The 56,079-nt window shown below is 59.8% G+C and carries 56 protein-coding genes and 8 pseudogenes (1 of these 64 only partly in view); 24 read left to right on the top strand and 40 right to left on the bottom strand.

Annotation, left to right across the window (positions count from 1 at the left end):
- The 4 genes in view from IB277_RS36125 to trbB are tightly spaced (at most 10 nt apart) and all read right to left on the bottom strand, a layout consistent with a single transcriptional unit that may run on beyond the window.
- Window positions 1-1,095 carry the 5' end (the start) of a conjugal transfer protein TrbE gene (locus tag IB277_RS36125; RefSeq protein ID WP_192373115.1) on the bottom strand. The gene continues 1,356 nt to the left of window position 1, outside the view, so the window shows 1,095 of its 2,451 coding nt (coding positions 1-1,095); the start codon lies at window positions 1,093-1,095; its stop codon lies off the left edge, out of view.
- A gap of 10 nt (window positions 1,096-1,105) precedes the next feature.
- The gene (locus IB277_RS36120; protein WP_089045407.1) at window positions 1,106-1,420 is read right to left on the bottom strand and encodes a conjugal transfer protein TrbD; all 315 of its coding nucleotides are present in this window, start codon (window positions 1,418-1,420) and stop codon (window positions 1,106-1,108) included.
- Window positions 1,392-1,772, bottom strand: coding sequence for a TrbC/VirB2 family protein (locus IB277_RS36115; protein ID WP_192373113.1), 381 nt, complete (start codon window positions 1,770-1,772; stop codon window positions 1,392-1,394). Before IB277_RS36115 ends, IB277_RS36120 begins: the two co-directional genes overlap by 29 nt.
- Complete coding sequence (trbB, locus tag IB277_RS36110) at window positions 1,762-2,730, bottom strand: P-type conjugative transfer ATPase TrbB (RefSeq protein ID WP_192373143.1); 969 nt, start codon at window positions 2,728-2,730, stop codon at window positions 1,762-1,764. The genes IB277_RS36115 and trbB overlap by 11 nt, the downstream gene beginning before the upstream one ends.
- A gap of 407 nt (window positions 2,731-3,137) precedes the next feature.
- On the opposite strand from trbB, the gene IB277_RS36105 reads away from it, so the two are divergent.
- The 3 genes from IB277_RS36105 (at window position 3,138) to IB277_RS36095 (ending at window position 6,095) form a co-directional block, all read left to right on the top strand.
- Complete coding sequence (locus IB277_RS36105) at window positions 3,138-4,064, top strand: nucleotidyltransferase and HEPN domain-containing protein (protein ID WP_246812903.1); 927 nt, start codon at window positions 3,138-3,140, stop codon at window positions 4,062-4,064.
- A gap of 455 nt (window positions 4,065-4,519) precedes the next feature.
- On the top strand, window positions 4,520-4,855 hold the full coding sequence (locus IB277_RS36100) for a helix-turn-helix domain-containing protein (RefSeq protein ID WP_029742477.1): 336 nt from the start codon (window positions 4,520-4,522) through the stop codon (window positions 4,853-4,855).
- Window positions 4,848-6,095 carry a type II toxin-antitoxin system HipA family toxin gene (locus IB277_RS36095; protein ID WP_192373111.1) on the top strand — a complete coding sequence of 416 codons (1,248 nt, stop codon included), beginning with the start codon at window positions 4,848-4,850 and terminating at the stop codon, window positions 6,093-6,095. The genes IB277_RS36100 and IB277_RS36095 overlap by 8 nt, the downstream gene beginning before the upstream one ends.
- Window positions 6,096-6,431: 336 nt before the next feature.
- On the opposite strand, the gene IB277_RS36090 is transcribed toward IB277_RS36095, so the two are convergent.
- Together IB277_RS36090 and IB277_RS36085 are read right to left on the bottom strand one after the other, a co-directional pair.
- On the bottom strand, window positions 6,432-7,130 hold the full coding sequence (locus IB277_RS36090; RefSeq protein ID WP_192373110.1) for a LuxR family transcriptional regulator: 699 nt from the start codon (window positions 7,128-7,130) through the stop codon (window positions 6,432-6,434).
- Between the two features lie 109 nt (window positions 7,131-7,239).
- Window positions 7,240-7,923: a response regulator transcription factor gene (locus tag IB277_RS36085; protein ID WP_029742480.1), complete on the bottom strand. Its 684-nt coding sequence runs from the start codon at window positions 7,921-7,923 to the stop codon at window positions 7,240-7,242.
- Window positions 7,924-8,220: 297 nt separating this feature from the next.
- Between IB277_RS36085 and IB277_RS36080 the strand changes: the two genes are divergently transcribed.
- On the top strand, window positions 8,221-8,439 hold the full coding sequence (locus tag IB277_RS36080) for a hypothetical protein (RefSeq protein WP_029742481.1): 219 nt from the start codon (window positions 8,221-8,223) through the stop codon (window positions 8,437-8,439).
- Between the two features lie 4 nt (window positions 8,440-8,443).
- On the opposite strand, the gene IB277_RS36075 is transcribed toward IB277_RS36080, so the two are convergent.
- From IB277_RS36075 to IB277_RS36055, 5 genes are all read right to left on the bottom strand, one after another.
- Entirely contained in the window at window positions 8,444-9,103 is a 660-nt protein-coding gene (locus tag IB277_RS36075) for a response regulator transcription factor (protein ID WP_192373108.1), read from the bottom strand.
- 18 nt (window positions 9,104-9,121) lie between these two features.
- Window positions 9,122-9,895, bottom strand: coding sequence for an SDR family NAD(P)-dependent oxidoreductase (locus tag IB277_RS36070; protein ID WP_192373106.1), 774 nt, complete (start codon window positions 9,893-9,895; stop codon window positions 9,122-9,124).
- The gene (locus IB277_RS36065; RefSeq protein WP_192373104.1) at window positions 9,892-11,607 is read right to left on the bottom strand and encodes an acetolactate synthase catalytic subunit; all 1,716 of its coding nucleotides are present in this window, start codon (window positions 11,605-11,607) and stop codon (window positions 9,892-9,894) included. The genes IB277_RS36070 and IB277_RS36065 overlap by 4 nt, the downstream gene beginning before the upstream one ends.
- A gap of 15 nt (window positions 11,608-11,622) precedes the next feature.
- Window positions 11,623-12,954, bottom strand: coding sequence for an aspartate aminotransferase family protein (locus IB277_RS36060; protein WP_192373102.1), 1,332 nt, complete (start codon window positions 12,952-12,954; stop codon window positions 11,623-11,625).
- Window positions 12,955-13,052: 98 nt separating this feature from the next.
- Window positions 13,053-13,757, bottom strand: coding sequence for a GntR family transcriptional regulator (locus tag IB277_RS36055; protein WP_192373100.1), 705 nt, complete (start codon window positions 13,755-13,757; stop codon window positions 13,053-13,055).
- A gap of 185 nt (window positions 13,758-13,942) precedes the next feature.
- Between IB277_RS36055 and IB277_RS36050 the strand changes: the two genes are divergently transcribed.
- The 5 genes from IB277_RS36050 (at window position 13,943) to IB277_RS36030 (ending at window position 19,435) form a co-directional block, all read left to right on the top strand.
- Window positions 13,943-15,040 (top strand): ABC transporter ATP-binding protein, encoded by a 1,098-nt coding sequence (locus tag IB277_RS36050; RefSeq protein ID WP_192373098.1) that lies wholly within the window; start codon window positions 13,943-13,945, stop codon window positions 15,038-15,040.
- Window positions 15,041-15,934 carry an ABC transporter permease gene (locus IB277_RS36045; protein ID WP_192373096.1) on the top strand — a complete coding sequence of 298 codons (894 nt, stop codon included), beginning with the start codon at window positions 15,041-15,043 and terminating at the stop codon, window positions 15,932-15,934.
- A gap of 124 nt (window positions 15,935-16,058) precedes the next feature.
- Window positions 16,059-16,775 (top strand): ABC transporter permease, encoded by a 717-nt coding sequence (locus tag IB277_RS36040; RefSeq protein ID WP_192373139.1) that lies wholly within the window; start codon window positions 16,059-16,061, stop codon window positions 16,773-16,775.
- Between the two features lie 39 nt (window positions 16,776-16,814).
- Window positions 16,815-17,888 carry an ABC transporter substrate-binding protein gene (locus tag IB277_RS36035; protein WP_192373094.1) on the top strand — a complete coding sequence of 358 codons (1,074 nt, stop codon included), beginning with the start codon at window positions 16,815-16,817 and terminating at the stop codon, window positions 17,886-17,888.
- Window positions 17,889-17,896: 8 nt separating this feature from the next.
- On the top strand, window positions 17,897-19,435 hold the full coding sequence (locus IB277_RS36030) for a M81 family metallopeptidase (protein ID WP_192373092.1): 1,539 nt from the start codon (window positions 17,897-17,899) through the stop codon (window positions 19,433-19,435).
- Here IB277_RS36030 and IB277_RS36025 read toward each other — a convergent pair.
- Entirely contained in the window at window positions 19,377-19,895 is a 519-nt protein-coding gene (locus IB277_RS36025) for a GNAT family N-acetyltransferase (protein ID WP_192373090.1), read from the bottom strand. The genes IB277_RS36030 and IB277_RS36025 overlap by 59 nt on opposite strands.
- 69 nt (window positions 19,896-19,964) lie before the next feature.
- Window positions 19,965-21,200: an aminotransferase class I/II-fold pyridoxal phosphate-dependent enzyme gene (locus IB277_RS36020; RefSeq protein WP_246812902.1), complete on the bottom strand. Its 1,236-nt coding sequence runs from the start codon at window positions 21,198-21,200 to the stop codon at window positions 19,965-19,967.
- 530 nt (window positions 21,201-21,730) lie between these two features.
- Here IB277_RS36020 and repA point away from each other — a divergent pair.
- Window positions 21,731-22,954: a plasmid partitioning protein RepA gene (gene repA, locus IB277_RS36015; protein WP_192373088.1), complete on the top strand. Its 1,224-nt coding sequence runs from the start codon at window positions 21,731-21,733 to the stop codon at window positions 22,952-22,954.
- A 48-nt stretch (window positions 22,955-23,002) separates the two neighbouring features.
- A complete protein-coding gene (gene repB / locus IB277_RS36010) occupies window positions 23,003-23,983 on the top strand; it encodes a plasmid partitioning protein RepB (RefSeq protein ID WP_192373086.1) in 981 nt (326 codons plus the stop codon).
- A gap of 223 nt (window positions 23,984-24,206) precedes the next feature.
- On the opposite strand, the gene IB277_RS36005 is transcribed toward repB, so the two are convergent.
- Both IB277_RS36005 and IB277_RS36000 read right to left on the bottom strand, forming a co-directional pair.
- Window positions 24,207-24,470, bottom strand: a complete 264-nt coding sequence (locus IB277_RS36005) for a hypothetical protein (protein ID WP_192373084.1) — start codon at window positions 24,468-24,470, stop codon at window positions 24,207-24,209.
- 272 nt (window positions 24,471-24,742) lie between these two features.
- A pseudogene (locus tag IB277_RS36000) lies at window positions 24,743-25,595 on the bottom strand (recombinase family protein).
- 360 nt (window positions 25,596-25,955) lie between these two features.
- Here IB277_RS36000 and IB277_RS35995 point away from each other — a divergent pair.
- Entirely contained in the window at window positions 25,956-26,201 is a 246-nt protein-coding gene (locus tag IB277_RS35995) for a type II toxin-antitoxin system ParD family antitoxin (protein ID WP_060608251.1), read from the top strand.
- Window positions 26,202-26,203: 2 nt separating this feature from the next.
- Entirely contained in the window at window positions 26,204-26,521 is a 318-nt protein-coding gene (locus IB277_RS35990) for a type II toxin-antitoxin system RelE/ParE family toxin (RefSeq protein WP_192373082.1), read from the top strand.
- Between the two features lie 67 nt (window positions 26,522-26,588).
- Here IB277_RS35990 and IB277_RS35985 read toward each other — a convergent pair whose 3' ends face one another.
- The 9 genes from IB277_RS35985 to IB277_RS35945 all read right to left on the bottom strand — a co-directional run bounded on the left by IB277_RS35985 (window position 26,589) and on the right by IB277_RS35945 (window position 34,119).
- Entirely contained in the window at window positions 26,589-27,770 is a 1,182-nt protein-coding gene (locus IB277_RS35985) for a site-specific integrase (protein ID WP_192373080.1), read from the bottom strand.
- A complete protein-coding gene (locus tag IB277_RS35980; RefSeq protein ID WP_192373078.1) occupies window positions 27,743-28,147 on the bottom strand; it encodes a type II toxin-antitoxin system VapC family toxin in 405 nt (134 codons plus the stop codon). The genes IB277_RS35985 and IB277_RS35980 overlap by 28 nt, the downstream gene beginning before the upstream one ends.
- Window positions 28,144-28,401: a type II toxin-antitoxin system VapB family antitoxin gene (locus tag IB277_RS35975; protein WP_192373076.1), complete on the bottom strand. Its 258-nt coding sequence runs from the start codon at window positions 28,399-28,401 to the stop codon at window positions 28,144-28,146. The genes IB277_RS35980 and IB277_RS35975 overlap by 4 nt, the downstream gene beginning before the upstream one ends.
- 409 nt (window positions 28,402-28,810) lie before the next feature.
- Window positions 28,811-28,951: a hypothetical protein gene (locus IB277_RS38510; RefSeq protein WP_246802821.1), complete on the bottom strand. Its 141-nt coding sequence runs from the start codon at window positions 28,949-28,951 to the stop codon at window positions 28,811-28,813.
- Between the two features lie 230 nt (window positions 28,952-29,181).
- Window positions 29,182-30,129 (bottom strand): FAD:protein FMN transferase, encoded by a 948-nt coding sequence (locus tag IB277_RS35965; protein ID WP_060581931.1) that lies wholly within the window; start codon window positions 30,127-30,129, stop codon window positions 29,182-29,184.
- On the bottom strand, window positions 30,110-32,317 hold the full coding sequence (locus IB277_RS35960) for a PepSY domain-containing protein (RefSeq protein ID WP_060581930.1): 2,208 nt from the start codon (window positions 32,315-32,317) through the stop codon (window positions 30,110-30,112). The genes IB277_RS35965 and IB277_RS35960 overlap by 20 nt, the downstream gene beginning before the upstream one ends.
- Window positions 32,318-32,329: 12 nt before the next feature.
- Window positions 32,330-32,797 carry a DUF2271 domain-containing protein gene (locus tag IB277_RS35955; RefSeq protein WP_060581929.1) on the bottom strand — a complete coding sequence of 156 codons (468 nt, stop codon included), beginning with the start codon at window positions 32,795-32,797 and terminating at the stop codon, window positions 32,330-32,332.
- 263 nt (window positions 32,798-33,060) lie between these two features.
- A complete protein-coding gene (locus IB277_RS35950) occupies window positions 33,061-33,576 on the bottom strand; it encodes a cytochrome b (protein ID WP_060581928.1) in 516 nt (171 codons plus the stop codon).
- 54 nt (window positions 33,577-33,630) lie between these two features.
- Entirely contained in the window at window positions 33,631-34,119 is a 489-nt protein-coding gene (locus tag IB277_RS35945; RefSeq protein ID WP_246812645.1) for a PepSY domain-containing protein, read from the bottom strand.
- Between the two features lie 53 nt (window positions 34,120-34,172).
- On the opposite strand from IB277_RS35945, the gene IB277_RS35940 reads away from it, so the two are divergent.
- From IB277_RS35940 to IB277_RS38500, 5 genes and pseudogenes are all read left to right on the top strand, one after another.
- Window positions 34,173-34,832 carry a response regulator transcription factor gene (locus IB277_RS35940; protein WP_060581926.1) on the top strand — a complete coding sequence of 220 codons (660 nt, stop codon included), beginning with the start codon at window positions 34,173-34,175 and terminating at the stop codon, window positions 34,830-34,832.
- Complete coding sequence (locus IB277_RS35935) at window positions 34,829-36,157, top strand: ATP-binding protein (RefSeq protein WP_192373074.1); 1,329 nt, start codon at window positions 34,829-34,831, stop codon at window positions 36,155-36,157. The genes IB277_RS35940 and IB277_RS35935 overlap by 4 nt, the downstream gene beginning before the upstream one ends.
- A 44-nt stretch (window positions 36,158-36,201) precedes the next feature.
- Window positions 36,202-37,467: an MgtC/SapB family protein gene (locus IB277_RS35930; protein WP_192373072.1), complete on the top strand. Its 1,266-nt coding sequence runs from the start codon at window positions 36,202-36,204 to the stop codon at window positions 37,465-37,467.
- A gap of 99 nt (window positions 37,468-37,566) precedes the next feature.
- Window positions 37,567-38,226 (top strand): annotated as a pseudogene (locus IB277_RS38505) (PduL/EutD family phosphate acyltransferase); the annotation flags it as partial.
- 25 nt (window positions 38,227-38,251) lie between these two features.
- On the top strand, window positions 38,252-38,428 hold the full coding sequence (locus tag IB277_RS38500) for a PduL/EutD family phosphate acyltransferase (protein WP_246812644.1): 177 nt from the start codon (window positions 38,252-38,254) through the stop codon (window positions 38,426-38,428).
- 109 nt (window positions 38,429-38,537) lie between these two features.
- Here the strand turns inward: IB277_RS38500 and IB277_RS35920 are convergent, their stop codons facing one another.
- From IB277_RS35920 to IB277_RS35880, 9 genes and pseudogenes are all read right to left on the bottom strand, one after another.
- On the bottom strand, window positions 38,538-38,777 hold the full coding sequence (locus IB277_RS35920) for a YdcH family protein (RefSeq protein WP_023513018.1): 240 nt from the start codon (window positions 38,775-38,777) through the stop codon (window positions 38,538-38,540).
- A 35-nt stretch (window positions 38,778-38,812) separates the two neighbouring features.
- Window positions 38,813-39,214, bottom strand: a complete 402-nt coding sequence (locus IB277_RS35915) for a hypothetical protein (RefSeq protein ID WP_060581922.1) — start codon at window positions 39,212-39,214, stop codon at window positions 38,813-38,815.
- An 86-nt stretch (window positions 39,215-39,300) separates the two neighbouring features.
- Window positions 39,301-39,504, bottom strand: a pseudogene (locus IB277_RS35910) (MBL fold metallo-hydrolase); the annotation flags it as partial.
- Between the two features lie 67 nt (window positions 39,505-39,571).
- Window positions 39,572-41,547: pseudogene (locus IB277_RS39080) on the bottom strand (heavy metal translocating P-type ATPase).
- A gap of 2 nt (window positions 41,548-41,549) precedes the next feature.
- Entirely contained in the window at window positions 41,550-42,206 is a 657-nt protein-coding gene (locus IB277_RS35900; protein WP_112975517.1) for a VIT family protein, read from the bottom strand.
- Window positions 42,207-42,526: 320 nt separating this feature from the next.
- On the bottom strand, window positions 42,527-42,844 hold the full coding sequence (locus IB277_RS35895) for a PepSY domain-containing protein (RefSeq protein ID WP_060581920.1): 318 nt from the start codon (window positions 42,842-42,844) through the stop codon (window positions 42,527-42,529).
- A gap of 141 nt (window positions 42,845-42,985) precedes the next feature.
- Window positions 42,986-43,360, bottom strand: a pseudogene (locus IB277_RS39075) (ABC transporter ATP-binding protein); the annotation flags it as partial.
- A pseudogene (locus tag IB277_RS35885) lies at window positions 43,323-43,610 on the bottom strand (phosphoketolase); the annotation flags it as partial. The pseudogenes IB277_RS39075 and IB277_RS35885, both read right to left, overlap by 38 nt.
- Before the next feature lie 27 nt (window positions 43,611-43,637).
- Window positions 43,638-44,224: pseudogene (locus IB277_RS35880) on the bottom strand (transposase); the annotation flags it as partial.
- Window positions 44,225-44,278: 54 nt separating this feature from the next.
- Here IB277_RS35880 and IB277_RS35875 point away from each other — a divergent pair.
- Both IB277_RS35875 and IB277_RS35870 read left to right on the top strand, forming a co-directional pair.
- A pseudogene (locus IB277_RS35875) lies at window positions 44,279-44,982 on the top strand (IS6 family transposase).
- Between the two features lie 115 nt (window positions 44,983-45,097).
- Window positions 45,098-45,328: a hypothetical protein gene (locus IB277_RS35870; RefSeq protein ID WP_060581917.1), complete on the top strand. Its 231-nt coding sequence runs from the start codon at window positions 45,098-45,100 to the stop codon at window positions 45,326-45,328.
- 288 nt (window positions 45,329-45,616) lie between these two features.
- On the opposite strand, the gene IB277_RS35865 is transcribed toward IB277_RS35870, so the two are convergent.
- From IB277_RS35865 to IB277_RS35835, 7 genes are all read right to left on the bottom strand, one after another.
- Entirely contained in the window at window positions 45,617-46,261 is a 645-nt protein-coding gene (locus tag IB277_RS35865; protein WP_060581916.1) for a helix-turn-helix domain-containing protein, read from the bottom strand.
- 68 nt (window positions 46,262-46,329) lie between these two features.
- Window positions 46,330-46,668, bottom strand: a complete 339-nt coding sequence (locus IB277_RS35860; RefSeq protein WP_029742522.1) for a hypothetical protein — start codon at window positions 46,666-46,668, stop codon at window positions 46,330-46,332.
- Between the two features lie 88 nt (window positions 46,669-46,756).
- Complete coding sequence (gene fixJ, locus IB277_RS35855; protein WP_029742523.1) at window positions 46,757-47,368, bottom strand: response regulator FixJ; 612 nt, start codon at window positions 47,366-47,368, stop codon at window positions 46,757-46,759.
- Window positions 47,364-48,848, bottom strand: a complete 1,485-nt coding sequence (locus tag IB277_RS35850) for a PAS domain-containing sensor histidine kinase (protein ID WP_060582018.1) — start codon at window positions 48,846-48,848, stop codon at window positions 47,364-47,366. The genes fixJ and IB277_RS35850 overlap by 5 nt, the downstream gene beginning before the upstream one ends.
- 250 nt (window positions 48,849-49,098) lie before the next feature.
- Window positions 49,099-49,866 carry an SDR family NAD(P)-dependent oxidoreductase gene (locus tag IB277_RS35845; protein ID WP_060581915.1) on the bottom strand — a complete coding sequence of 256 codons (768 nt, stop codon included), beginning with the start codon at window positions 49,864-49,866 and terminating at the stop codon, window positions 49,099-49,101.
- Window positions 49,867-50,059: 193 nt separating this feature from the next.
- Window positions 50,060-50,323 carry a hypothetical protein gene (locus IB277_RS35840; RefSeq protein ID WP_246812900.1) on the bottom strand — a complete coding sequence of 88 codons (264 nt, stop codon included), beginning with the start codon at window positions 50,321-50,323 and terminating at the stop codon, window positions 50,060-50,062.
- Between the two features lie 547 nt (window positions 50,324-50,870).
- Window positions 50,871-51,350 (bottom strand): MarR family winged helix-turn-helix transcriptional regulator, encoded by a 480-nt coding sequence (locus IB277_RS35835; protein ID WP_029742527.1) that lies wholly within the window; start codon window positions 51,348-51,350, stop codon window positions 50,871-50,873.
- A 46-nt stretch (window positions 51,351-51,396) separates the two neighbouring features.
- Here IB277_RS35835 and IB277_RS35830 point away from each other — a divergent pair, with 46 nt between their 5' ends.
- The 4 genes from IB277_RS35830 to IB277_RS35815 all read left to right on the top strand — a co-directional run bounded on the left by IB277_RS35830 (window position 51,397) and on the right by IB277_RS35815 (window position 55,717).
- A complete protein-coding gene (locus IB277_RS35830) occupies window positions 51,397-52,914 on the top strand; it encodes an FAD-dependent oxidoreductase (RefSeq protein ID WP_060581913.1) in 1,518 nt (505 codons plus the stop codon).
- On the top strand, window positions 52,911-53,885 hold the full coding sequence (locus tag IB277_RS35825) for a zinc-binding alcohol dehydrogenase family protein (protein WP_060520149.1): 975 nt from the start codon (window positions 52,911-52,913) through the stop codon (window positions 53,883-53,885). The genes IB277_RS35830 and IB277_RS35825 overlap by 4 nt, the downstream gene beginning before the upstream one ends.
- Window positions 53,882-55,114, top strand: a complete 1,233-nt coding sequence (locus IB277_RS35820; protein WP_060581912.1) for an MFS transporter — start codon at window positions 53,882-53,884, stop codon at window positions 55,112-55,114. Before IB277_RS35825 ends, IB277_RS35820 begins: the two co-directional genes overlap by 4 nt.
- 303 nt (window positions 55,115-55,417) lie before the next feature.
- On the top strand, window positions 55,418-55,717 hold the full coding sequence (locus IB277_RS35815) for a patatin-like phospholipase family protein (RefSeq protein WP_112597219.1): 300 nt from the start codon (window positions 55,418-55,420) through the stop codon (window positions 55,715-55,717).
- The last annotated feature ends 362 nt before the right edge of the window (window positions 55,718-56,079 follow it).

Here is a 56,079-nt window from a genome sequence, read left to right as displayed (position 1 = left end):
GACCGCCTCCGCTTTTTCTTGTAAGGCTTCTTTGTTGCCATCGAACAACACGACGACAGTCGTGTAGTAACCGTAGGCGACCAGTTGCGACGATGCCTGCGCGATGGCGTCCTCAGTCTCCGCCACCATGGTGAGAGCATCCTGATCGACTGATCGGCTCTGCGTCTGGAAGAGTTGATCGAAGAACGGCCGCACCTTCTGCTGCCATTTCTTCCTCGTCCGCTCGAGTTTCTGTCGAGCTTCCTCCGCATCGAGGAACACGAAACGCGACGACCAACGATAGGCCAGCGGCATCAGGTCAAGACTGTTCAGGATTCCCGGCCAGCTCTCAGCAGGAAAGCCATCAATCGCGACGACGCCGAGGAAGCGGCTTTCGACCATCGGTGTCAGCCCGTGCTGAAGCTCGGCCGTCGCGATCCAGTCCAAATACATCGGGACGTCTGGGAGGCGGATTGGATGGTTTTCGCCGGTAATGCAAAACCGGGCGAACTGAAGGAGTTCGTCATAGCGGGCTGTTCGTGCGCCGCCTCGATCGGCGATGGCGCGGGTTCGCATTCTGTGCATGGATAGGGTGTTTGCGAAGTATTGCTCGACCTCGCGGACAGCGTTCTTGAACGCGATGAGAACCGTGTCGGCGTAGGACTTCTTGCGGCTCTCTTCGTCGGAGTAGATATATTTGCTCAGCACCGCTTTCCTGGACTCGGGCGGCCGATACGTCAGCACCAGAGCGTGCTTGCTCTCGAAATGCCCGTTGTCGCGCGCGAAATGCATGCGGCGTTCCGCATCGATTGCCCGCGTAACTGGGTCCGGAAAATGGCAACGTTCTTGCGACGGGTAGTCGACGGTTGGAATCCGGATTGCTTCGACCTGGATCATCCAACCGCTGCCCAGCCGCGACAGGACGGCGTTGATCTGGCGAGAGAGCTCGTTCCTCTCCTGATCTGTCGCGCTTTCCAGGTCTGGCCCGGCAAAGTACCAGGCGGACATGAGGCTTCCGTCTTTCAAGAGAAGGACGCCGTTATCCACCATACCGGCATAGGGTACGAGGTCAGAAAACGAAGGGCCTTTGGCCCTGAATTGCTTGAGCGCGACCATGCTCGCCTCCTCAATACTTGCGCCACGGCGAGGCGGTTGGTCTGTAAGAGGGTCTATAGGAAATGTGGCGGAGGTAGACCTTCCGCATCAGCGGATCCGACTTGGCCATGATGCGTAGCGCGCCAACGACCATGATCCAGACAGCGATCCCGAAGAGCGCCGAATAGACCGTTAACACCACGAAGATAAGGATGACGGCGGCAAGGCCTGTAATCAGCACCAGTTCGCGATCTGCACCAAGCAGAAGGTTTGGTCGGGAGAGGGCCCGATGTATACGGTTGCGTTGAAGACCGGTTTCAGCCACGCGCCGCCTCCCAACTTCCATCCGAACACACCGATTCTGCCTGCGACTCCGACAGTGCGATGGTGGCTCCGGTGGCGCCGAAAAGGGCGACGATCTGTGTGGCACCGAGCAGGACCCCGGCGACCAGGACCACATACACCAGCCGTCGTGCGAAGTCGTTTAGCTCGCCACCAAAGATCAGCATGCCGCCGGCGATGGCGACTGCCGCGAGCGCGATATAGCCGGCGACTGGACCAGTGATTGACTCCTGAATCTGCTCAAGCGGCCCTTCCCATGGAAGTCCTCCGCCCGAGCCCGCGACCGCGGGGCCAGCAACAGCGATTGCAGATAGTGCAACAATGCTGAATGGAAGAAATCTGCGGTTAGGCTGCATTGCGTGCTTCCTCGGCGTAGGGCTCGATCTGGTACTGGCCGCCGGCAAATCGCTCGACGTGAAGGATTTCCAGGACGCGACGTCCCTTCGGTGTCCGCTCGATCGAGATGATCAGATCGAGAGCGTCCCCAATCACCGCCTGCATCGGTTGCTGGCTGACCTCGGCCGTAAGCTGCTCGAAACGCCGAAGTGCAGAGCGCGCCGTGTTCGAGTGTATCGTCGCAACACCACCTGGATGGCCGGTGTTCCAGGCCTTCAGCAGCGTTAGGGCTGCTCCGTCGCGGACTTCACCGACAATGATGCGGTCGGGCCGAAGTCGCATCGTGCTTTTGAGGAGACGGGACATGTCAATGGCATCGCTCGTGTGGAGGCAAACGGCATTTTCCGCTGCGCATTGGATTTCGGCCGTGTCTTCGAGAATGATGAGGCGATCCTCTGGTGCCTGGGCGACGATTTCGGCAACGATTGCGTTGGCAAGCGTCGTCTTGCCTGATCCCGTGCCGCCGGAGATGACGATATTCAGCTTTGCGGCCACCGCACTCCGAATGACTTCGACCTGTGTGGTCGTCATGACTTTGCTGGTGACAAACTCGTCTAGGGGGATGAGTCGTGAGGCACGGCGCCGGATCGTGAAGGATGGTCCCGACACAACCGGCGGAAGAAGACCCTCGAAGCGGTGGCCGCCAATTGGAAGCTCGCCCGTAACGATCGGGCGTTCGTCGTCCACCTCGCAGTTCAGTACATGAGCGACGGTGCCGATCACGGTTTCTGCCGCAGATCGGGACAACTCACCCGCCGTTGTGATGCCGTGGCCCAAGCGTTCTATGAACAGTTTCCCGTTGGGGTTCAGCATGATTTCGACCACGCTCGGATCATCGAGGGCCACGCAAAGATGATCGCCGAGAGCATTCTGCAGCTTGCTAATGAGGCGAGGAAGTGAGCGATTGAGGGGTGTCATCATGGCTCATGCAACTTTCTGCTGGAGAGATGCCATCGAGACGAGCGGCTGATCAGAAGTAAGCCAAAGGCCAGCAGCGGCAACTTCGGCGTCGAAGCTCCGCGTCCCGGTAGTTGCCACTGGGCCGGGGATGTCACGGCACGCAATCGGACTGGTTTCGCAACGAGTCATTGGGATGACAGGCATCAAGCAAATCTCCTGTTCGGGTCGTCGGGGAGATTTGCAGCGTCGCGCGGATCAATCTACTCGCAGAAGTGTTAGTCGCCCCCCGCCGGGAGGATTGGCCCGTCGGGGCAAAGCCTCGGCGGCAGCAGCATCTAACGCTTGGGTTGCGGCGAGTCGGAGAGTGTTTAATATTGTTTCAATCGACTGCCCATTGAACCGCGAAGCTAGAGCCTCCTCCGACCATGATGAAATCCAGCCTGGATCACCTTCCCGAAGCCAAGCGGCGCCAGCTCGCTCGGGCATTGGAGATCCTGCGCGAGGAGTTCGACGATGCGCTGGCCGAAGGCGCTGCGGAGTTCAAGAAGAAGGGGCGCATACTCAAGGTTATCCTGTTCGGCTCCTATGCCCGCGGCGATTGGGTGGATGAGGCGCACACTGGCAAAGGATATCGTTCCGACTACGACCTGTTGGTCATCGTCAACAATCGCAAGCTGACGGATTTTGTCACCTACTGGAACAGCGCCGCTGATCGCTTGCTGACCGACAAAATGCTGAAAGGCGACCAAGTGCCGTTTATCGTGCATTCGCGGCGGGAGGTGAATGAAGAGCTCAAAAAGGGAAACGACTTCTTCTGCGATATCCGTCAACAAGGGATTGTGCTCTATGAACTTGACAGTGAGCCGCTCGCTGAGCCGCGACCGCTAAGCCCGCAGCAGCAACTTGATGTCGCGCGCGAGCATTATCAGGGCCGGTTGCCGCACGCCCTTGGATTCCTCAAGGTTGCACGGTTTTGCATATCTGAGGGTGATGCCGCACTTGCAGCGTTTCAGCTCCATCAATCCATAGAACACGCCTATTCGACCGTGCTGCTTGTCCTGAAGAACTATGGTCCGCCGACGCACAATCTGCGTTCCCTGCGCGGCTTTGCGGAAGAACTTGACCGTAGTCTGGCGGATGCCTGGCCCCAAGACCGCCAGCGCTATGTTGCCTGGTTCAACACGATAAACGAAGCCTATGTGAAGGCGCGGTACTCGAAGCACTACCAGATAACCGACGAGGCGCTCGCTTTCCTTGTCGAGCGCACGCAAGTCCTCCACGCGTTGGTCAAGAAAGTCTGCGAAGACCATCTCAATGCGCTCGAAGCTCTGGCTACTAAACTCGAAAGCTAGGTGGGGAGGATATGTTGGGTGAGCCGTTTCCCGGCAAGACCGTCAGGCAAAACGTATCCGTCGCAAATTCGGTCCGGCAGAAGATCGGATAGAACCATACGCGTTGCTGTATTCGCCTCATGTCTCAAGGAGTCGAAGAAGCAAAAACGATCCGGCGCGTCTATCCAGAGCCGAGCGTGAGTATCCGATGAGCCCGTGGGGCGAAGTCGATGCGCTTGGCACGATTATGTTTGGTGACATCACCATTGTCGGCCTTCATTCGAGCGCAGGAGCGCAGGAGCGCAGGAGTGCAGGAGCGCTGAGAGCCTATATAGAGTGGCGGACCGGCGCGTCAGACTTCTCATCGTACCGTTTCCCGAGTTGAACCCGTTGGACTTCTTGTTTGACTATCGCCTCTGGAAAAATTGTAAGCTTGGTGCTACATATTCGGCCAAATTGTAGTGCGAAGGTAGCAAATGCCGACACCTCATAATCCTCCGGCCGCGGTGCGGCGCGCGCTGCGCAAACTGGGCGCAGACATACATGACGCACGTCGGCGCCGGCGGCTGCCGATGGCTGTGGTGGCCGAACGTGCCTTCACGTCGCGCTCGACACTTCAGAAGATCGAGGCAGGCGACACCAACGTCAGTATCGGCATTTATGCCGGCGTCCTGCACGCGCTTGGCCTCTTGGATGGGCTGAGCCAGATCGCCGACATCAGTAACGACAGTGTCGGTCAGTCGCTGGCCAGCGCCCAACTACCTAAGCACGCTCACCCGAGGCGATTGCCGGGATCATCGCGAGATGGCTGATTTCGAAGTTCACATCGACCTTCACGGCCGCACGCGTCCGACCGGGCTGGCGCGGAGCAATCGCGTCCGTGGCGCTGAGACTATCATGTTCGAGTATGACCGCGCCTGGCTGGAGGACCCCGACCGCTTCTCGCTGGAGCCGGCTTTGGCCCTCACTCGAGGAGCTTTCGCGCCGCCCGCCGGCCTCACGACCTTCGGCTCCATCGGCGATTCGGCACCTGACACCTGGGGCCGCCGCCTCATGCAACGCTCCGAACGACGCATTGCGGAGCGGGACGGCCGTGCTGTGCGCACGCTAGCTGAAAGTGACTATCTGCTTGGCGTCGCCGACGAGACCCGGTTGGGTGCACTACGCTTTCGCTGGGCCGGCGAAGAGCCGTTCCAGGCTCCGATCCGCGCCGGTGTCCCCGCCTTTATCGAGCTCGGTCGCCTGCTGCAGATCACCGAGCGGATCCTACGCGATGAGGAGACCGACGAAGACCTCCAACTTATCTTTGCACCTGGCTCGTCGCTTGGTGGGGCCCGGCCGAAGGCCTCCGTCATCGATCAACATGGCCACCTCTCGATTGCCAAGTTTCCCAAGGAGACCGACGAATATAGCATGGAGACATGGGAGGAGATTGCTCTGCGACTGGCTGATCAGGCCGGCATTGCGACGCCCCTCCACGAACTCATAGACGTGGCCGGTAAGAAGGTCATGTTGTCCCGTCGCTTCGACCGCGATGGTACCGTCCGAATTCCCTTCCTGTCGGCAATGGCGATGATGGGCGCCAGGGACGGTGAGCGCGGTAGCTACCCAGAGATCGTGGACGCGTTGGCTGAACACGGAGCGCAAGGAAGAACCGATGCCCACGCCCTTTATCGCCGCGTGGCCTTCAATGTGCTGATTTCCAACGTCGACGATCACCTGCGAAATCACGGCTTTCTCTGGCTCGGTAAGGTCGGGTGGTCGTTGTCCCCTGCCTATGACCTCAATCCGGTGCCGACCGACGTCAAGGCACGGGTGTTGACGACCAATATCGATCTCGATGAGGGTACCTGCTCGCTCGATCTGCTGGAAGAAACCGCCGGGTTCTTCGCGCTCACGCTCGCCCAAGCTCGCACTATCATCAAAGAAGTGGCGACCGCCACCGCGACTTGGCGGGAGACCGCAAAGGTGGTCGGTGCGCGGTCGGCCGAGATCAACCGCATGGCCAGCGCGTTCGAGCACGACGATCTGCAGCGCGCGCTAGCCCTGTGACGAGGACCTTCCTCCACAGCTTCGATCCGTCCTCCTGCTACATGGCTATCTGGGCGCGACGCATCGCCTCTCGGGGCAACCTCCTCGCCACGCTGCACGAGCGCTAGATTGCCCGCGTCGGCGGCGAGCTGAGACCATACCGCCGCCGCCAACGGAGAGACCTTGCTTGCAAGGTTATAGGGGCAGTCCTGTTATCGAGCGGCGAGTTCGAGCTGTTCGAAAAGAACCACAAGTTCGCTATGGTCTCGCATCCCATCATGGACCGCCCTTAGCTCCGAGGTTGGCGGTATTGTTCGAGGAGGATCGGCGTCGCCGACTGCGAACGTTCACCTGGCACTAAATCAATCGTTGACGGGTTGCCTGATAAACGGCGTTGGTGAGGTTGTACGCTCCAAGCTTCATTCGCGCCCGATCGAGGTGGAACTTCACGGTGCCTGGCCGCATGCCCACCAGTTCCGCTGTCATTGCCATCGATTTCCCGAGCGATGCCCAGGCGAGGCATTCGACTTCGCGCGCCGAAAGATTGACATCGGGCGCCTTGAGCGTGGTGGGCCGGCACGCAACGATGCGTGCATGGACGAAGGCGACCGCGGCGATCGCCTTGAATTCGTCGAGTGGCGATTTGGTATGCGGCCAGTCTCTCGCGGCGAAAGTCAGTGCCGCGAAGTTGCCGAAGGGGCAACGGATAGGGATGGATACCCCTCCCCCAATGCCGTGGCGGCCGGCGCCCTCCCAGAATAGTCTGACGTTGCGGTCGGCACCCGGCGTGGGTGCGTTTAGCCAGGCGAACGGGCGCATCAAGCGCTGGGCCTGGGCCATGACGGGGTCGATCTGCAAGTAGCCGCAGGCGGAATACTCGTCCTGCCACGCCTCGGGGAAGTTCGTGAACGCTGCACCGAATGGGAAGGTCATATCGACATAGGCAAACCAGTCGAATGCGCATCGCTTCGTGAACGCGCAAAGTGCCTCGCGAATGTCTTCTTCATTCATTGCAACATTGCTTGCGTCAATTAGTTGGTCCAGGGCCGAATTCATCTGGCATCATCTCCGGTTGCGATTGCCAAGCGTGCAATGCTCGCAAAAAGGGTGCAACGAAGCCTGGATGAAGAATTCACAATGGTTTTGTGAAGGTTTGTGAGTGCAATCAGTTCTGATTGAGCGCGTATCCTATCGATCGCACTGTCCTGATTGGGTCGCGTCGTAAAGACCTGCGCAATGTGCGCCGCAATCGCCCGACATGGACGTCTACGGTTCGTGGTTCGACGAACACAGTCGCTGGCCATGCTGCCTCGATCAGTTCGTCACGTGAACAGACCTGTCCCTGCTTGCTCAACAGAAGAACCAGAAGTTTGAACTCGAGAGGCGGAAGATAGATCTCCTCGTCAGCGCAAATGACACGATGCGACGCGAGATCGATCTGGATTTCAGCGAATCGTAGCGATTTCGGCCCTGGAGACCTTTGCTCCGGGTTCATTGTCTGTGTCGGCGAAAGGCGCAGCAAGTAGTCTACCAGCCGCCGCGGCGAGATTGGTCGATGGAACCGTTCGGCGCCCGCCTTGATCAGATCGAGATGGAGTTTGCGATCATCGCCCTCGACAAGGGCGATAAGAGGAACGGACAGAGCTGCAAGTTGGTCCATAGAAGCGCAGCACTGTTCAGATGGGTCGCCCGTGAGGCGGCAGTCGATGACGACAGCCAGGACCTCGCTATCGATCTGGCGATCAATCCCGTCACTCAGTTCCACCTGAAACCCTTCTGTGGCAAGAATGTATTCCAGCCAAAGGTAAAGTTCCGCATCGGTTGAATTGATGAGTATTCGAGGCACCATCCAGTCATCCTTTTGGCATCGTCATTTTGATGTCACAAAAAGATTGCGATAGGAAGGATTATTCTCGCCTTTCGATTGCAATACGGTCACGAATAGGCGATTATGCAATTCTTCTTCAGAATGAAATTCAATATTCCATAACACTTAAATTAAAGATGAGGTAACATAAGGCAGTAATTTGTATTTCGACTGTCTTGCATACGCCAAGGGCTCAGTGCGAATTTCGCACTACCTGTGATCAGGTCCAATAGGCCGGCGCAACGCAAGTCAATCCACGCCGGCTCAGTGGAGCCTGTTATGTCGACGCAAACGACCGCTTCTATGATTACTTCGCAAGCCGCTTTGCGAGCGAACGAGAATGAAAGGCATCTCAGAAACGCCGTCACCAAGGTATTTGGCGACGATGCACGTCTGGTCGCTGCCTGGAGCGCTTTGGAGGCCAAATTCGATGGTCGCGAAGAGGATTGCCGCCTTTGGGCCGCAGTCTTTCATCAGCTGGGCGCGCGTACCGTGTAATGGTCTAATTGTCTGGCGGCGCAACCAACTTGTACCCGGAGCCTCTGATCGTTTCGATGAAGGTCTCGCCGAGCGGCGCCAACGTCCGCCGCAGCCGGCAAACATGGACGTCGATGCAGCGGACAGTTAGTCCGGGCTGAGACCAGCCGGCGGCAAGCAGGTCTGTGCGCAGCCTTACCCGACCGTAGTGCCGATGCAGGTCGGCAAACAGACCGAATTCAATTGGCGAGAGCGGGATCGTCCGATCTTTCCAAGTGACCGTTCGCTCGAGACGATCAAGCCGGAGGCGAGAGGGTGGGTGTTGTCGCTCGCCGGGCGAACCGGCGACCCGTCGCAGAATATCGAGGAGGCGCGGGAGACCGAATGGTCTGGTCACGCATATCGTCACGCCCGCTGGCAGCAATCGGGCGACAAGTTCGCAAGAGGTGGATCGAATGAGAGCGATGGTGGCAGCCGGCTGTTTGTTGCTCGACACTATCGATCGGCATATTTCTAGCGTGTTTTCGCTGGTATCGAGGATGATGACCGCGGGATCGACGTGTTCATCAATCGCTATGTCGCCCGGCCTAATTGCTCGAGAAACCAGAAAGCCCTCAGCCTGGAGGACATACCCGAGCAGGCTGAAGAAATCCGGATCATCCGTAATCACAAGCACGCGCGCCATGTACCACCCTGACAGCCCCTAATTGGGCACGAATTCTCCGCCATTGACGTCAATCGTGGCGCCGTTGACGAAACCTGCCTCCGATGAGACCAGGAACGCGATTACGCTAGCAACGTCGTCCGGAGTTCCGAGCCGTCCGAGTGGAATGCGCTGACGCGCCTCCACATTGACCGGCAGCTCAGCGGGGCCCGTCATGTTGGTGACGATCCTTCCTGGTGCCACGAGGTTGACCGTTACTCCCTTCGGACTGAGGGAGCCGACAAGGCCTTTCATCAGTCCCGACAACCCGGCCTTGGAACTGACGTATCCCAATCCTGCGATCCTCGGGCGAGTTCGTGCTGCGATCGATCCGACCAGCACTATCCGGCCGAAGCCCTGAATGATCATCTTTTCTGCGACCGCCTGGCAGCAGAGCATTGCGCCCGTCAAATTCACTGCGAACACGCGGTTCCATTCATCGAGGGTGAGATCCGGAAGCGCTGTTGGGCCATTTTCGCCTTTCGGCGAAATCCCGGCGCAGCAAACGAGAATATCCGGGGATCTCCAGCTCTTTTCCACTTCAGCAAAAAAAGCTCTGATCGACGGCGGGTTCGTCAGATCGGCCTCCCCGCTGATCACCCACTCGTCGCTGGCGAGCGCTGTAAGCGCCTGCTTGGCGAGCACTGCCTGATCGTGTCGCTGTCCGAAGACAGCGACACGATAGCCATCCTTCAGCAGGCGCTGCGCCGTCGCGAGCCCGATGCCGGATGTGCCGCCCGTCACGACGGCCACTTTTTCGTGTTCGGCAATCATGCGCATTCGTCCATCTGCGCAAAAAGTGAAAGAGCCGGATGCGCACCGGGATCCGCTATCACCTCAATCAAGGTCGCGGTCTCGCTGCTCAAGGCACGCCCAAGCGCGCCGGCAAGATCCTCTGGCTTTTCGACCCGCTCGGATGCGCAGCCGCAAGCGCGCGCGATCAAGCTGTGGTCAACGCTGCTAAAGTCGATCGCCGTCGTATGTCTGCCGAACTTTGCGATCTCGGCATCCTTTTGGAAGCCAAGAATGCCGTTGTTCAGCACGACGATGACTATGGGGAGGTCACTTCTGACGATTGTTTCGAGTTCGGCCCAGCTGTGAGCAAAGCCGCCGTCTCCGACGATTGCGACGACCTTCTTGGCCGGTTGGGCGCACTTGGCGCCGATCGCCAACGGCACGCCCCATCCCAGTCCCGCCAAGCCCCGCGGTGTTATGAAACGAGCGCCAGCGCTTGCGCAGCGCAACTGGCCGACCACCCACATGGATGAGTAGCTGGCGTCAGCAGCGACGATCACGTTCTCATCCAACTGTGCCTGGAGCTCACGAAGCACGCGCTCCGGACGGATCGGCATCTTGTTCGAGGACGCAACATCTTGCCGATCGACCTCAAACCGGGCCCAGCATTGGGCGATCTGCTTTTCTATCCTGGTCCGCCCCGCCCTGCGCCTGGAAAGGTCTCGGTCCTTCAATGCGTTGGTGAGTGCCATAAGCGTCGCCCTGACGTCGCCAACCAGGCGGAGTGCCTCGTAATTGCGTCCGATCTCCAGCGGATCGACGTCGATATGGATGATCTTCGCGTTGGGAGGAAACTGGCGCCAACTGTCGGTCCCGTTCTGATTGGTACGCGAGCCGACCAAGAGGATCAGGTCTGCGCCGTCGACCAGCGGCAGAGTGTGTCTGCCGAGCGAGCGCGGTCCGACGAGCGAGCCAAGAACGCCGGCTGAGAGTGGATGATGCTCGTCGACTGATCCTTTCCCCATGTTCGTCGTAAACACCGGCAATCCAGCAGCTTCCTGGAGAGTTGCAAGTGCTTGCGACGCATCGCTTGCGTGGACCCCTCCCCCCGCGATGGCAATCGGTGCTTGCGCTTCGGCGATCAGCTTAGCTGCGAGCGCGATGACGTCATCGCAGGGGCGCCCGCGATCGAGCGGATAATGTCCGAGGTGGCTGCGCCTTATTGCCGGCCGCTCGGGTCCTTGTTCTCTAAGGAGGTCCGCCGGCAGCAAAAGCACTGCGGGTCCTGGTCTTCCGGAGGCGGATGCAACGAAGGCCTGGTCGAGGTAGTCTTCAATGCGGTCCGCCTCAGTGACGCGGCGCACCCACTTTGCGCAAGGTTGGTACAACTGGATATGGTCCAGTTCCTGGAAGGCGTTCTTGTCGGTTTGTCTGCGTTCGACGTCCTGGACAAGTGCAATGAGCGGGACGCTGGCTTTCAAGGCTTCGGCGAGGGGTGGAACCAGGAGCGTTGCTGCCGGCCCGTTTTGAGCGGCGACCACCGCAACCTTGCCGGAAACGCGCGCGTAGCCATCTGCCATTGCACCGCCCATGTTCTCCTGCCGGTAGGCGATCTGGCGTATGCCAATTGCTTCGGCTGCCAGGATGAGCGCGGATGGAAGGCTTTGTGCAAATATGTGCTCGACGCCATGACGCTGAAGCGCAAGCGCCATGCGTTCCGCGACGGTGACCATTTTCGTATTGATCGTCATTGTGCTTCTCGTCGTTTAGTAGGTCTGGGAAAGAAAATCATCGAAGACTTCGATGACATGTTCGATGTCAGCCGCCGTCATGGCGGTGGAGAGGCATGCCGAAGCGCCCATCGGGAGGGAGATGCCGTGGGAAATGCAATGGCGGGTCAATCGGCGCATCGTTTCCTCCTGCTCGGCCGACATGAAGGCTTCGCGGTAGGTGCGTGGAAGTTCTGAGCGTGGGTGGATCCGAAACAAGGACGCAGTGCCGGTCACGCAGAATGGCGCGCCGCTTCTTGCGATGGCCGTTCGAAGCCCGAGGCGGACTTGATCGCCAAAATGCTCGAGACGGCTGAATGCATCTTCATTCATGGCCTGCATAGTTGCTAGGCCGGCGACCATGGAGACTGGATTTGCAGAGAAGGTGCCGCCTTGCGGAACCGCCGGCCGGCCATGCTCCGCGCTAAAAACGCGCATCACCTCGCTGGAGCCCCCGATCGCACCGATGGGGAACCCCCCACCAATGATTTTGCCCGCGGTGATGAGGTCCGGGGTAAGGCCGTGCCGCTCGGATGCGCCTTGGTATCCCTGCCTGAGGTTGAGAACTTCGTCGGACACGATCAAAATGGAATGACGGCGCGCCAGTTCCATGATCGCCTGGATGAACTCTGGCTCAGGTTCGATCAAGCCGGCCCTGCTCGGCATGACGTCGATCAAAATGCAGGCGGTTCGGCCGCCGACGGAACCGATCGCGTGTTCAAGGGCGTCAACGTCGTTGAATGGCAGGACCGTCACGTCGTCTGCGACGCTGGCCGGGGCGCCGCGGTAACCCGGAACGCTGCTCGGTCGCTGGACTGGTCCCCAATTTGCCGGGCTGTTTGACTGCCCGACTTCAGCCCAGTCGCCGGCGCCGTGATAGGCGCCCTCGAAGCGAACCACATTTGTCTTGCCCGTGAATGCGCGCGCCGCTTTGATTGCGAACATGACGGCTTCCGTGCCGCTGTTTACGAAGCGAATATTTTCGATCGCCGGAATGCGCTCGACGAGCAAGGCGGCGAGTGCAATTTCATGTTCGGTTGGGTTAGCGAAGCAGGTTCCGTCCCTTATCGTTCGAGATACTGCTTCGACGACCGGCGGGAACGCGTGGCCGTGTATCAGGGTAGTGAAGTTGTTGTTGAGGTCGAGAAATTTGCTGCCGTCGAGATCGACGAGGTGGGCCCCCTCCCCCCGCGTCACGTAGATCGGGCCACCATCGCGCTCAACCGTAGCTCTTGAGGTGCCATCCGGAAAGTATCGGCGCGCCTCCCTGAATGCGGCGTTGGACCGGGCTCTGGATTGAGCCCGAGCGGCCACTATGCTGTCCATCATCAAACTTCCCTTTGCAACGAGCAGTGGTTCATGTTTTCGTCGCAATTATGTTGCAACAAAAATGACGCTCTGGGAAGTCACGCAACAAAAAACTTTTCTTAGGTCGTCGACTGTCGCCGAATTCTGTCCGCATCGACCCGGCGGAGGCGCCGGTATCCGTCCCGGATGTCGCTCTCGATTGCCGCCCGCACGCCCTCGGAATCGCCAATTACAAGGCTTTCGATTGCGGCCAGGTGGTTGTGCACACCAAATCTGTTTTCTGCGAACTCCGGGTACAGGTCATGGAACGCCGCCCCTGTGCGCAGCCAAAGTGTTTCGATTGTTGCGACGAGGTTGGGCATGCCGCTGAGCTGGTAAAGCGCGAAGTGGAACTCGCGGTTGGCGGCCAGGACGCCGACATATTCGCGTTTGTCGAGGCGCTGGTTGATCGTCTGTTGCAGTGTCTGCAGCTGGGTGATCGTCTCTTGTGTGGCGTTGGATGCCCCCTTGAACGCAGCAAGGCCTTCCAGGGCCAATCGCATCGCGGTCACCTCGTCGAGCGCTTCTCGCGTCAGGCTTGGAACGATCACCGTCTTCGGGCCTGAAAACACAAGCGCGCCTTCCTGTGTCAGCCGGTTGATGGCCTCGCGAGCAGGTGTCGAACTCACTCCGAGTTCGTCGGCGACGCCCCGCACGGTCAATTTGGTGCCTGGCGCAAATGCCCCTCGGATCAAGCGTTCCTTCAGATCGTCGTATGCGACATCGCGTAGTCGCGTCGGATTCTTTCCATCTGTGGTTTCGATTCCATCCGCTGCGTCGTTCAATCTACGTCTCCCGGTTGACTTGTTCGCAATTATGTTGCAACAAAAGTGAAATGTGTCGTTTACGCGAACTTTATGTGACCTCGCAGAGCTACCACTATTCGCTCCACGGGTAACGCAATCATGACTTGCATGTTTATTCGCAGCTTTGCAGCCTGCGGTAATTGATTGATCAATGGGAGGTTTATTTGATCGGAGAGAGAGTCACCCTACGCGGTCTTCGAAAGAGCTATGCGGGCGCCTTGGCGGTGGAGCGACTGTCGCTCGACATAGCCGCAGGGGAGTTCTTGTCCATCCTCGGCCCCTCCGGCTCGGGAAAGACCACCCTCCTTACCATGATCGCAGGGTTCGAGTACCCGGACGAAGGAATGATCTCAGTCGGAGACAGGGACATCACACGAGTTGTGCCGAACCGGCGCGGGATCGGAATGGTGTTTCAGAAGTATGCGCTGTTCCCGCATCTGACCGTGGCTGAAAACATTGCTTTTCCCTTGAAGATGCGGCGCCAGCCGCGTGGTGACATCAAGGCGAATGTGGCAGCCGCTCTCGGCCTGGTTCAGCTTTCGGATTTTGCCGGGCGATATCCGCATGAACTGTCAGGAGGGCAGCAACAGCGCGTGGCCGTGGCGCGCGCATTGGTGTTCCGCCCACCCGTGCTTCTCATGGACGAGCCGCTGGGAGCATTGGACAAGAAGCTTCGGGAAAGCATGCAATTCGAGATCAAGGCATTGCAGCAGAACCTGGGCGTAACCGTGGTTTATGTGACCCATGATCAGGAAGAAGCCCTGACAATGTCTGATCGGGTTGCGGTTATGGCCGGCGGCAACCTTGTTCAGGTCGGCTCGCCGCAAGATCTCTATGATAGGCCGCGCGACAGTTTTGTAGCTGACTTCATAGGCAAGATGAACTTCGTTGCAGGCCATGTTGTCGGGGTCGAGGCTGACGAGACGATAGTCCGAACCGCGCCAGGAGGTCTCTTCCGCGTCAAAGGTCGGACGGCAGGGGCCAGACAAGCTCAATCCGTCCAACTGGCGTTCCGTCCGGAACGCGCCCGATTGATGGCGAAGGAAGAGGGCCGGCCCGATGCAATCGGCGGAACGGTGGCCGCGAGCGTATTTGTTGGAACTCACCACATGTATGTGATCGATATCGCCGCCGGAGATGCCCGCCAGCTGCACGTCCAGGCCGAGACAAGTGCAACGATGCGCTTTTCGACCGGCGACAAAGTCGATGTCATACCCGACCTCTCTCGTCTCGCGGCGTTTCCTCAGGCGGAGGCTCGTTAGATGGAGCAAGTTTCTCTGGAAATACCTGGAGGTTCGATTGCTCGCGGCGGATCGGCAAAGATCCTGTCGCGGAGCGCGACAATCCTGTTGCTGATGCCGCTGGCCCTGCTTTTGGCAATCGGGTTCGTCTACCCCCTTCTGCAACTGGTCAAGATCAGCCTCTTCACGCCCGAATTTGGAATAGAAAGCTATCGGCGCATCCTCAACGAGCCTTTGTATCTGCTGGTCCTGCTGCGGACTTTTATGGTGGCGTTTTGTGTCATGGTTTTATGTCTCGTCGGTGGCTACCCGGTTGCATTCGCCATGTCGCGTCTGAAAGGCAGATCCGCGGCGCTCGTTGCTGCATGTGTGCTGATCCCCTTGTGGACATCCGTTCTGATCCGCTCCTACGCGTGGATCGTCCTGCTGCAGCGCAACGGGATCATCAATTCCGCTCTGCTCGACGCAGGCCTCGTCAGCGAGCCGCTGAAGCTCATCTATACGGAGACCGCCGTGATCGTGGCGATGGCGCATGTGCTCATGCCGTTCATGATCCTGCCGTTGTTTTCCACCTTGCGCTCCATCCCGAAAGACCTGTCGCATGCAGCTCTCAACCTTGGTGCCGGACCGCTCGTAACATTCTTGCGCGTGACCTTGCCATTGAGCACGCCAGGTGTCTTTGCCGGCTGCGTCATGACCTTCATTCTCGCGATCGGCTTCTACATCACGCCCACCTTGGTTGGTGGGCCAGGTTCGATGATGATCGCAACCCTGATTGGCCAACAGACCACCGTTGTCTTGGATTGGTCGTTCGCAGCAGCACTGTCGACCGTGCTTCTGGTGATCACCCTCATCCTTGTCGTGGCCTTTCGAAAAACCATCTCGCTGAACAAGGGGTTCAACGGTGTCAACTGATCAAACCACTTCTCAAACTCCATTGCAGTTCACTCATCTGACCCTCGCAGGATCAGGACGCCTGTGGAGATCCGTCACGGGCGGTCTCGCCCGGATCGTTGTTGCCGCCGTCCTGCTTTTCCTGATGCTGCCCACGATCGTGGTCATCCCGATGTCGTTGAGCTCCGGCGAGTTCATCGAGTTCCCGCCGCGTGGTCTGAGTTTACGCTGGTATGGGGAGTTCTTCGCCGATCCAGAGTGGCTCTCTGCCACGCTCTTCAGCCTGAGAATTGCCCTTTCAACGACAGTTGCCGCAACGGTCGTCGGGACCCTGGCCTCTATCGCCCTCGTGCGGGGTCAGATTGCGGGGAAGCCGATTATTCAGGCGCTTTCGATCGGGCCGATGATCGTTCCGCATATCGTTCTCGGCGTTGCGCTCTATCTCGTGTTTGCACCGCTTCAGTTGACGGGTAACTTTCTCGGCTTTCTGATCGCTCACACCGTGCTTTCGATACCTTATGTGGTCATCACCGTGAGTGCGGCCCTTCAACGTCTCGATCCGGTCCTCGAACTTGCGGCACTTAGCTGCGGGGCCAGCAGACCGCGCGCCTTCTTTTCCGTCGTTCTGCCGAATATTGCCCCGGCGATCGCCGCTTCTTCCGTCTTCGCGTTCCTTGCTTCTTTCGACGAGGCAACGGTGGCGTTCTTCATCTCCGACACGGGCGGCAAGACGATCAGCCGCAAGATGTTCGAGGACATCGATTTCAATCTCACACCCGTCATCGCAGCCGCATCAACGCTGCTCGTCGGTGTTTCGCTTTTGCTGATGGCATCCGTCCAGACCTTCGCAAAGAAACGCTGAATCAAACGCCAACATTTTTATTTCCGGGAGGAAAATCCAATGACAGCAGCCAGGTATCTCATACAGCGGCCGTGCACCTTCATCGTTGCAGCTCTCGCACTTGTGTTGGGCGCGAGTGGCCATGCAAGCGCCAACGAAGAGGTCATCATTGCCTCAACCGGCGGGGCCTACGACAAGGCCTTGCGCGAAGCGTGGTTCGACCCTTTCACAAAGGAAACGGGCATCACCGTGAAAACCGTCGCGGCAACCAATGCGGAAATGCGGGCCAAGGCCACTGCGATGGTCAAGACCGGCAACGTGTCCTGGGATCTCTTCATGCAGGGCGAAATCCAGGCGATGTCCCCGCAACACCTCGAGACTGCTGCGGATATCAGTGACTTCTGCAGAAACCTCGACGGGCGTGAAGACCTGGTTGCGGACGCCTGCAGACCGGGCGGAATCCGGCTCCAGTCCACCGCAACGCTGCTCGTCTATGACCGCAGCAACGCGTCCGCGCCGGTTCCCGAGACGTGGGCTGACATGTGGGACACGAAGCGGTTCCCCGGCGGCAGAGCCTTTCCCAACTTTGATGACCCCTGGCGCGTGATGGCAGCGGCACTGCTTGCCGATGGGGTGCCGCGCGACAGGCTCTTTCCTCTCGACGTTGATCGGGCGTTTGCGAAGCTCGATGAAATCCGCCCGTCCGTATCGGTATGGTGGAAGACGGGCGACCAAAGCGTGCAGGGTTTCAGAAACAAGGACTACAGTCTCGGTCAAATCTGGTTGACCAGAGCAACGGCGCTGAAAGCCGAGGGCCACCCGATCGGCTGGTCCTACAAGGCCGCCTTTCTTGTCGGAGACCGCGTCGCCCTGCTCAAGGATGCTCCCAATCGAGAAAACGCTCTCAAGCTCATGGCCTATTGGCTCAACAATCCGAAGGCCCAGGCGCGAGCCTGTGAGCTGCTTTCATGCACACCGCCTAGCAACCTTGCGATCGAAATGATGTCGGCTGAAGTGCGGGCCAGCATGCCCTCGCCTGTCGACATTGAAGAGCACATCATCGTGCCCGATGCCGAGTGGATCAACGCGAACGCCCCGCGGCTGCTCGAACGCTGGAATGCGTGGATCAGGTAAGGATCAACATGAGCACTGACTTCAACTCACCAAGAAAAACCGTCCTTGTCGCTCGAATCTGGCACGAGTCGAACGGTTTTAATCCTCGGGTCACCGGGCGGGACGCCTTCGAGATCATGGCAGGCAAGGATTTCCTCGAGAAAGTTCGGAAGAGTGGTTCGACGATCGGCGGTATCATTTGCCGGCTAACCGAAGCCGATGTCGAAATCGTCGGAAGTTTGTCTGCCTCCGCCCCTCCGAGCGGACTTGTCGAGCATGAGTTCTATGTGGAACTGCGGGACCAATTGCTCGGTGATGTTGCGGCTCATCGGCCGGATGCCATCGCGTTGGAACTGCATGGGGCCATGGCGACGACCAGATGCCCCGATGCGGAAGGGGAGCTCCTTACGGAACTCAGAACGCTCGTCGGTCCTGACGTACCAATCGCCATCGGCCTCGACCTCCACGCCAACGTCACTGTGGATATGATCGAAGCGGTCGACATCTGCATCGCTTGCAAGGAGAACCCTCATTCCGATGTCGTCGAATGTGGCCACAAGGTTGCCGACTGCATACTGGCGATGCTGGATGGTCGATTGAAACCTGTCACGACAATGGCAAAGGTTCCAATGATCCTGCCTGGAGCTGGAGAGACTGCGACGGGTCCCCTTTATGACCTGCACGAGATGGCGCGCGATTACGTCAGTTCTGATCCGGGTATATGGGACATATCGCTGTTCAACGTGTTTCGTTACTCGGATGATCACGATATCGGACAAGCCGTTGTGGTTACCACAAATGGCAAAGCCGACCCGACAACCATAGCAAGGAAGCTTGCTGAGGCGTTCTGGATCCGGAGAGACGAGTTTATCGATGACCTTTTGTCCATCGACGAGGCGCTGACGAAGTGTGCCGCTAGCCACGGCGAGCGCTACATCTTCGCGGACATGGGTGACCGCATTCTTGCAGGGGCGCCCGGCGACAGTACGGCCATCCTGCAGGCCGCTCTGGAAAGGTATCCCGGCCTGCGGGGTGCTATGTCACTGACCGATCCCCAAGCAGTGATCGCAGCGCACACCGCCGGACAAGGAGCGTCACTCGAAATTCTGATCGGCGGGCGCGTGACCCCGGGTTTTCTACCGTATCATGTGAAGGCCGTCGTCAGACATCTTGGCGACGGACACTGCGTTCTTGCCGGCCCGTTTCAAGGGGGACAGGCGTGCACGATGGGCGATACGGCTGTGCTCGAAATCGACGGGCGACTTTCGGTGTTGCTGACCACTCATCCAGCCTTCAGCCATGACCCGGCTGTCTTTACCAGCCAAGGTGTCGGGTTAAGCAGCAAGGACTTTATCGTTGTGAAGTCCGGCTACCATTTCAAGCTCAATTTTGCTGACTACGGAGAACCTCTGCTCGTGCGTAGCCCGGGCGTCGGCTACTATGAAAAGGGTGTCTTCAACTACAAACGCGCCCGCTTTTGGCCCGAGCACGCGCAGGCCTCCTCCCCGGTCACGACCATGGTACGGAGGCCGATCGCTGGTTCAAGCCATGCCGAACGGATCGATTGAGTATGAACCGGTTGTGGGCTCTTCCCTGCTCTACGTAGCCCAGGTCTTGAAACCCGAGTTTTGTGAGAACGCGCATGGACTGATGGTTTTCCGGCCGAACGAAGGCGACGATCTGATTGATCGACATTGTCTGGAACGCGCGGTCAACGACGGCCGCCGCCGCCTCTGTCGCCACACCACGGCCGGTGGCGGCGGCTAAGAAACAGTAGCCGAGCTCGACTTCTTCGTCGGGGGTGAGCCGAAGACCACATCTGCCAATAGGAGGGCTCGCTGCCTCTTTTCTATCAAAGACGAGATAAAATCCGCAGCCGAAGGATCGCCAGTGTTGAACATAGCCTTGAAGCAGGTGATCCGAGCAACTCCTGCTCATTTGATCCACATTGGCCAGAAGCAGCGACACGGCGGCATCCCGGTGGACATGATAGAGGCCGTCACCATCGGCGCTCGTGGTGGGACGCATGTAAAGGCGCGACGTTTCCAGGCACGCCTCTCTTGCCCCTCGATACGACATCTGAGAGCCCTCGGTTGCTCAGCGCATTATCTTGCCGACAGCGTCTGCGAGGCCGTTGACCTCATCTATGGTATGGCCGGCGGTTGGGCACACACGGATCCCGGCCTTCCCTCGCGCTACGGTCGGGAAAAAGATCACCGAGGTGTAAAATCCCATGTCCAGCAGGGAGCGCGCAGTCGCGATGGCTTCGACGTGGTCGCCGATCGTTAAAGTCCTTATAGGTAACGTGGTGCCACGATGTTCGGTTGGCGTCAGGAGGTCGAACAAAGCGAGTTTCTCACCCAGGTCCCGTTGCCTGATCGCCAGTTCGGGGCTCTCATGAATCGCTACGGAGGCCATCGCTGCTCCAAGAGCGGCAACGTTCGGAGAGGCGGAGAACGCGTGAGCGATCGCGTATCTGCGGAAAAGCTCCTCTTGCCGCTCCGTTCCGAGCATCAGCAAACCGCCGGATGCGCCGAACCCCTTTCCGAGCGAAGCCGCGATAATTGTGCTGTCCCCAAGCGGGCCCTCAAGCTGGGACCGGGCAAAGCCTTGTCCTTTATCGCCAAAGATCGAAATGCCATGCGCGTCATCGATGTAGAGGAACATGCCATATCGGCTCTGCAGCTCTTGGAGGTTTCGGATTGGCGCTGCGCCGCCCATGGAATAGACGCCATCGCAGACATAGGCGACTTTTTTGCCCGTTCGACACACGCGCTCGAGCGCTTCGATGTCGTTGTGCGCTATCGTCAGGACTTCTGTCTCAAGAGCGACCGTCGCTTTATGAAACGCCAGCGTCGCGTGCGCGAATTTGTCGAACACGACAACGGGTTTCTCTCCGTTGGTCAGATGGCCGGAGGCAAGAAGCGGCAAGGCGCCCATGTTTGCAGCGAGGACAGTCGTATAAACGATAACCCGAGCGGAAAATAGCTTTGACAGAGCGTCTTCAAGATCGAATGCGATCTTGAAATTGAGGCGTGTTCTCGCGCATGACCAGTGCAGGTTTCCATATTGTTCGAGCGCTTCGATTGCTCCGGCGACTATCCGCGGGTGGTTGTCCAGCCCGAGATACGAGCATCGAACAAAATCCACGATGTTACGGCCTGCATCGTTTGCTGATTGGAGTTCAACGCCCCGCCCCCGATTTGGGTATGCGGAGACCCCGATCAGGCCAGCCGCCTGTGCCGCCCGGAAACACTCATCGGACGACTGAATAAGCGCGGCAGTGTTCCTTCGGACAGTCTGATCGGTTCCGGCCACGAAATCCGTGAGCATCCTTGCCTCCATCAAGAGCGGTTGTTGCGCCTAAGGGTGGCAGAGATCACTTTTTACTCAACGAACGGCGGCAAAAGAACGCAACAAGTTTCTGCAAATTTTCGTTTGCCATGGGTTGCATTGTGCAATGATTTTACGAACAAGTTTGACGGCCCTTCTCAGTGGTAGTGCTGGACGGTTAACGGTCAGCGCAGAATCGAACATAGCGGCGTCTAAGGTCGGCGATTCGGTCGGGCGGTGTGAGTCGGAGACGAAATAGTGCCTGTGCACACGACGAGTCCCGAAAGCCGGAAGGGCATGAGGGATTCTCCGGTGCAAAGCTTGCGGCGGCCCTAATGCGGAGAGTACGCCGGTAAGCTATTGAAAAACAGTGGGAAAATGCGCTCTATTGACTTCATGAGCTGCTGTCGATCCGCTCTGAGTTAACCCTTTGTTAACTCTATATTCCTTGTCAGACGAAAGGAACCGCACATAATAACGGTTAGGATGAGTTCCTGCCTGAAAAACCGTTATTTGAGAGCTTCCTTGCAATGAACGCTAATTCGCTGTCAATGGCTCCCGCACAGCCGATGCACTTTGAGGATTTGATCCTCGAACAGGGCGATTTGATTTCAAAGAAGCTGCACCTGTTGAGCATGCAGCAGTTCCCGCCGAATGCCAAGAAACTGCTGCGCCAATTCTCGCTCTCGGAGGTCGCTGATTTCCTCGGGGTGTCCCAAAGCACGTTGAAGAAGCTCCACCTTGAGAGCAAAGGCCCCCTCCCCCAGACGTCTTCGTCGGGCCGCCGTTCCTACAGCGCCGAGCAGATGGAGGAACTGCGCCAGTACCTCGACCAGCATGGTCGCTCCGAAGCGCGCAAGTACGTGCCACGCCGGCGCGCTGGCGAGAAGCTCCAGATCATTGCGGTCGTCAACTTCAAGGGTGGATCGGGCAAGACTACCACTGCGGCTCACCTGGCGCAGTACATGGCACTGACAGGTCACAGAGTGCTCGCCGTCGACCTCGACCCGCAGGCTTCGCTGTCTTCGCTTCACGGCTTCCAGCCCGAGCTCGACATGACGCCTTCCCTTTACGAAGCGATCCGCTACGACGAGCAACGGCGATCGATCACCGATATCATCCTGCCAACCACCTTCCCCGGCCTCGACATCGTACCCGCCAACCTTGAGCTGCAGGAATTCGAGTACGATACGCCCCTCGCGATGACGAACAAGAGCTCGAACGATGGCAAGACCTTCTTCACGCGCATTTCGCGCGCGCTTGTCGGGGTCGAAGATCGCTACGACGTGGTTGTCATCGACTGCCCACCTCAACTCGGCTACCTGACGATCACCGCCCTGACCGCGGCGACAAGCGTACTCGTCACTATCCACCCCCAGATGCTTGATGTCATGTCGATGGGACAGTTCTTGCTAATGCTGGGCGGCATCTTGAAGCCGATCCGCGAAGCTGGTGCCGCCGTCAATCTCGAATGGTACCGCTACGTCATCACGCGCTACGAGCCAACGGACGGGCCACAGGCGCAGATGGTAGGGTTCATGCAGACGCTGTTTCACCAGTTCGTTTTGAAGAACCAGATGCTGAAGTCGACAGCGATCTCTGACGCTGGAATTACAAAGCAGACACTTTACGAGGTCGACAAGGCCCAGATGACGCGCTCGACCTATGAACGAGCGATTGGATCCTTGAATGCGGTCAATGCCGAAATCGCTGAACTCGTGCATGCGTCCTGGGGACGTAAGGCTGCACGCTGATCAAATCAACCTTCACACTCAGTCGGTTAGGTAGAACGGAGCAGGCACATGGCGAGAAAAAATCTGCTGGCGGGACTGGTAGACGCAGCGGAGATCCCGCAGGCGGATACCGCGCCAGCCTATCCCATGCGTGGTGCGTCAAAGAGCATGGTGCGTTCTCTCGACGAACTCTCTAAGCAGGCCGACAGGTTCCTCGAAGGTGAAGCCGTCGTCGAGCTCGATCCGGATACGGTGGATGGGTCCTTTGTGCTTGATCGTTTGACGGACGATAGCGAGCAGTTTGAAGAATTGAAGGCGGCAATTGCCGAACGCGGCCAGGACACGCCGATCCTCGTGCGCCCTCACCCGTCTGCATCCGGACGCTATCAGATCGTCTTTGGACATCGCCGTGTGCGTGTAGCGCGCGAACTCGGCCGTAAGGTCAAGGCAGTTGTCAAAGCAATCGATGACCGGACACACGTTATCGCCCAGGGCCAGGAAAACTCAGCCCGCGCCAACCTCTCGTTCATCGAACGTGCCAGCTTTGCTTCACGCTTGGAGGCGCTTGGTTACGACCGTGGAGTGATCGCATCAGCTCTTGCTGCGGACAAGACGGCGGTTTCGAAGATGATGAGCGTGACTGAACGGGTGCCGTTGGTAGTCATCGAGCAAATCGGTGCGGCGCCCTCGACTGGGCGCGACCGCTGGCTCGAGCTTTCGCTTCTGGTAGGCAAGGCCGCCAATGCGGGAAAGGTGAACGACATCGCCGGCGATCCGAGCTTCCAATCGCTTTCAAGCGACGAGCGGTTCAACACGCTATTCAAGGCACTGGATACGTCGGGGCAACCCGTCAAAAAGATGTCACTGAAATCCAAGGAAAGCTGGCAGACTAGCGACAAGGCAGTCTCGGCTCAGTATTCGAACTCCGGCAAGGCCTTCGAACTTTCAATGAAATCGAAGAACGCCGGTCGCTTCGGGCAGTATCTCGCTGAAAACCTGGATCGGCTCTATTCCGAATTCCTGGCGGCGAATGACGGGAAGGAAGACTGAACGCGCAAAAGAAAAAAGGCCCCCAGACGGTAACCATCGTGGAAGCTCGCTTTAGCGCCTGATGAGCAAGATGGCCCCGCTGTCGTCGTGTCGACGTTATCTAAGTAATTGAAAAAAAATAATAAAACTGGAAAATTGTCGGCCGGCAACTTTCTCGATCCCCGGCAACGCTGATTTGCGCCCAGCGCATAGAGTGACCGTCAGCGCTAACCCGGTGTTAGGGTCAGCACCTCGCTGTTGGTTTTGCGCGAATCGCGGCTACGCCGATGCCGACAATTTGGAACGCCTCATTCAGTTTCGCCACGGTTCTGCTCACCTTGATCCCGGCGCCGCCGCCGGTGACCACCCACGAGCCGCGACAACGATTGTCCAGCACATGCTCGGCAATCAGGGCAGCATCGTCCAAATGCCCATCGTCGTCTGAAAAGCCGGTGAAGCTTTCGAGTATTTCGACCGCTGGGGGTTGCTCATTGTTTCTATGGTCCAAGCGGCGTTTCCGGCGCCGAAGGTGATACGGCGGCCAATCAAAAAGTCTGGCACCAAAGTGCCAACCTTCTTAAACACCGTGGCCGGTTCGGCATGGAGGGGAGGGGGGAGCCGGCGCCAAAAGAACCCACCGCGGCGGATGAGGATGCAGGCGCTTGGCTGAAACTGCGAGACGGCGGCAATTACCGTCGGCCGGCGGCGCAGATCGTCAATAGCTTGGAAGACCCTGTCGGCAGAGGAAGCACGCGATCGGTCGCCTGATGAGCCGTGCCTTCAATGGCGGATGAGGCCATATCGGTGGGCTTCGTCCAGCAGGTCGCGGACGGAGGAAGGCTGCCATTTCTTGCCGCCGCGCACAGACCGTTCTCCCATCTGATCCAAATTGGACGGCAATGTCGCGGAGCGACAGATTGGGATCGGCAATGGCGATCGCCGCTACCAGCTTCATCAGATGGTCTTCGGGCGCACGGCGAGGGGACCGGGCCAGGGGGTCTTTTTCCGCGAGCTTGTCGCGCACCAAGCGCGCTCGACGGTCCAGTCGTGACCGCGGCGATTAAGCACCCGCACGACGTTGTCCCAACTGTGGTGAGGCCGCAGTTGCCGCACCATCGGCAGCCAAGTTTGCGCGGATGCAATGAGCTCGTCGAGATAACGCTTTGCACGTGCTTTTGAGACTGATTTGATGGCCTCCGGTGGCCGTTCTCGCAAGCCCGGGTTTCCCGGGAGCTTGCCACGCGCCCTCGCCGCCTTGATGCCGGCTTTGGTGCGTTCGGCAATCAGCGCCCGCTCGAGTTGGGCGACCGCGCCGAGAACTTGGAGGGAGAACATGCCCTGAGGCGTCGATGTATCGATCGGATCGCGGATCGAGCGGAAATGCACACCGCGCTCTTCAAGATCCTCGATCACTGCCAATAGATGGCTCACGGCTGGCCAGCCGATCGAGGCGAACGACGACGAGGACATCTCCCGCGGTGAGCTCGCCAAGCAATTTGATCAAAACTGGGCGCGCGCGCGATGCCCCAGAACCGTGCTCCTGATAGATGCGGTCGCAGCCGGCAGCTCGCAGCTCATCGATCTGGGCATCGTGGATCTGGCCGTCTGTCGAGACGCGGGCGTAGCCGATCAGCCGTCTTTGAGGCTAGCGTGTTTTATGTACTGAATAGCGGCCCGCCAGACTCAAATCGGTGCCCGGGGCGAGCAACGGAGCATCCATATAGGCAAACGCGCGTCAACGGCTTCTGCGGCTGAAAATGCAGTTGTCATTATCTCCCAAACTCTGGAATGGGGGGGCAATTCGGCCCGGCGGCTCTCTGCGGGATTTGAGCGCGAGCCTGGATCGACGCTGATGGCGCTGATGCGGTACTCGCCAAGTCTCAAGGCCTCTTGAATGCGGAATTGAGCGTTCGCATTTGGGGTGGTGGCGTAGTGTCAATAATTGCGCAATTCATGTTATTGTGCGATGCTTGTGGGCAAACGGAGGTGTGACATGAACGTTTCCATTGGTGACCGTTGGGAAGCCTTTGTATCCAACATCGTGAAGGACGGCCGTTACGGTTCGGCCAGCGAAGTCGTGCGTGAAGGATTGCGGCTGGTCGAGGAGCGCGAGCAGAAGTTGAGGGCTCTGACCAGCCTCCTCAACAAGTCGATCGCCGATGGCGGCGAAGCATCCGACGCAGATATTGACGCGGCGCTGGAAGCCAAGGCCGCTCAACTGACCAAGGAAGGCTTCTAAGGGTGCCGCAGCTTCGTATGCTGCCTTCGGCACTCACAGACCTGGTCAATATTCTCGAATACATCACTCGACAGAGCGGTAGTTTGATGGCGGGACGTCGGTTTGTGGGAGAACTTCGGCAAAAATGCCGGACACTGGCCGATCTTCCCGGCACCCTCGGCCGAGCAAGGCCGGAATTGCGCCCCGATATACGCAGCGCGGCGTTCAAAGGATACGTCATCTTTTTCCGGTACGCCGACGAACGTTTTGAGGTCGTCAATATCATCGAGGGGCATCGCGATATCGATGAGTTGTTTTCCGCGGTCGACGCGAACGAATAGCACCCCACGCCCCCGCTAGCCTGACTGCCGATTGCCGCTACCAAGGATGAGCGAGCTCGCGGGGGCGCTAGGTAACCAACCGCGCCGCCCGTCCCTGCTTACGCTCGGCGTCGTTGTAGTAGCGGGCTGCCTGCGTGACGGACTTGTGCAGCGACTGCTGCATGGCTTCCGGAAGGGGAATGCCGCGATTGGCGGCTTCGGTCAGATAACCTGACCGCAGTCCGTGCGCCGAAAACAAGGTCGGGTCGAGCCCCGCCTGCTTGCACCGGTTTTTGAGGATCAGATTGACCGACTGCGGCGTCAGCGCACGGCGATCAATGTTCCCCCAGTGGTCAATCCGGCGAAACACCGGACCCTCTTTGATATCGGCTTCCTCGAGCCAGCGTTTTAATGCGGTCACCGGTCGGCCGATCAGCAGCACATGTTCGTCGTCATCGCTGGTGGTCGTCTTCGTCCGACCCAGTCGGATGGCGAGGCAGGGAAGGGGAGGGGAGTGCGGGATCGATGGATCCGTCAGCACGGGATCCTCGTCGGTCAGATCCTCCACACGCAGCGCCGCCACTTCCGACCGGCGACGGCCGCCGGAGGCGAACGCGGTCAGCAGCAAGGCGCGGTCGCGCAGATCGACCAGGCGTTCATCCGCGCAGGCGTCCAGCAGCTTTGCCAGGATTTCGCCGGTGACCGCTTGTCTGCTCTTTCGTTGCCGCGGCCGGGCGCTGGCGCGAACCGCAAGCCGTAGCGCCGATTTGAGCGACGGCCCATCGATGGCGCCTGTCAGGCCGCGCCATCGGGTGAGGATCGACCAGCTTGTCAGCCGGCGGCGCACGGTTTCGGGGGCATGCGGCCCGTCGGCGCGCAACAGCCGGCCGGAACGCAAGCCAGCCTCCACCTCCACAGGCATGCCATGGCTCTGATCTTCCGCGCGTCGGAGCGGGTCCCAGAGATGATGGGCAACGAATTTCAGCAGTAAGCTTTCCGGCGCCGGCCAGGGGAGGGGAGTGCCCGTGGCGAGCTGGCACCACGCCTCGAGGTAGCCGAGGTCAGACGCCAGCGCCCTGAGGGTGTTATCGCCCATGCCTTCGCTGGCGAGATGCTTGAGCGTCGCGACATCGTCGTCCGTCAGCAGGGCAGCCAGCTGGTCGCGGCGATCAAACGGCAGGATGGCGTCGAGCGCGTCGAGTTCTTCAGCGCGCTTGAGCGTCGCGGTGGAGAGCGGCTCCTTCAAAGGTCGGCTGACGCGGGGTGGCATTTCAGATCGGTCTTTCCGAAATCATGCCCCTTGTAGAGAAGGGGTGCCTTAGCGATCCTCGCGACCGCATAGGAAAAACAGTCGCCCATGTTGAGCGTGGCCGGATGGCGACCCTTGCCGAAGCGGTCGAACGCTCGTTCCGCTTCCCGGTAATGCGCCTCGTCGAAAGCAATCGCCGTGACGTTGGGCAACTGGAAAAGCTGATCAAGGATTTTCGAAGCGTTGGGAAATCCTTTGCCGGTCAGCACCATTCGCGCCTCCAGCAGCGTCGGCCAGCCGATCGCGACGGCCTCTCGACCGACCAACGCCGTGAATCGTTCGGCCTCGGGTTCCCCCAGTGCCATCGCCAAAATGACCGATGTGTCGACAGCGATCATCGCGGCAAACCGTGCTCGTCGTAGAAATCGTCATGCGCCGATGTCGTGCCGGACGGGACGGCATGCCGGCCTTCGGCCATCAAATCCGACAGCACATCGATCGGCGCCCGGGCAGACTGCTGGCGGAGCTCGTTGTCATAGCGCTCGAGGGCGCGCTCGACCAACTTGCTCATCGGCATGCCGGTGCGACGCGCCAGTGCGTGCGCGAGTTCTTTGGCTTTGGCGCTGCGGATGGAAAGCTGCGGCTCGGACATTAGGCGAGTTCCTGATCAAAATTCCTGCCTCCAAGATAGTCATTGTGCCCGAAGATGGCAAGAAACCACGACGAGATGGCTAACTATCGATACCTGATACCTATCGATAGTGATTGGGCGCGAAAATTAACGTCTGCGTGACGGAAGCATTCTGTTGATTAATTTCCGTTGGCGGAATTTAAAACGTTAATACAGATGGTCAATGACTGCCTACGATGCCGAGGAGCCGCGCCAAGGAGGGTAACCGGGGCAGATTTGGGGACAGACGGGTTGAGTCGCGGAAGCACGGTGGTTTTCGGTCATCGAGATCGGAGCAGTCTTGCGGCGTTGTGCACACATGTCCGTGGCATCGACGCTGACCCAAGGTAGTTCTCCTTGCCGGGGCTGTTTGCAAAGTGGAGAGCCGTGTTCAAGCCTTAGCCGCGACCAGAGTGGCCAGCGGCGGGATGGGCGGACCGTCGAGTTGCAGGCGGTCGCCGAGATAGTGCCAGAACGACAGCCCGAGCTTGCGGCAGGTTTTCATCAGCCCGAGCATGGTGTCGCGCGCCACACGACCATCGCGCTCATCGTGCCGCCGGAGATCTTGCGCTTGACGAGGCTGCGCAGGTCGTTCTCCGACGCATTGGTGTGGAGCGGCGTTCCCGGACAAGAATGGCTGGCCAAAGTCCACCCGCCACCAGGAGGCACGGCCATTTTCCGGTCCCGTCAGTCCGAATTGTGCGATTGTTTCAATCTTTGCCGATAGACCTCAGGAACCCTCCGACAGGTCTCCCAGCCTGCCTAAAAAAGTGGCCCTGTCGCTATTGGCCGGACTCGACCAGAGGCGTCGCGCAGAAGAAACAGCACGTCGAGGCCAAGGTGCTGGGCAAGCTCGATCCCGGACGTCGGACCTAGAACCATCAACGCGGTCGCCCAGGCGTCGGCTTCAGCGCAGGTTCGTGCGACGACTGTGACCGAAGCGGGCGACGACAGCAGCGGCGCACCGCGGCGCGGATCCATGGTGTGTGAGAGACGGCGACCGTTCACGACAGTCCAATGCCGGTAATCGCCAGAGGTAGCGACCGCAGCATCCTGCAAGGCGAGGATGGAATGCCGCGCTCGACGGGCCGTGTCGGGACTTTCAATGGCGATATTCCAAGGCTCACCGTCGGGACGCAAACCGATTGCCCTCATCTCGCCGTCAATTCCCACGAGGCCGGAAGTTATGCCGAAGCGCGCGAGGATCGCGGCCAGCCGGTCGACGCCATATCCCTTGGCAATGCCGTTGAGGTCGATGGTGATCGGCGCGCGCTTTCGCACCGTCGCGCGAACAGGATCGAGTTCGAGCGCGGCATGGGTGGGTTGGCGCGGTGTCGCGAGTGCCTTCTGGATCAGGGTCCGGTCGGCCGCGTGCGGGCCAAAACCCCAGGCGCCAACCGCATCGCCCACGCCGATATCGAAGGCCCCGCCGGACGCGCGGCCGATTTCGAGCGCAAGATGCAGCACGTCAGCCAGACGAGCCGGGACCTCGATCCAGTCGCCGACTGGGTCAGCGTTCAACCTCATCAGAGCGCTGTCGGGCTTCCAGGTGGACATCTGCTCGTCCACCTCGTCCATTTCCGCTTGAAGAGCGTGCCGAACCGGCTCTGGATCGAACCCTGCCGCGGTGTAGAACAGCGCCGACCAGCGCGTTCCCATGGTCGGTCCGTTAAGCGTGTGCCTCATCGGATCAGTAGACGTCTTCGACATAGCGTCCCTCCGCCTTGAGCAGTGCCGGCGTCAATCCGGCTGGCGCTAGAAGCTCGGCAAGCGCCGCCGAAACGCCGACAGCCATATCGCGCCCACCACAGACCATGACTCTCGCGCCCCCACGGATCAGGGTCGTCATCTGGGCGGCTTCCTCAAGGAGGGCGTGCTGGACATAGCGCGGCATCCGCCCGCGCGAGCACGCCCCGACGAGCCGGTGAAGGCGCCCTTCGCGGCGCCAGCACGTCAGTTCGTCCTTGTAGAGGAAATCGCTGGCAGGATGACGCATTCCGAAGAACAGGTGGATCGGACGGCGGCGCGCATTGGCACGCACGAAGCCCGCCAGCGGCCCTATCCCTGTTCCAGCTCCGATCAGGATCAGCGGTGTCCTGCTCCTGCCGGCATGGAAGCCCGGATTGCTGCGGATGAATGCGCGAACGGCACATCCTGGCTCCAGATTGAAGAGCTGCCCGGAACAAAGCCCCGCCGGATGCTTCTTCACGACGATCTCGATGAAGCCGTCGCACCGTCCCGAAGCCAGCGAGTAGAACCGGGGAACGGACGAGCCCTCGGGCAGCACGCCGAGAAGATCGCCTGCCGAAAACCGACCGAAGCCACGCCCGGCCAACCGATGCCAGAACGGGACTTTGGGTAGCGCGAACCGCAGGATCACGGTCGGAGCTTGCACCTCTGCGCCGTATTCGCGTCGCGAAACGAGGGTCAACGGGGAGGCCGCCGGCAAGGCTGGCCGATGGACAAGCTCCAACCCGATCCCCATCGCTTCACCCAGCGATCGTCCCCAACGGGCAAATTCCTGCGGTGACTGCCGGTCGACGGTGTCATATGGGATCAGCGTGCTCCACCCTCGCGCCTCGGCGGTCCTCGCGACGACCTGGGCAAAAGCGCAGTAGGCCGGGAAGCTGCGGTCACCGAAGCCGAGCACGGCCACTGGAATGGCTGGCTCTGCCGGCAGGGCTTGCAGGCGATCGAGGAACCCCCGCGCCGAAGTGGGCGCATCGCCATCGCCATAGGTTGCCGCAAGGATGAGAATGCGCCGGGCATGCCGGTAACGCTCAGGATCGAAAGACGACATCGGCGCGGTGTGAACCGCCTGCCCGAGCTTCGTCAGTGCGGCGTGCAGCGTCGCAGCGAAGCTCCATGTGTTTCCGCTCTCGCTGCCGACAAGCAGCATCGTTTCTGCACGTCCAGCCGTTACATTGCCGTGAATTCGGGGGCGCCCGCGCCGACCCGCCAGCCACAGGATGAGGCCGGTGCCCGCCATCGCCGGCAAGCCGAGCGCCATCATGCCGAGCACGAGGCCCAAGGCGGCCGCGCCTCGACCGGTATGCAGCATATAGATGGTCTCCGAGAGGCGCTGCCATCCGGTCAGGTCGCTCCAGGCCAGCAGCACGCCGGTGCCCTGATCCAGATAGCCCGTGCCGCGATCGGTCTTCAGCGTGAAGACATCCGTCGCATCGGCCGGGTCGGGAAACGCCAGGCTGCGCAGTTCGGTGACCGGTGTCCGTTTCAGCAGATTCATGTGCGATGCGGCCATGCCGGCCCGGCCGCTCGCCTCGATGTGGGCGACGGGAGATGTGGCCGTGTCGGGCAGGAGATCGAATGTCGACGCCGTCATCCACAATGCGGTGACCGAGGACAAGACGAGGCCCGCGACGGTCAAGCGCGCGATCTCGACATGCAATCGTCCAGCGAGCGGCCCGCGCATCGGCGCGAACCATCGCCGCCAGCCGCCGGCCCTGCGTGCGACGAGCATGGCGCCGGACACAGCCAGGACCAGCATGGCGGCAGCGCCCACTGCCCCTGCGATGCGCCCGCCGTCACCGAGAAAGAGCGACCGGTGCAGGCCGGTAAGCCACTGCAAGACAGCATTCGGATCGCTGGAGGCGACACCCAGCCCTGTTGCGGGATCGATGAGGGCGGCCTGAGGCACCCCATCCTCGAACCAGTAGGCGGTGATCTTGCCGGAGGGCGCGCGACGTATCTGTTCTATCTGAGGGTGGACGGTGAGGATGCGCCCGGCCAGCGTCGCGACGGAAAGCCCTGCCTCGGCTTGCGGGGCGGACAACCGTTCGGCGGCGGGAAACAGCGAGAGTGCTGCACCGCTAAGGCTCAAGACCAGCAGAAAAAGAGCGGCCAGAAGGCCTGGCCAGCGATGGATGACACGAATCATGTCCTTCACCGCCTAGAAGGAGTAGGCGACGGTCGAAACGTAGCGTCGACCGCGAACGGGCGTCTTCGCGCTCGCAACCGTCAGGGGAACGGCGACCTCGTTGGGGCTGTCACGCATGTCCTCCACGGCTGCGTCGACATGCAGCGTGTAACCTGCGTCGAAAAGCGCATCGGCAAGGTCGAGCGAGATCTCCAGGGTGCGCCCCGCACCGACGCTGGCCCCGGTAATGCCGTCGATACCGGCGCGGCCGCCAGTGGCGCGATACCAACCCGAAAGATGCTCGTAATATTTGGACTTTCCGCCAGCGACCCAGAGCGTGCCGGCATATTTGCCCTGGGGATCGGTGACATAGAGCGCGAGATACGCGCCGTCGCCGCCATAGTTGGTCAGCGTTGTGGTCAATGTCACCGGCCGGGCCATGGCGAGGCCGGGCAGCGTGAGGGCGGTTGTCATGGCGAGAACTGAGAGAAGCGATTTCATGTCGGCTTGCCTTTTGCGAGGAAACGGTGTCCGGGTCGTCACAGAGCGCCGACCCGTCCTCGTCACTGTGGCGAAGACGCCTGAGGGCTGCCTGACGGTCATCGGGATTTTCCGTCAGCACTTCGTCAGGAAGCATCGGAAACGGTCAGGTCCGCAGATGCAGGAGCGGCCGGCCTGTCGGCAGGCCAGCCGCGAAAGCTCCGGGGACTGAACAAGACGGCAGCCAGCCACGCTCCGTTCGGGCGCGTGTTTCTGCCACTGCGTCAGCGTGGGGACATCCGCTGCAGCGTCCCGTCGCGCAGGACGTACTGGTGCCAGACCGCCATCGCGGCATGCAGTCCGGCGAGGTAGAGGATGATCGTGCCGGCATTCTCATGAATGTCCGCGATCAGGCCCGGTGCGCCCTGCACCCGCTCGGTGATCGCCGGAAGCTGGAAGCCGAAGAAGGAAACGGGAACACCGAGGCGCGAGGCAGCGCACCAACCGCTCAACGGCAGGGCAATCAGGAAGAGATACAGCAGCGCATGTCCGGCTTTGGCGGCAAGGGCGAGACGGCCATTGGACTGGGGCGCGTCCGGGTTTCCGCCCACAAGGCGCAGGATCAAGCGCGGAAGCACCAGGACGAGCACGGCCAACCCGAACGAGAAATGCAGCAAGGGCGGGTTTTCGGCCATATGACGGCCTCCCGTCGAGGTCAGCCAGGCCCCGAGGATCAGCAGGGCCGTCAGCCAGTGGATGACGATCATGCTTCTGGAATAACGGGCCGGATCATGAGGCATGGCGGAATCTCCTTGCGACGGTCGCAGTGCTTGAGCGACAGCGAGATGGGACTGCTACTTGATGGTGGTTTTGGGCCGCACGGTCGCCCCGAGCAGGGTGTTGGAGGATGTCCCACCTACGGCGTCGTTCTCCGAGGCTGGCGGCCGCTGACGCCTCGATCCGTGACGGTCGTCATCGCGATCCCTGTGCCGGAACTTGACGATTTCGAGGGTTTCCGGATCGACCTTGGCCTTGAAAGCCAGGCCGTTCCGGTCTGTTCCCCGGATTTCGTAACAGCCGTCGTCGATCTTGATCCTGGCAACGGCCCAGCCTTGACCGGCGGCCATTGTCTCGACCGCTTCCCGCGGCTTCCATCGATCCATCGAGACATGGCAATCGTCGTCGTCAGCCTTAGCGATACCGGGACCGGAGAACGCCAGAACGAGAATCGCGGCCAGCAAATGTTTCATCGTTTCATTGTTCCTGATCAACGCGCTTTCGGGGGAACCATGGCACGCTTTCCTGACGAACGCCTGAAGCGGCGTTGGGCCGGTCTTCAACAAACCGACAGCATCGGACGCTAGGTAGGAGGATGGCGAGTCGGGGTGACCTTGGGATGAGAGTTCTACTGATCGAAGATGATGCAATCCTCGGAAAGGCCGTGCGCGAGCAGGTCGCGACCCTCCACTCGGTGGACTGGGTGACACGGCTCGATGCGGCGCGCGAACATCTCCAAAGCGCGGCATACGATCTCATCCTGCTCGACCTGATGCTCCCGGACGGATTGGGCATCGTCTTTCTCAAAAAGCTTCGAGCCGAGGGCAGCGTGACGCCGGTCATCATCCTGACGGCGCTCGACCAGATCTCCGACCGCATCGCGGGCCTCGATGCCGGCGCCGATGACTACATGATCAAGCCGTTCGATCTGTCGGAACTCTCTTCGCGGCTGAATGCCGTGGCGCGGCGATACAGCGGCAACCCGAATCCTCTCATCGAGATCGGCGATCTGCGCGTCGATCTCGCCGCCCGGACCGTGATGCACGGCGCGCGCCCTGTCGAGCTTACCGGTCGCGAATGGGCGCTGTTCGAAGCATTTCTGCAGCGGCCCGGCATCGCGATGACCAAGGCGCAGCTCGAAGACCGGCTCTATGCGTTCGGCGCAGAGGTCGAGAGCAATACGATCGAGGTTCACGTCAGCAGACTGCGAAAGAAGCTCGGCCACGGCGCGATCGATACGGTGCGGGGCATCGGGTATCGTCTTGGAACGGCAAGATGATGCGGCCCAGAAGCCTGCAATGGCGGCTGTCGCTATGGCTGGGGCTGGGGCTGACGGTGTTGTGGGCACTTGCCGCGGTCGTGACCACGCAGATGCTGCGCCATGAAATGGACAAGGTGTTCGACAGCGCCCTCGAAGAGACGGCGCAACGCATCCTGCCGCTTGCGGCGATCGAGATCATCGGCCGCGATACCGACGACACCGAACAGCGCGTTGCCACGCTCCGACAGCACGACGAGTATTTCACCTACGTCGTGCGCGATGCGGCGGGCAAGGTTCTGCTGCGATCGCACAGCGCCGACCTCGCTGCATTCCCGCCGTTTTCCGGGATGGGCTTTGCCACGACGCCGACGCACCGCCTCTACTCCGACGCGACCCTCCAGCAGAACCTGACCATCACCATCGCTGAGCCCCTGTCGCATCGCCGGACGACCGCCGGACGATTGTTGCTCGGGCTGAGCCTGCCGCTCGCCGTCATTGTCCCGCTCGGCTTGATAGGCATCTGGGTCATTGTCCGGCTGTCCATGACCCCGGTTCGGACCTTCCGCTCGCAGATCGAAGCGCGCGGCAGCGGTGATCTGACACCCATCGACGCGGAGGACCTGCCTTCGGAGATCGGCCCCGTCGCCAAAGCGGTCAACCACCTCCTGGACCGATTGACGCGTACCTTGCAGGCCGAGCGCAGTCTCGCGGCCAAATCGGCCCATGAACTGCGGACACCGGTGGCTGCGGCACTGGCGCAGGCGCAGCGCATGATCGCGCAAGCGCCGGACGACGCCACGCGTGAGCGCGCCGAGGATATGCAGATCGCCTTGCGGCGCCTTTCCCGCCTCACCGAGAAACTCATGCAACTGGCGAGAGCCGAGGGCGGACGCCTTCTCGCCGAGGCGCCGGTCGCGATCGGCGCCATCCTGCGGATGGTTGTGAGCGAATTCGACGGGCAGGCCGAGACGGCAGGGCGCATCGACTTGGCACTGCCAGACGCGCCGGTGTTCGCAAGCATCGACGCCGACGCCTTCGCCATCCTGGCCCGGAACCTGATCGAAAACGCCCTCAAGCATGGCGTGCGGGACGAGCCAGTCGCCGTCACCTTGTCGGCAGACGGCTGTCTGCGCGTCACGAACGCCGGCCCGGTCGTGCCTTCCGCAGTGCTTGCGCGGCTGAGCGAGCCCTTCGAGCGCGGTCAGGCTCTGGTGCGAGGGGCCGGCCTCGGGCTCGCCATCGCCCGGACCATCGCTGCCGGAACAAATGGGCGGATAGAACTCCAATCCCCCGCGAGCGGCAGAATTGACGGGTTTGAGGCAAGGTTCTTCATAGACAAATGATCATCGACATCGACGCCAGATGCTGAAAGGCAACTCGGGAGACTATGGACACTGACGCCCTGCTCAGCCGCCTTGCGATATCGCTTTCGATCGGTCTGCTGATCGGCCTGGGGCATGGATGGCGTACCCGCAACGAGGAAGACCATCAGCGAGCGGCAGGTCTACGAACGTTCGCGCTGACCGGTCTCACCGGCGGCATTACCGGCGCCCTGGCCCGGCAGTTCGACTCAGGCCTCGTGATCGGTCTTGTCTTCCTGGGATTCACCGCGGCATTCACCTCCTATCACTGGCTCGAAGCGCGGGCCGAACGAAATTACAGCGCGACATCCGTCGTCGCCGGCATAGCCACGTTCCTGCTGGGAACGCTTGCCGTCGTCGGCGACCTTGCAGCCGGCATCGCGGGGGCTGTTGCCACGGCTGTGCTGCTTGCCCTGCGCGAGCCGTTGCATCGTTGGGTCGCATCGCTGAGCTGGAATGAGATCCGGTCGGGCCTGACGCTTCTGGCAATGACCTTTCTCATGCTGCCGATCCTGCCGAACAGGCCGGTCGATCCCTGGGGCACCGTGAATCCATATGAGATCTGGTTGCTGACCATCCTGATTGCCGCAGTCTCCTTCGCCGGCTACGTCGCTGTCCGCGTGTTCGGGGACCGGCTTGGGGTCCTGATGACGGCGATTGCGGGCGGGCTCGCCTCTTCGACAGCGACGACCTTGACGCTGGCAAGGCTTGCCCGCCGACACCCCGAGTCCAGCACGCTGCTTTCCTGCGGCGTGCTTCTTTCCGGCTTGACCATGATCATCCGCGTCGCAGTCGTGGCGACGGCCTTGAACCAAAGCTTGCTTCCGCACCTCAAATGGCCGTTCCTCATCGGCGGTGGCGTGCTCGCCATCGGCGCCGGGCTCCTGCTGTTGCAGAGTCGCGGCTCCTCCGAACAGCCGGAACTTACGATCACCAACCCCCTGGAATTGGCGCCCGCCCTGAAAATGGGGACGCTCATCACCATGGTCATGGTGGTGTCGCATCTGCTTCAGCAGTCATTCGGGAATGCGGGCGTCCTGGTGACAGCCGCCGCTTCGGGGATCGCCGATGTGGATGCGATTTCGATCTCCATGGCCCGCCTGGCGTCGCATTCGATCGAGCCCGGTCTTGCGGCGGATGCGATCCTGATCGCCGTGGCCATGAATACACTTGTCAAAGCCGTGATGGCGGCATGGGTCGGAGGCTCAAGGATCGGCGGGCGCGTCGGCGCCCTTAGTGTGCTCGGCCTTGCGACCGGCACGGCAGCGTCTCTGTATATTGGCCGTCTGTGAACTGAGGCCCAGCAACCAACAACTTTGCCAGGGCCTGAACGCACTTCGGCGCATCACCCCGCAGACCACGGAACACTTTTCAACGATCAGGGAAACTGAATGAAAATTCTCGTCTTGAACGCCGGCAGCTCCAGTCTCAAATTCGGTGTATTCGATATCGCCTCGATGCGAAGGCGCATCTGCGACGGCCTTGCGTTCATGGGGGTGCAACTCGACTTCGACCGCAATGACGCGCCGGATCTATCCGACCATGCCGCTCCGCAAACTCAGTCCTACGGCTCGCGTGTTCGTGTCATCGTGACGGAAACGGCAGAGCAATTGATGATCGCTCGCGAGACGGCGCATGCGCTTGCCCGTAAAGCGCCGGCCACTGAAACGATCCCGGTGGCCGTTTCCGGTCGTCACGTCCATTTTCGGCCGCAGCCGTCGAAACTTTGTTCGGCAAGGACTACCTTGAGGCGGACAAAGCCGCTCCGCCAACCGGGGCATTGGGCAGCGCAAGAGCGGGTAACACTGGAAGGTCCGAAAGAAAGACTGGAGCGGGTTGCTATTCTCGGACCGTTGTGGGAGCGTCGGCAAGTGGAGGTCTCACGTACCGACAGCTTCGTGCTCGGCATCGACGTGCCGTTGCGCGAAAGCGGCCCGCTTGACGGTACACCTTCTGTGACATTGATCGGCCCGGCCGGCAAGCTCTTGAGTGACGGGCTGATCGTGGCGGCGCGCCACATCCATGCCACCCCGCAGGACGCGGCCAGGCTTGGCCTCGCGGACCGGGAATTGATCGATGTGCGCGTCGGTGCACGGCGCCCGCGGACTGACCTTTACGCAAGTTCTGGCACTCGTCGGCGAGAAGGCATTCACCGAAATGCACATCGAAACCGACGAGGCAAACGCTGCCGGTATCGCCGCCTTCGGTGAGGGGGAGATTGCGGCCGGGCATGCAGCCACACTCGGGCCTTGATGGTCGGTCTGGTCGGCTGTAGGCGATGGTTTCGGGGAAAGTGGTGTCACTGATCTCCCCGAAACCGGGTAATGCAAGCGGGGCAGCAAAACGCGGCCTCGCTGTCCCGTCACGCGTTGCGGAGCGATGCCACGATCTTGTCTTTTAGCATCAGCCGCTGGCGGCGCAGATCGGCCTCGGCTGCTTCAGAAATGGCGTCGAGACGTGTCTCGGACCGATGAATCTTGTCGTTCACCGCGTCATATTCCGTCAAAACATGCGCAAACTCGGGGCTTTTCGCCTTCAGGGCATGAATGGCGTCCATCTGGTCCGGGAATTCGTCGCCAAGAGTGTGAGGTGTATTCGACAAGGTTCTTTCTCCTTTTCTGCAATTTCGCCCCGGCGTCAGGGCTTTTCGACGCGCGCGACCTGATAGGTGACAAACGCGCCTTCCCGCCCGACCGAGATGTATTCGCCAAGTCGGAAGCATTCCTCGCCCAGGCGGAAACCGATCTCGTCGTCCCGATCACCCGGCTCGTAATCGAAATACCACTGCCCGCCGGGCTTGCGCCGCAACAGCCCGATGCGGGCCGTCTTACCGTCCCGGAAATATCGGACGCGACAGGCGTCGCGAGATTTCTTCCATTCGAGCGGATCAAGGAACCCTTCGTGGTTGAGCGGAACCAGAAGATCATAGCCTACTGCCCGATCTCCCTCCGGATGATCTTTGCCGCGAGTGAGAACCAACCGCACGTGGCGGAAACTTGAGGGTAGTTCTTCTGCCTTGACCACAATCCGATCCTTCATTTTCCCCCTGATACGCCATTGGCAAAGGACCTTTCTTGATCTGGCGCAAGTGAGACGAGGCATGTGTTATCCGATGCCGGCGACTATCCGGAATGGTCGAGATGAGCATGCGTCAGGATGACCGCGTCGATCGCCCCCGGATGAACCGGAAGCTTCTCCCAGTTCAGCTCGCGCAGGTTCTTGGGTCCCTCGAACAGTCCGTCGATAAGGATGCGGTGACCGTCGTGTGTAAGGAGATGTTTCGACCCGGTTACGGTTCCGGCCGCGCCGAGCCATGTCAAAGTCAGCATTTGTGTACCTTTGCGGTTTTTTAGGACAGGGAAGGTCTGGCTGCCGACCTATCAGCACTGGGGCCGATCATGGTGTGGTGGGCGAGGTCGCCCGCGATCCGGACGTGCTGCCTGCTCGATCCTGGAGCTCAGATTGACGAGAACGGTGGAAGTTCCCGTCGCCGGTGCGGATTCCGTCCGACAGGAGGCGTAGACCATTCAGCACGACCAGAACGGTACCGCCTTCGTGTCCGATCACCGCGAGCGGAAGCGGCAGGTCGAAGAACAGGCCGCCGGTCACGAGCAGCAGCATCGCGCCGATCGCGACGACGAGATTCTGTCGGATGATGACGCCGTCCGCCGTGCCAGCCGGTGCGCATCGGCCAGCTTCTTCATGTCTTCCGACAACAGGGCGACGTCGGCGGCCTGCAGTGCGACGTCCGACCCCGCCGCTCCCATCGCGATGCCGACATCGGCACGAGCCAATGCGGCGGCATCGTTGACGCCATCGCCAACGAAAGCGACCTTGCCACCACGCGCGAGGTCGCCGACCTGGAGCACCTTGTCCTGCGGCAGCATCTCGGCATGAACTCGTCGGGCGCAAGGCCAAGTTCCGCACCGATGCGCAAGGCCACCGGCCTGCGGTCGCCGGTCATCATGACGATGCGGTTGATACCACCGGCGCGAAGCGCGGCCAGCGCCGGGGCTGAGCTGGCTCTTGCTTCGTCCGCAACACTGACCGCCCCCAGAACGGTCGCACCGCGCCCGAGATAGACCACGGTTTGAGCGCTGTCGGCGAGTTCCCGGAACGCGACATGATCCACCGAGGCACCCATCTCTCCGACGAGGTGGGCATTGCCGGCCCATATCGGGCCGAAGGTATCGTAGCCGACGATACCGGCGCTCGGATGGGAGGTCACGTCCACGACCGCTGCCGGCTCAACGCCATGAACCAGAGCCTCACGACGGATGGCGGCAGCGATATGATGCTCGGAATGCGCTTCCAGCCCGGCAAAGAGCGAAAGGAAACGGCGATCCTCACCATCCAGGGCGACAATGCGCGTGACCTCCGCACGTCCATTGGTAGGGTCCCGGTCTTGTCAAAGGCGAAGGTATCGACAGCGGCGAGCGTTTCAAGCGCACCGCCCCCCTTGAACAGCACGCCGCCTCGCGCCGCGGCGGAGAGCGCCGACAGGATCGCTGCCGGGACCGATATCACGATCGCGCAGGGACTGGCGGCGACCAGCAGGGTCGCGGCCTTGTAGAGGGGCTGCTCCCAGTCGCGGCCAAGCCAATAGAAGACCGCAAGGGCCAGAGCGGAGCCCAGCAGGACACCGACGGTATAACGCTGGCCGAACCACGCGCTGAAGCGCTCGGATGGCGCCTTCGCTTCCTGCGCCTCGGTGACGAGCTGGATCATGCGCGCGATCGTGCTGTCGCCGACCGTCCTGGTGACGGTCACGTCAAGGACCCCGTCAAGATTGACGGTCGCCTCGAAGACCTGGTCGCCGGTTCCTTGGAGACCGGCATCGACTCACCGGTGATATTGGCCTCGTCGATCCCGCCGTGGCCATACAGGATCACACCGTCTGTCGGCACGCGTCCGCCCGGACGCAGCACCACCACATCGCCGACGGCAAGCTCCGCAGCGGGAACCTCCACGACGGTGCCATCCTCCCTTTTGCGGAAAGCCGTCTCCGGCCGGAGCGCCATGAGCGCCTCAACAGCCCGGCGTGCGCGTCCCAAAGCCTGATGTTCGAGCGTGGTCGACACGCTGAAGAGCGTCAGCAGCACCGCGCCTTCGAACGGCGCCCCGACGATCGCCGCCGCCACGGCCGCGACGACCATCAGCAGATCGATGTCGAGGATATGATCGCGCCACAACGCCGTCAGGGCGCTCCAGGTGGCGGGAAGCCCGCCGGCTAAATAGACCATCGCCAGACCGGGCGACCTTAGAATGGAAAGCCCTTCCGCCGCCGGCCAGGTCCCGATGACGGCCAGCATCATCCCGAGGACCGCAATTGCCGACATGACGGTCTGGAAATCGAACGACACGCGTTTCATCGTCACACCGCCCGGCCGATCAGGGAGCCGATCAATGCGGTCGAGGCCATCGCGACGGCGCCCCAGAACACCACCCGGATGGTCGGTTTCGAGATGCTGGCGCCGCCCGCCCGTGCCCCGATTGCGCCGAGGATGGCAAGACCGATGAGGCAAGCAAGGGATACGGTCCATGCAGCCGTTCCGGCCGGCGCAAGCAGGGCGACGATCAACGGCAAAGCGGCGCCCGCCGCAAACGTGACCGCCGAGGTCAGCGCGGCTTGAACCGGTCTTGCCATCACATGGCTCGCCAATCCGAGTTCGTCCCGCCCATGGGCTTCGAAGGCATCCTTCGCCATCATCTGTTCGGCGACCTGCCGGGCCAGATCCGGGGCCACGCCGCGCTGCTCGTAGATCGCGGCTAGCTCGGCCAGTTCGGCCTCCGGCTGCGTCCCCAGTTCGTGACGCTCCCGCGCCATGTCGGCCTCCTCGGTATCGGCCTGCGAGCTGACGGACACATATTCGCCCGCGGCCATCGACATCGCCCCGGCCACCAGACCGGCCACGCCGGCAACAAGGATCTCATGTGAGGCGTTGGTCGCCGTCGCGACACCGACGATCAGGCTCGACGTCGAGATCAACCCGTCATTGGCGCCCAGTCCAGCCGCCCGAAGCCAGCCTATGCTTGTGAAGGGCGCGCATCATTGGTGCTCCGGGCAGTGATGTCTGTGCAGCGGGATGATGCTGCATCGACGCAACCTCATTCCGTGATGGAAAACGCAGCGAGATATTCAGTTTAGAATTATTCTAATTAAAGGATCGTTTCAAGATACATCCGGCCTTTGGAACCTCACTCGCCAACTACGCGGTCTACGGCCATTGAGCGATCACCAGATCCCGGCAGGTCTGCGATCAAGACCAAGATCGCTCGCCCGCCGGGCGGCCCGGTGTCACCCACAGATAGACAGCTTCGAGGCCAAGCCCACTCGCAACGCAACCATCGCTAGTCCAATTCCGTCTCCGGCGACGTACCGATGGTGCTGCCATCGCCGAAGCGCTTGACGCTGCCATCGACGACCTCGAGCGTTGCGGGATCGATCTTCACCTTGAGGACGTTTCCGCTGGTGTCAGTGACACGAAGTTCGTAGCAGCCATCGTCGATCTTCATCTTGTCGATGGTCCATCCGAAGTCGCCCGCAAGCTTCCCGAGCGCTTCGAAGGATTGCCTCTTCTGAGGCGGAACGTCGCACACTTCTCCAGCAAACGCGGACGTTGCCGGAAGCGCCGCGAGCAGTGCAAGCACTGCCAATGTCTTTCTCATGATTTATTCTCCTGGGCTGTGTGTTGTTGATGGAGGAAATCATGCACAGAGGGACTGACGGGCTACTGACGATCGGCAGGAATTGTCGTCAGCTTCCGGTCAGCAAACACCGCCACAGTTGCAGCGGCAAGATAATCGTTCTCACGGGCCTGTGTCGAAGCCGCGCCCTTCGCCTGCTTCTTCGTGGGTGAACCGTCGCGGATGTGGTAGATGCGCCTGAGGGTGGGGATGATCTTTTCGTCGTGCGTGACGACGATGATCGCCGTTCCGAATTTGATAGCCATGTCGTTGTGGATCCGGATCACGGCCGGCAAGCATGGGAAGCAGGGCGACATTGTCGGTCACGTCCAAAAAGGGAATGAGGTAAGGCGCCTGGAAGACAAAGCCGATTTTGTCGCGCCTCAACGCGCGCAGATCGCGGATCTTCCATCAATCGTCATAGATCAGCTCGTCGCCGAGAGTCATGCGTCCACCGCTCGGGTCGACAACCGGGGAAGGAGAACTGCCGGAACAGCGCCTTCAGCCCCGCCTCGTCCTCGCCGATCTCGGGATAGACCTGCGAATAGGTACCTTCCAGATAGGTATTGGCCACAATGCCCGGCCCGCCGTGGCCGGGGCCGCCGATATAGAGGACATCGGCATCGCGCATCCGGATGATGCGGTTGAGATGGGCATAGATGAAGTTGAGGCTCGGCGTCGTACCCCAGTGGCCGATAAGGCGCGGCTTCACATGCTCCGCCTTCAAAGGCTCGCGGAGCAACGGATGTCGTTTGGCATTTAACTGGGGTCTGCCTCACTTTGTGTGGAGATCGGCCGATTTGATTGGCATCATTCGCGCTCTTAGAAGTTCTGAACCCGCTCGGCCATACATTGCGCACTTGATCGTCTTCAGTCGGTTAATCTGACCCCCGCCTGACCATTGCTCCAGGAGATGGCGTTACAGACGGCGTCTATATCGCCGCGAGGAACCCGGGCAAAACGGGCCGGGAGAATGAGGCCAGAATGAATGGCATCATCGATCCATTCTTCGAGTTTCGCCGAAGTCCGGCCATGAAATATTCCGCGAAATCGCATGGAGAAGCTGCGCAAACAGCAAACGTCTGTGATCCGTGTTTGAGGGCATCCACTTTCCGTGCTTGATTGGATGGTAAGCGCGCCGCGCGGCTTGATGCAAAGAGTAGCGGTGACAACCGGTGCGATCAAATGACCGCTTTGCGGATCACGCACAGGCGCATTGTCAAGTGTTCTGGCGGCGAGCCCAATCCGAGCCGGCGCCGCATCACCATTATCCACTTCCGGCCTCTCGACGCTGCGCCAGGTCGCCAGGAGGCGTTCAAGATTGGAAAAGCTGCCGGTGTATCCGCGGCTCTTGATGTCATGAAGCGGTGATGTCACGTTATTTGCGGCTTAACGGTTGATGGCTATCGGTCGGTGATGAATTCATCGATCGTCAGCTACAAGAACCACCGTTTCCCGCCGCAGATCATCGCCCGCGCGGTGTGGCTGTATTTCCGGTTCCCGTTGAGCCTGCGGCTGGTCGAGGAAATGCTGCTGGAGCGTGGCATTATCGTGTCCTATGAAACGATCCGGCGATGGGGCCGCAAGTTCGGGCCGGCCTATGCCAAACAACTGCGCAGAAAGAAGCCGTCACGAAAAGATGTCTGACATCTGGACGAAGTGGTCATCTCCATCGCGGGTCGAAAGCATTGGCTATGGCGAGCGGTCGACCAAGACGGGTACGTTCTCGACGAAATCGTTCAGGCTCGTCGTGATACGAAGGCGGCCAAGCGATTGCTGGTGAGGCTGCTGAAGAAGCAATGCCTCACGCCGGAGCGGATCATCACCGACAAACTGCGCTCGTATGGAGCGGCCAAGGGGAGGCGATGCCGAGCGTCGAACACCGATCGCACGAGGGCCTGAACAATCGGGCGGAAAATTCACACCTGCCGCTGCGAAAACGAGAGCGGGTGATGCAGGGTTTCCGATCCGCGGGCGGCTTGCAGCGATTCAGATCAGTGTTTTCGGCGGTCAGAAATCTTTTCGTCCCGCAATCACAGAAGCGTTCTGCCCTGTGCACCCAAATTCACCGGATGCGGGCAATGGCCCAGTGGAAGGCCATAACCGGCATCGCCGCCTGACTCGATGGAAAGTGTTTCATCAGGCTTCAGTCAAACAACGTGACATTACCGGCAGATGCCATCGCAAGTCTTAACTGTTACGTACTTCCCTTCCGCACGTAATAAGCAATGATGTTTGCCGGACGTCGCGCCACGCCATCGCGAGCAGTTGCGGGGCGCGATGGACGAACGCATCTGTGAGCTTTTCGAGGCCTACGCATTGGCATCGACGACACTCGACAAGCTCGAGCGAGAGATGACGAGGCGTGAGCACTTGATAGATGAGTATCGTCAGATCTGCCTGGATTTGCAGGCGGACGTGATGACGATGCTCGCGCTGAGAAAGGGTAAGTCGTATCGTCGCTGATGAGCGGTCGTTTGTGTAAGCGACAACTTCGTCGAGAGAGAAACCGAGGAACCGGACGAGCCCGTAAAGGGCTAACAGACGAATCCCTCATCTTCCAGCCTCGTGAGGTGGCGGGTGTAGCCATCTAAGCCGTCCATCCTGTGCAGAGAATCGTCGGATTGGACGGCGACGGCAACCAGCGCCGCGGCTCTTATGCGGCAGCGAGGTCCAAGGATAATGCGGGCGTCACGACCTTGCTAGGCTTGCTACCCAATCGGGGCCCATCGTCGCGGCGATGCGTCATCTTGTCTATTCGCCCATGCGACGGAGCGCCGTGAGGTTCAAGACTTTTACGCAACGCGTGCTCTCGAGCCGGATGATTCCCATAGCGCGCAGCTTCGAAAAGCTCCGTGAAACCGTTTCGATTGTCATACCGAGATAGTCGCCGATATCTGTTCGGGTCATTGGCAGGTCGATCGTGCCGTTTGCGCCTTGACGTTCGAAAAGGTCAACGAGGAAGACGGCCACTTTTTCAAGCGCGTTCTGTTTTCCGACGACCAGAAGATGTTCCTGCGCCCGCACCATGCTCTCCAGCGCCAGCGCCATCAATTCGGGAGTACCATGGCCTGTTTCTTCGATGGCGACGGTGGTCAAACCCGTGGGCACGATGCTTTCAGCAAAGAAGCTACGCATGGCCCTCGCTTCGAAGCCGAAGGTTTCTCCGGCAACGTGAAACGCCACGACCTGCCGGCGTCCGTCGGCGAGGAGACGGAAAATCCGAACCGCGCCGTACTCGATCCGATAGAGCGCACCCGCCAGTTCGCCTTGGGCATAGATTTCGGTTTCTGCGTCGTAGAATGCGACCGGGCGCGGCCGAGCAAACGACCGACCAACAAGGCTGGCAGCGGCATTAAAGCCGAAGGAGGAGGCGATGGAAGCGGTAGAAGCGTGCATGGGACCGACCCTTTGTTGATGGTCAGATCATGACGAAGCATGGCCGCGTGCGAAATTCGTTCGTTCCACTACGCATTACTACGTAGTGCGGCCAAGGCCGCGATGACATCGGGGCCGGAAAGAGGTTTGTGAAGGACAAGAATGTTCTGAGGCCTCGCCCGGTCGATGTCTTCATCTGCAAGCAACAGGACTCTCTTGCCGGCCGCCAGCGCCAAGCATGCTTCGATGTCCGTCACCGGAAGAGATCCGTCAAGCACGAGGATCTCGGCCGCAGAGCTTCGCTCTTTTGCTGCAAGCCATGACTGGAACTGCTCGACCTGGTATCCATGCGCCTGCATTGCGAAGACCAATGAGCGGAGCAAGGCTTCGTCTTTCGCAATGGTGACGACAGGTGGCGGGCTGGACACTGCAGTTCCGTGGGTTCGAGCGATAATTCCTCAAACTTCGCACAGACTGAAAGTCCAGGCTTTGTCCCAGATCAAGATGATGGCGCGATTAGTCTGCGGTTTCCGCTGCGAGAGACATTCTGACAAGTTCCGGGAGACTGCGGGCCTGCATCTTCGCCATGACGTTCGCCCGGTGAACTTCAACGGTGCGCGGGCTGATGTCGAGCGTAAAGGCGATCGCCTTGTTCGGTTGTCCAGCAACGACCGCGGTTAGAACCTGACGCTCGCGGTCGCTGAGGGTGCTGATGCGCGCCCGAATGTCTTCAGCACTCTCGATTGGCGACGATGCATCGCTCAAACGCTCAGAGGCGCGTCGGATCGCTTCAACAATGGTGTGGTCGTCAAAGGGCTTTTCAATGAAGTCTACGGCTCCCGCTTTCATCGCTTCGACCGCCATCGGCACATCCCCATGGCCAGTTATCATGATCGACGGGATGGTTGTCTTGAGGGCGACCAGTCGGCGAATGAGGTCCAATCCGCTAAGGTCCGGCATGCGCATGTCGGTAATGAGCACGGCTTGCCGCAGATTTGGAGCAACGGAGAGGAACGCAGTGGCGGACTCGTGCACTCGAACACCCAGTCCGTTCATCGTCAACAAAAATGCGAGCGATTTCCTGACCGCCTCTTCGTCATCGACAATATGCACGGTGAAATCGTCAATCGGCATTTTCTTCCTCGTTGTATTGCGGCAAGGTAAAGCTGAAGCGCGCGCCGCCCAAACTCCCGCTGAAGACGGTTAGATCGCCACCATGCGCCTCGACGATGCGCTTGGAGATCGACAACCCAATGCCCATGCCACCAGCCTTGGTCGTTGTGAACGGCTTAAACAAGTTGGCGGCAATTTCCTCAGGTATGCCAGCGCCGGAGTCTTCGACCGCAATCATGACCTCTGTAGTGCCCAAGCGCCGAATGGTGACCAAAAGTTCCTTCTTGGGCGTATTTTTCATCGCCTCTACGGCGTTGCGCATAAGGTTTGTCAGCACCTGCTGTATCTGGATTCGGTCGACCAGGACCTGGTCTGCGCCTGATTCGAAATCGAAGACCGTTCGCACGCCTTTCTCACGCGACCCGACCAAAGCAAGCGCGCCGGCTTCTTCGACCAGTTGCCGCAGGTTGTGGGGAGACTTATCCGTCTCTCCCTTGGTGACGAATTCCCGCAAGTGTTTGATGATTTGTCCCGCACGCAGGCTCTGTTCGCCGGCTTCCTTCAGCGCATCCCGTATCTGGATGTCGCGCGGACTTTCGGCTTGCTGAAGCAGCCGCCCGCAACCGTGGACATAATTGGCTATAGCGGAGAGTGGCTGGTTCAATTCGTGGGCGAGCGTCGAGGCCATTTCGCCCATTTCGTTGAGACGGGCGAGGCGAGCCAACTCCGTCTGAACCTCTTGCAGACGAGCGGCCGATTCTTCGCGCTCAGTCAGGTCGCGTATAAAACCTGTGAAAAACCTTCGACCACCGGATCTCATCTCCCCGACGGCAAGTTTCATGGGAAAGGTCGACCCGTCCTTTCGTTGACCGACGACCACACGATCGGTTCCGATAATACGTTTTTCACCGGTCGAGAGGTACCGCTCGAGATAGCCGTCGTGTTCCTTGCGATAGGGTTGCGGCATCAGCATCCGCAGATTTTGGCCGATCACCTCATCTTCGCGGTAGCCAAACTGTCTGATGGCCGCAGCGTTGAACGATACGATCGTGCCGTCCTGCTCGCTGACGATGGTGGCGTCGAGAACAGTGTCCAGGATCGACCGGAGATGCGCCTCTCTAGTACGCAAGGCTTCGTCAGCGGTTGTTAACTCATGTTGAGCGCGTCGGAGCATTTCTCCCAAGAAGGAAATTGCGACCCCCACGGTGGTGAACACGACCAATTCCGGTATCTGTACCCCGCCAGGAGTAAGTGACCGAAGATAGGCTGCCGAACCGATGGAAGCGATGACAGCAAGGATCCCGGGACCGATGCCCCCGATTGCGGCTGCAAGGAGGACGGGGGGCACGAAAAGAATGTAGATTGCCCGATCATCTAGAACACCCATTAGGAAATAGCGAAGGACAAAGGCAATCAAGACCGCGGTGGCGGCAAATCCGTACGCTTTGACGGGTGACGAATTTCTGTGGAGCACGCAATCCGAAATGGTGCGCATGAAGCCGGCCCGACCAGTGAGCATTATGTCTTCTTCCGCGATTCCCAGTTGCACTCGAACTGACGTTTATCATCCAGACAATGCTGCTGTCACATGGAAAGCCGAACCTCTGCCTTGCCGAAACGGCGATTGGAATGTTGTTTCAGTCCGGATGATGGACCTGATGACGGTCGGGTTGGGGAACCAGTCTTGCGCTTTCGTGACTCAAGTGCCGGTCGGCCAGGGTGTCAAGGTCGGCGGCGCCACGCCCTTAATAGGCGCGAGTAAAACCGCCATCGTGCAGGATGTTCAAGCCTGTCATGTGATCCGAAAACTGCGAAAGCAATCCCTCGACCACGATCGCAACCTCGGCTGGCTCGCCATATTTGCGGAGTGGAACATTGTCCGTCTCGATGGCGAGCTGCGCCTCAAAGGAAATGCCGTTCTTCTGCGCCTTCGTTTCGAGTTTGTCTCGGTACCACGGCGAAAGTGTACCGCCGAGGGACAGGGTGTTGACGTGAATACCTCGGCTTCCAAGCGCGAAGGCGAGCGTTTTGGCTTCGCCGATCCAAGCGGTTCTGATGACGTTGGCCGTTGCGTAGTGGCCCAGGACTTGCGCTGACGAGATGCCGGAGATGATGACGATCTTGGCTCGCCGGCCCCGGGCGGGGTCCGGGTTCATGCGTGCGATCGCGGCTTTCAGCAACCCCAGCGGGCCGATGAAGCTTACCTGAAACAAGTGTCGCCAGACGTCAGGGGCGGGCATTGGATCGTCATCAGCATGCGGTTGCGGTGGCATGAGTACCACCCCATCCAGATTGACATGCTCGCTTTCCATTCTCGCTGCGAAAGCATCGATGGCGCGATCCTCACCTATGTCGGTCGCCCATGCCCGGTGCGTTCCACCAAGATCCCCAGCTAAGGCATCGAGTTTGGCCTGATTGCGCGCCACCAGCATCAAAGAATGATGCGGGGCCATTCGTCGGCAGATTGCTTCACCGATGCCACCGGTTGCTCCGGTTATCAGATAGGTTCCCATTTATCGCTCCCCGGACCGCGCGGAAGTCCCACCATATTGCGACCGGCGCTATGAAGCCGTAGCCTCTGTCGTGATTAACTCGACCCTCGTCGCGCAGCTTTGCGGCCACAGAAATTATTCCGCGCCGTGGTGTCGGGCAATCATGCAAACGGGTGAACACGCGGTCGCGGATGTTGCGGGTCCAGTCCCGGCGCTAGTGGAGAGTTTTGGGCCAGGTCACATCCACGAACCGTCCAATCGACCGAAGGTAAGTGATAATCTCAGACTTGAGGGATGCGCGGTTGCCGTACCGTTGGGCGATCCGTCTCAATTCCTCTTTGGCTTCTTGCTGCTCGTCGACGTCGCCAAGCACATACATGTCGTTGCCCACGGCGTTGATGTCGCAACCCGCCGCAAACACCTCGGCGACAAAACTCGGGATCTCATGGACATTCATGATACGCTTGCTGTCGGTCATGCAGCCTCGCTTGCTGAACGACAAACGAAGGCGAGGGCATCGGGTTCCGCGCCTCCGCGAGATTGATCTTTCCGAGCAAGGCGAGGTTACGTGTTTGATGTCATTTTAGCGCGCTCTCAATAACAACTGAATTGCCTACCGGAGATAGCCCACTGCGGGTTTCGCAGGTGTTTTCGCCATCCTGACTAGGCCTTCGTCCAGTGGCGGGAGTGTGGATTTCCACACCTTACCTTCTTCCGCACCTTCTTCCGCGTTGGCGAAAAGCTAAACCAATGCAGAAAGCACGAATTTCTAAAGGTTGCCGGATGCCTGCGCACGATGTTCCTTACGCAACCGAAGGAAAGGACTCAGCCGGGAAAACGCAGGCGCCCTTCATGCTCGGCAAGGTACTTTAAATCATCGCATCGCGAGCATCACTGTCGGCATCCTGCTTCTCGCGCTCGCCGTTGTCGCGTTGCGTGTTTGCCTAACCGTTGGACGTTGGGTAGCGTTTCCACAAGTCGTGATGAGTGGTGAAGAATTCCGATAGATTAGCGATCCTTGACCTTCATGTCTTCTTATCGTGTCTGAACGCTTCGGCAAATCGGGACATCAGCCGCACCAGATCTTCAACATCCTTCTCCTCCCATGTAGCGAAGATCGCTCGGCACATCCGCTCGCGCGCTGCATCGAGTTTGTCGGTCATATGCTTTCCCTCCTTCGTTATGTCCGCTTCTCGAATTCGTCGGTCGGCAACGCTTCCCTTGCGAGCGACGAGACCCAGGCTATCGAGCTTACCGACTTGCCGACTAACCGTCGTGTAATCCAACCCTATGCGCTCAGCCAGCTCAACAACGCCGATCGGCCCGAAACGCTCGATGGCTATCAGGAGGCGAAACAGCGCGCGATCCAGCGTAATCCCTGCTTCACGCACGAGTTCGTCGTCGCGCTGGGGGCGGTTCATCGCGCTGACGATCTCGATCAAGGCACCGTGAAGATCGCGCATCATCGCGGAGGTGCGTGTATTTTGCACATTGTTTGTTGACATCGGTCCCATCTCCATTTATGTGCATAATACACATATGGAGGCAGAGATGACAAATGATTTCGCTGCAGATGTACTCATCTGCGGAGCGGGTGCGGCTGGCCTGACGCTCGCCATTGAATTTGCGCGGCGCGGGGTTTCCTTCCGATTGATCGATCGGCTGAACGCGCCATTTCACGGGTCGCGCGGCAAGGGAATACAGCCCAGAACCCAGGAAATATTCGAAGACCTCGGCATTCTCGACAAGGCTGTGGCAGCAGGCGGACTTTATCCACGCCAACGGACCTATCGGGACGATGGAAGCTACAGCGATGCTGACATGGGCGAGATCATTCAGCCAACGCCGGCGGAGCCCTACCATTTGGCGCTCATGGTTCCTCAGTTCATAACCGAACAGATTCTACGCTCGCGCCTGGCCGAACTTGGTGGCCGGGTTGAATTCGGTCTGGAGTTGAAGGGGTTCGAGCAAGATGAGGACGGAGTTACTGCCTTTGTTGCGCATAATGAGCGCGAAGAAATCATTCGGGCACGCTGGCTGATCGGCGCTGACGGCGGCAAGAGCTTCGTGCGACGATCTCTTGGGATCGGTTTTCCCGGGAGCACGCTTGATGCGCGTGCTGTCGTTGCCGACGTCGAGCTTTCCGGGCTTTCCCGTGAGGTCGCTCACCGCTTCGCCAGGGGCGGCGACATGAGTTTGCAGATTTGGATCGGTCCGCTTGCCGGCACAGATCTGTTCCAGATCCAGGGACCTGTCGCGCAAGAAGCGCACGTGGATCTCACTCCCGCAGGGCTGACGAAGTTTGTCTCAGAGCGCACAGGTCAAAGCGACGTCGTCGTGCGCGCTGTCTACTGGGCCTCAGACTACGAAATGAACGCTCGCCTGGCTGACAGTTATCGGAGCGGCCGCGCATTCCTGGTCGGCGATGCTGCCCATGTCCATCCGCCGACTGGTGGCCAGGGCCTGAACACCAGTGTGCAGGACGCCTACAATCTGGGCTGGAAACTTTCTGCCGTGTTGCGCGGCGCGCCAGTTCGCTTGCTGGACAGCTACGAGGCAGAGAGGAGACCGGTCGCAGCCACCATGCTCGGCCTGGCAAGCCGCCTGCTTGACGCCCAGAAGCAAGGAGAGATGCGACGCGGCAGGGACGTCCGTCAGCTCGATATCGACTATCCGGTTTCCGGACTGTCGCTGAATTGCACGGCAACGCAGCCTTCTGTTCCTGCCGGCACGCGTGCTCCAGATGCACCCCTTCGCGGAGCCGGAGGACAGATCACCCGCGTCTTCGATCTGCTGAAGGGACCTCATTGGACCTTGCTGGCATACGAGTTCCCAAAGCAGACGGTCAAGTCACGTGCGGGATTGCACGTTCACCGGATCGGCTCCGATGGCGAGTTTTTCGACGCGTGGCAGCATTTCAAGGACGCCTACTCACTGATGCCGGGAGAGTGCGTCCTGGTCCGTCCGGACGGATACGTTGGCGCCGTCTTCGATGCCGAACGAGACGAGGACATAGAAAGCTATTTGGCTGGAGTGAACCTCACCTCTTTGCAGGAGGAACGCCGATGAAGGCGGCAATCGTCGCGGCGATGGGAAGGGAACCCGTTTTGGGTGAAGTCTCCCCGCCTGCCCCTCTCTTTGGAGAGAACTGGATCAAAGTCACCGCAGCCGCGATCAGCCATGTCGCCAAGGCGCGTGTTTCGGGTGCCCACTACAGCGCGAACGAGGTGTTTCCCTTCGTCGTCGGAATCGACGGCGTTGGCAAGCTCGATGACGGGCGTCGTGTCTACTTTGGTCTTCCCCGACCGCCGTTTGGAAGCATGGCTGAGTACGTGGTCGCAGCACCTCGCTTTTGTGTTCCCCTTCCAGACGACCTCGACGATTTTACTGCCGCTGCCGTTGCCAATCCGGGAGCTTCATCTTGGGCGGCGCTGACAGAACGGGCCCGTTTGCAGCCGGGTGAAACGGTATTGATCAACGGAGCGACCGGAACAGCCGGACGCCTTGCAGTGCGGATCGCGAAATGGCTTGGCGCCGGCAAGATTGTGGCAACCGGTAGAAATCCGATTGCGCTTGGCGAACTCAAGCAGAGTGGCGCCGTCACGACCATCCAGCTCGCGGCAGAACCGGAAGCCCTCGAACGCCGATTGGTGGACGAATTTGAACAAGGCATCGATATCGTTATCGACTATCTCTGGGGAAAGAGCGCGGTGTGCCTTTTGACCGCCGCTGCAAAGGCTGGCCGCGACCGGCCGCCGGTGCGTTTTGTGCAGGTGGGGTCCGCCGCTAGTTCTGAGATCTCTTTGCCGGGTGCTTTGTTAAGAGCGTCAGCGCTCGAGTTGATGGGCTGCGGAATTGGCAGCGTATCCGTGCAAAGGCTCGTTGAAATCACCGGCGAGGTGCTGCGTGCCACGATCCCCGGCAATCTGGACATCAATTTTAGAAAGGTCCCGTTCGCGGATTTCGACAAGGCATGGCCTAAGGACGACAGTACATCGCGTACTGTTTTCGACCTTACTCAGGGGGCGACGTGGGGATGAGCGACACCATGTATCCGAAAACCGCTTCCAAGATGCGCCGGAACTGGCAAACCTTGGCGCCACTCTTTCTGATCGTTTGCATCTATGCTGCTGGAATGGCGTCGGTCCTGCCTGTCTTGCCGTTCTACCTGCGGGACTTGGGGGCAGGCCCGTTCATCTTCGGCCTTGTCCTTGCGACGGAAGCATTCATCCAGTTTGTTGCCGCACCCACCCTCGGTCAGCTGTCAGACAGGTTCGGGAGGAAACGCATTCTGCTTGCGAGCCAACTTATGGCAGCCGCGAGTCTTCTTCTCCTCGCGATTGCGCCAAATGTGTTCGTCGTAATTGTAGCGCGCGCTCTCTTTGGACTGACAGGCGGCAATTTCTCCGCCGCCGCAGGTTACGTCGCTGACCACACGACACCTGAGGATCGGAGGCAGGCCCTTAGTATCCTGACCGGTGGCGTAGGTTTGGGCGGTATTAGCGGCGCCGGCTTGTCAGGGTTTCTCTCTAACACTTCGCTGACAATGCCAATCTTTGCAGCCCTTTTCCTCTCGATCGGCGCTGTTGGGCTGACAGTGTTTGCGCTCAAGCGAGATCAAGGAGCATCTCCTCAGACCACAAGATATCAACGCGAGAAAATCTCGTTTCGTGCCATCTTTTCCTCGCCGGTCGTTCGCATCCTGGTTCTTGTGATGTTATGCCATTTTCTTGCCTACGGCATCTATAGCTCGCAAATGCCAGTCTTCCTCGCGGAGACGTTCATCTGGAATGGGGAGCCTTTCGGCCCCCAGCACCTCAGCATCATCGTCGCGGCTGACGGAGTGATCAACATCTTGGTCCAGCTCGTTGTATTGGGTTGGCTCAGCCGGGGGCTCTCCGAACGCCACCTGATCCTTTTGATGTTCGGCCTGGTCTGCACAGGATTTTTGGTGGCCGGCCTGGCGACCACGGTGCCTTTTCTGGCATTGGCGGTCCTTTGCGTGAGCACAGGCGATGCCATGGCCAAGCCAACATATCTTGCGGCCTTGTCCGTTCATGTGCCGGGAAACCGTCAAGGGGTCGTCATGGGTTCCGCCCAATCGCTCGGAGCGTTCACGGACATTGCATCGCCTCTGATCGGCGGTCTGATTCTCGGTCAAAAACTCTACGGCGTGTGGATCGGTCTGGCGATGGGTGTGGCGGCCATAGGCGCCATGTTGGCGGCTGTAAAACTTCCCGCAACAGATCCGGAAACACCGAAGTCGTAGGCTGAGCTTGATCTGCCTCAGAAGATCCTTCCTCCGCGCCGCCGGCAAACGGTGGCTGCCCTCTCCGACGGAGTGACTGGATGAAGCTCTCAATTCGAGAGAATTATAGAATGCCCTTTCACGCCGCACTCGTCAGCGTGTCGATCCTCTTAACGGTTTTAAGCGGATGCACGACACCGGAACGTCCGATGTATAGTTCGTCCGAGGCGATTTGAGAACATCAGGGCTCACGTTGATGATCCGCGGCCAACGGCTTTAGAACATGACCCCTGGAGGCCGGTCGTCGTGAATGGAAGGCCTACTATGCTTGCCATCTCAGGCGGCGGTTCCGGGGGAGCCTTTGCAGTTGGAATCCTGTCCGCATGGAGCGAACTTGGAACCCGTCCAAATTTCGCAGTAATGACGGGCGTGAGCACCGGAGCCTTGATTGCGCCTCTTGCGTTCCTTGGACCTGAGTATGACGAGCAGCTCAGGCGCCTCTATCTGTCGGACAAAACGAGAGGTATCCTTGATATCGAATGGAAAGGCGTTGGTGTGTTCTCTCCCTGTCGTTTGGCATTTAACCGTAAGAATGCGCCCGTTCCGGCAGGTGATCGCACTTAATTTGAGATTTTTCCGTGCGAGTTTTGGCACTTGACGCCTTGCGGCCCGGCCATACCGTTTGTGATATTTGGCATTTTCTGATGAAGCTTGGCCGCAGGCAGCCATGTTTTCCTCGGCGGCCAATCTCACGTTAAGTGCCAACATCGAAGCCAGAATCTCAAATTAAATGCCCAATCTCAATTTAAGTGCCGCGCTATCTTGTTGAAATTATTGCATGCGGTGTCTCACGATTAAAGGTTCATCCTCAATTTCTGTGATTCAGTGGCAGCATTCTCGCCCTCATCAGTTGTGGGCCGGCGCGACCGTACATTGCTCGCTTCAGCATCTTGAGGCGGTTGATCTGCCCTTCGGCTTGACCGTTG

The sequence above is a fragment of the Ensifer sp. ENS07 genome (assembly GCF_014852185.1).
Taxonomy (GTDB): Bacteria; Pseudomonadota; Alphaproteobacteria; order Rhizobiales; family Rhizobiaceae; genus Ensifer; species Ensifer adhaerens.
Note: the sequence above shows the minus strand (reverse complement) of the source record. Positions and strands in the feature narration are given on the sequence as shown.

Bases quoted from the DNA above. Each gene is read 5' to 3' on its own strand.
- IB277_RS36120 (WP_089045407.1), bottom strand. From the start codon at position 1,420: ATGGAAGTTGGGAGGCGGCGCGTGGCTGAAACCGGTCTTCAACGCAAC.
- IB277_RS36115 (WP_192373113.1), bottom strand. From the start codon at position 1,772: ATGCAGCCTAACCGCAGATTTCTTCCATTCAGCATTGTTGCACTATCT.
- trbB (WP_192373143.1), bottom strand. From the start codon at position 2,730: ATGACACCCCTCAATCGCTCACTTCCTCGCCTCATTAGCAAGCTGCAG.
- IB277_RS36105 (WP_246812903.1), top strand. From the start codon at position 3,138: ATGATGAAATCCAGCCTGGATCACCTTCCCGAAGCCAAGCGGCGCCAG.
- IB277_RS36100 (WP_029742477.1), top strand. From the start codon at position 4,520: ATGCCGACACCTCATAATCCTCCGGCCGCGGTGCGGCGCGCGCTGCGC.
- IB277_RS36095 (WP_192373111.1), top strand. From the start codon at position 4,848: ATGGCTGATTTCGAAGTTCACATCGACCTTCACGGCCGCACGCGTCCG.
- IB277_RS36090 (WP_192373110.1), bottom strand. From the start codon at position 7,130: ATGAATTCGGCCCTGGACCAACTAATTGACGCAAGCAATGTTGCAATG.
- IB277_RS36085 (WP_029742480.1), bottom strand. From the start codon at position 7,923: ATGGTGCCTCGAATACTCATCAATTCAACCGATGCGGAACTTTACCTT.
- IB277_RS36080 (WP_029742481.1), top strand. From the start codon at position 8,221: ATGTCGACGCAAACGACCGCTTCTATGATTACTTCGCAAGCCGCTTTG.
- IB277_RS36075 (WP_192373108.1), bottom strand. From the start codon at position 9,103: ATGGCGCGCGTGCTTGTGATTACGGATGATCCGGATTTCTTCAGCCTG.
- IB277_RS36070 (WP_192373106.1), bottom strand. From the start codon at position 9,895: ATGATTGCCGAACACGAAAAAGTGGCCGTCGTGACGGGCGGCACATCC.
- IB277_RS36065 (WP_192373104.1), bottom strand. From the start codon at position 11,607: ATGACGATCAATACGAAAATGGTCACCGTCGCGGAACGCATGGCGCTT.
- IB277_RS36060 (WP_192373102.1), bottom strand. From the start codon at position 12,954: ATGATGGACAGCATAGTGGCCGCTCGGGCTCAATCCAGAGCCCGGTCC.
- IB277_RS36045 (WP_192373096.1), top strand. From the start codon at position 15,041: ATGGAGCAAGTTTCTCTGGAAATACCTGGAGGTTCGATTGCTCGCGGC.
- IB277_RS36040 (WP_192373139.1), top strand. From the start codon at position 16,059: ATGCTGCCCACGATCGTGGTCATCCCGATGTCGTTGAGCTCCGGCGAG.
- IB277_RS36035 (WP_192373094.1), top strand. From the start codon at position 16,815: ATGACAGCAGCCAGGTATCTCATACAGCGGCCGTGCACCTTCATCGTT.
- IB277_RS36030 (WP_192373092.1), top strand. From the start codon at position 17,897: ATGAGCACTGACTTCAACTCACCAAGAAAAACCGTCCTTGTCGCTCGA.
- IB277_RS36025 (WP_192373090.1), bottom strand. From the start codon at position 19,895: ATGCGTCCCACCACGAGCGCCGATGGTGACGGCCTCTATCATGTCCAC.
- IB277_RS36020 (WP_246812902.1), bottom strand. From the start codon at position 21,200: ATGCTCACGGATTTCGTGGCCGGAACCGATCAGACTGTCCGAAGGAAC.
- repA (WP_192373088.1), top strand. From the start codon at position 21,731: ATGAACGCTAATTCGCTGTCAATGGCTCCCGCACAGCCGATGCACTTT.
- repB (WP_192373086.1), top strand. From the start codon at position 23,003: ATGGCGAGAAAAAATCTGCTGGCGGGACTGGTAGACGCAGCGGAGATC.
- IB277_RS35995 (WP_060608251.1), top strand. From the start codon at position 25,956: ATGAACGTTTCCATTGGTGACCGTTGGGAAGCCTTTGTATCCAACATC.
- IB277_RS35985 (WP_192373080.1), bottom strand. From the start codon at position 27,770: ATGCCACCCCGCGTCAGCCGACCTTTGAAGGAGCCGCTCTCCACCGCG.
- IB277_RS35980 (WP_192373078.1), bottom strand. From the start codon at position 28,147: ATGATCGCTGTCGACACATCGGTCATTTTGGCGATGGCACTGGGGGAA.
- IB277_RS35975 (WP_192373076.1), bottom strand. From the start codon at position 28,401: ATGTCCGAGCCGCAGCTTTCCATCCGCAGCGCCAAAGCCAAAGAACTC.
- IB277_RS35965 (WP_060581931.1), bottom strand. From the start codon at position 30,129: ATGTCGAAGACGTCTACTGATCCGATGAGGCACACGCTTAACGGACCG.
- IB277_RS35960 (WP_060581930.1), bottom strand. From the start codon at position 32,317: ATGATTCGTGTCATCCATCGCTGGCCAGGCCTTCTGGCCGCTCTTTTT.
- IB277_RS35955 (WP_060581929.1), bottom strand. From the start codon at position 32,797: ATGAAATCGCTTCTCTCAGTTCTCGCCATGACAACCGCCCTCACGCTG.
- IB277_RS35950 (WP_060581928.1), bottom strand. From the start codon at position 33,576: ATGCCTCATGATCCGGCCCGTTATTCCAGAAGCATGATCGTCATCCAC.
- IB277_RS35940 (WP_060581926.1), top strand. From the start codon at position 34,173: ATGAGAGTTCTACTGATCGAAGATGATGCAATCCTCGGAAAGGCCGTG.
- IB277_RS35935 (WP_192373074.1), top strand. From the start codon at position 34,829: ATGATGCGGCCCAGAAGCCTGCAATGGCGGCTGTCGCTATGGCTGGGG.
- IB277_RS35930 (WP_192373072.1), top strand. From the start codon at position 36,202: ATGGACACTGACGCCCTGCTCAGCCGCCTTGCGATATCGCTTTCGATC.
- IB277_RS38500 (WP_246812644.1), top strand. From the start codon at position 38,252: ATGTGCGCGTCGGTGCACGGCGCCCGCGGACTGACCTTTACGCAAGTT.
- IB277_RS35915 (WP_060581922.1), bottom strand. From the start codon at position 39,214: ATGAAGGATCGGATTGTGGTCAAGGCAGAAGAACTACCCTCAAGTTTC.
- IB277_RS35895 (WP_060581920.1), bottom strand. From the start codon at position 42,844: ATGAGAAAGACATTGGCAGTGCTTGCACTGCTCGCGGCGCTTCCGGCA.
- IB277_RS35865 (WP_060581916.1), bottom strand. From the start codon at position 46,261: ATGCACGCTTCTACCGCTTCCATCGCCTCCTCCTTCGGCTTTAATGCC.
- IB277_RS35850 (WP_060582018.1), bottom strand. From the start codon at position 48,848: ATGCGCACCATTTCGGATTGCGTGCTCCACAGAAATTCGTCACCCGTC.
- IB277_RS35845 (WP_060581915.1), bottom strand. From the start codon at position 49,866: ATGGGAACCTATCTGATAACCGGAGCAACCGGTGGCATCGGTGAAGCA.
- IB277_RS35840 (WP_246812900.1), bottom strand. From the start codon at position 50,323: ATGACCGACAGCAAGCGTATCATGAATGTCCATGAGATCCCGAGTTTT.
- IB277_RS35835 (WP_029742527.1), bottom strand. From the start codon at position 51,350: ATGTCAACAAACAATGTGCAAAATACACGCACCTCCGCGATGATGCGC.
- IB277_RS35830 (WP_060581913.1), top strand. From the start codon at position 51,397: ATGACAAATGATTTCGCTGCAGATGTACTCATCTGCGGAGCGGGTGCG.
- IB277_RS35825 (WP_060520149.1), top strand. From the start codon at position 52,911: ATGAAGGCGGCAATCGTCGCGGCGATGGGAAGGGAACCCGTTTTGGGT.
- IB277_RS35820 (WP_060581912.1), top strand. From the start codon at position 53,882: ATGAGCGACACCATGTATCCGAAAACCGCTTCCAAGATGCGCCGGAAC.
- IB277_RS35815 (WP_112597219.1), top strand. From the start codon at position 55,418: ATGCTTGCCATCTCAGGCGGCGGTTCCGGGGGAGCCTTTGCAGTTGGA.